The organism is Kluyvera sp. CHPC 1.251, assembly GCF_036759945.1.
GTDB lineage: Bacteria > Pseudomonadota > Gammaproteobacteria > Enterobacterales > Enterobacteriaceae > Kluyvera > Kluyvera sichuanensis.
In genome coordinates, this window is sequence record NZ_JAPKIC010000003.1 from 342,641 (window position 1) to 400,311 (window position 57,671).

Here is a 57,671-nt window from a genome sequence, read left to right on the forward strand (position 1 = left end):
CGTTATCAACCCGTATATCGGCTTTATGGCCGGGATGAAGGCCTTCACCGCGGCGGTTCTGGGCGGTATCGGCAGTATTCCAGGGGCGATGATTGGTGGGCTGATTCTTGGCATCGCGGAAGCGCTGTCCTCCGCGTATCTGAGCACCGAATATAAAGACGTTGTGTCGTTCGCGCTGCTGATCGTGGTGCTGCTGGTGATGCCGACCGGTATCCTGGGCCGCCCGGAGGTAGAGAAAGTATGAAACCGATGCAATTTGCGATGGCGCTGCTGTCGGCGGCGATGTTCTTTGTCCTGGCTGGCGTCTTTATGGGCGTTCAGTTACAGCTCGACGGCACCAAACTGGTGGTCGGCAGTGCGGCGGATATCCGCTGGCAGTGGATCTTTATCGGCACCGCAGTGGTCTTTTTCTTCCAGATGCTGCGCCCGTTATTCCAGAAGGGGCTGAAAAGCGTTTCTGGACCGAAGTTTATTCTGCCTGCCATTGATGGCTCGACGGTTAAGCAGAAGCTGTTCCTGGTAGCGCTGCTGGTGATCGCCGTGGCGTGGCCGTTTATGGTTTCACGTGGCACGGTCGATATCGCCACCCTGACCATGATTTATATCATCCTTGGCCTTGGCTTGAACGTCGTGGTGGGGCTTTCCGGTCTGTTGGTGCTCGGTTACGGCGGCTTCTATGCCATCGGTGCCTACACTTTCGCGCTGTTGAACCACTATTACGGTCTCGGCTTCTGGACCTGTCTGCCGATCGCGGGGCTGGTCTCGGCGGCGGCGGGCTTCCTGCTGGGCTTCCCGGTGCTGCGTCTGCGCGGTGACTATCTGGCGATTGTGACCTTAGGCTTCGGTGAAATCGTCCGTATCCTGCTGCTTAACAACACCGAAATCACCGGCGGCCCGAACGGCATCAGCCAGATCCCGAAACCGACCTTCTTCGGCCTGGAGTTCAGCCGCAGCGCTCGCGAAGGCGGCTGGGATACCTTCAGCAACTTCTTTAACGTCAAGTACGACCCATCTGACCGCGTGATCTTCCTTTATCTGGTGGCGCTGCTGCTGGTGGTGTTGAGCCTGTTTGTCATCAACCGCCTGCTGCGCATGCCGCTGGGCCGTGCGTGGGAAGCGCTGCGTGAAGATGAAATTGCCTGTCGCTCGCTGGGCCTGAGCCCAACGCGCATCAAGCTGACTGCGTTTACCATCAGCGCCGCGTTCGCCGGTTTTGCCGGTACGCTGTTTGCCGCGCGCCAGGGCTTTGTCAGCCCAGAATCCTTTACCTTTGCCGAGTCGGCCTTCGTGCTGGCGATTGTGGTACTGGGCGGGATGGGCTCGCAGTTTGCGGTTATTCTCGCCGCCGTCCTGCTGGTGGTATCGCGCGAACTGATGCGTGACTTCAACGAATACAGCATGCTGATGCTGGGTGGTTTGATGGTTCTGATGATGATCTGGCGTCCGCAGGGGCTTCTGCCGATGACTCGTCCGCAGCTCAAGCTGAAAAGCGGGAAAGCGAAAGAAGGAGAGCAGGCATGAGTCAGCCATTATTATCCGTTAACGGCCTGATGATGCGTTTTGGCGGCCTGCTGGCGGTTAACAACGTCGCCCTGGAACTGCATCCTCAGGAAATCGTCTCCCTGATTGGCCCGAACGGCGCGGGGAAAACCACGGTCTTTAACTGCCTGACTGGCTTCTACAAGCCGACCGGCGGCACCATCATGCTGCGTGACCAGCACCTGGAAGGGCTACCGGGTCAGGAGATTGCCCGCATGGGCGTGGTGCGTACCTTCCAGCACGTGCGTCTGTTCCGCGAAATGACGGTGATTGAAAACCTGCTGGTGGCACAGCATCAACAGCTGAAGACCGGCGTCTTCTCTGGCCTGCTGAAAACCCCGTCGTTCCGTCGCGCGCAAAGCGAAGCGCTGGACCGTGCTGCTACCTGGCTTGAGCGTATCGGTCTGTTAGAGCATGCCAACCGTCAGGCCAGCAACCTGGCCTACGGGGACCAGCGTCGTCTGGAGATTGCCCGCTGCATGGTGACGCAGCCGGAAATCCTGATGCTCGACGAACCTGCGGCGGGTCTTAACCCGAAAGAGACCAAAGAGCTGGACGAGCTGATTGCCGAGCTGCGTAATCATCACAACACCACTATCCTGCTGATTGAGCATGATATGAAGCTGGTGATGGGCATTTCCGACCGCATCTACGTGGTGAATCAGGGTACGCCGCTGGCGAACGGTACACCGGAAGAGATCCGCAACAACCCGGACGTGATCCGCGCCTATTTAGGTGAAGCATAATGGGGGCGAGGCAGAATATGGATAAAGTGATGTTATCGTTTGATAAAGTCAGCGCCCACTATGGCAAAATTCAGGCGCTGCACGACGTCAGCTTGCATATCAATCAGGGTGAAATCGTCACCCTGATTGGCGCCAACGGCGCGGGTAAAACCACGCTGCTCGGCACATTGTGCGGCGACCCGCGCGCCACCAGCGGGCGTATTGTCTTTGATGATAAAGACATTACCGACTGGCAGACGGCGAAAATTATGCGTGAAGCGGTCGCGATTGTCCCGGAAGGGCGCCGCGTCTTCTCGCGCATGACGGTGGAAGAGAACCTGGCGATGGGCGGCTTCTTCGCCGACCGCGATCAGTTCCAGGAGCGCATCAAGTGGGTGTATGACCTGTTCCCACGCCTGCTTGAGCGTCGCATTCAGCGTGCTGGCACCATGTCCGGCGGTGAGCAGCAGATGCTGGCAATTGGCCGTGCATTGATGAGCCAGCCGCGCCTGCTGCTGCTCGATGAGCCTTCTCTGGGGCTGGCTCCGATTATCATCCAGCAGATCTTCGACACCATTGAGCAACTGCGTAAGCAGGGTATGACCATCTTCCTCGTCGAGCAGAACGCCAACCAGGCGCTGAAGCTCGCCGACCGCGGCTACGTGCTGGAAAACGGCCACGTGGTGCTGGAAGACACCGGTGATGCACTGCTGGCGAACGAAGCGGTGCGCAGCGCGTACCTCGGCGGTTAATTTGCAGCAACAATGCCGGATGGCGGCGTAAACGCCTTATCCGGCCTACAGTTACCCGTAGGCCGGATAAGATGCGTTCGCATCGCCATCCGGCGTTTCCCTTTACGTGTCACAGCTCCCACTTTCCCTTCTTAGAACCGTCACTGCCTTGCCATCCCTTTGTCGCCTTACTATCTTTTTTTTGTAATAAAAAAGTTATTTTTCTGTCATTCGAGCATGTCATGTTACCCCCGCGAACATAAAACGCGTGATATCGCGCATCCCGGCACAAAAAGAGAGATAACCGATGATATCGTTACGACATACAGCTTTAGGATTGGCAATGAGTCTGGCATTCGCAGGTCAGGCTATGGCGGTGACCACTATTCCGTTCTGGCATTCAATGGAAGGTGAGCTGGGTAAAGAGGTTGATTCTCTGGCGCAGCGCTTCAACGCTGCCAACCCGGATTACAAAATTCAGCCGGTGTACAAAGGCAACTATGAACAGAGCCTGAGCGCAGGTATCGCCGCGTTCCGTACCGGTAACGCCCCGGCAATTTTGCAGGTGTACGAAGTCGGTACCGCCACCATGATGGCGTCAAAAGCGATTAAGCCGGTGTATCAGGTGTTTGACGATGCCGGTATCAAGTTCGATGAATCTCAGTTTGTGCCGACGGTTTCCGGTTACTACACCGACTCCAAAACCGGGCACCTGCTGTCCCAGCCGTTTAACAGCTCCACCCCGGTGCTGTACTACAACAAAGACGCCTTCAAGAAAGCCGGTCTAGACCCGAACCAGCCGCCGAAAACCTGGCAGGATCTGGCAGCCTATACCGCGAAGCTGAAAGCGGCCGGTATGAAGTGCGGCTACGCCAGCGGCTGGCAGGGCTGGATCCAGATTGAAAACTTCAGCGCCTGGCATGGCCTGCCGGTCGCGACCAAAAACAACGGCTTCGACGGTACCGATGCGGTGCTGGAATTCAACAAGCCAGAGCAGGTGAAACACATCGCGCTGCTGGAAGCGTTGAACAAGAAGGGTGATTTCAGCTACTTCGGCCGTAAAGATGAGTCCACCGAGAAGTTCTACAACGGTGACTGCGCCATTACCACCGCCTCTTCCGGTTCGCTGGCGGACATTCGTCAGTACGCCAAATTCAACTACGGCGTGGGCATGATGCCTTACGACGCTGACGTGAAGGGCGCGCCGCAGAACGCCATCATCGGCGGGGCAAGCCTGTGGGTGATGCAGGGTAAAGACAAAGAGACCTACACCGGCGTGGCAAAATTCCTCGAGTTCCTGGCGAAGCCTGAAATTGCTGCCGAATGGCACCAGAAAACCGGCTACCTGCCAATCACTACCGCCGCGTACGACCTGACTCGTCAGCAGGGCTTCTATGACAAGAACCCAGGTGCCGATATCGCCACGCGTCAGATGCTGAACAAGCCACCGTTGCCGTTCACCAAAGGGCTGCGTCTGGGCAACATGCCGCAGATTCGTACCATCGTGGATGAAGAACTGGAAAGCGTCTGGACCGGTAAGAAAACGCCTCAGCAGGCGCTGGACTCTGCGGTAGAGCGCGGGAATCAGCTGCTGCGTCGCTTCGAGCAATCGACCAAGTCTTAATCATTGACTAACCCCCTCACCCTAACCCTCTCCCTATAGGGGAGAGGGGACCGTTCGGCATCGTCTGGTAGAGAGTGCTCCGAGCGGTCTTTTCTCCCTCGCCCCTTTGGGGAGAGGGCCGGGGTGAGGGGAAACCAACTCAGAGTTTAACTATGTCATCATCCCGTCCGGTGTTTAAATCCCGCTGGTTGCCCTACGCATTGGTCGCTCCGCAGCTGATTATCACCGTTATCTTCTTTATCTGGCCCGCCGGTGAAGCGCTGTGGTACTCACTGCAAAGCGTTGACCCGTTTGGTCTCTCCAGCCAGTTCGTTGGCCTGGACAACTTTGTCACGCTGTTCCACGATAGCTACTACCTTGATTCTTTCTGGACGACCATCAAGTTCAGCGGCCTGGTGACGATAAGCGGCCTGCTGGTCTCGCTGTTCTTTGCCGCCCTGGTGGACTACGTGGTACGCGGCAGCCGTCTTTACCAGACGCTGATGCTGCTGCCTTACGCTGTCGCGCCTGCCGTTGCCGCCGTACTGTGGATCTTCCTGTTTAACCCAGGACGCGGGCTGATTACCCACTTCCTCGGCGAGTTCGGCTATGACTGGAACCACGCGCAGAACAGCGGTCAGGCCATGTTCCTGGTGGTCTTCGCCTCGGTCTGGAAGCAGATAAGCTACAACTTCCTGTTCTTCTTCGCCGCGCTGCAATCTATTCCGCGCTCGCTGGTCGAGGCCGCTGCCATCGACGGCGCGGGCCCGATTCGCCGCTTCTTCAAGCTGGCGCTGCCGCTGATTGCCCCGGTGAGCTTCTTCCTGCTGGTGGTGAACCTGGTCTACGCCTTCTTCGATACCTTCCCGGTGATCGACGCCGCGACGGCGGGTGGCCCGGTGCAGGCCACCACCACGCTGATTTATAAAATTTACCGCGAAGGATTTGCCGGGCTGGATCTCTCGGCCTCTGCGGCGCAGTCGGTGGTGCTGATGTTCCTCGTCATCATCCTGACCGTGGTGCAGTTCCGTTACGTGGAAAGTAAGGTGCGCTACCAATGATTGAGAACCGTCGTGGGCTGACGATATTCAGCCACACCATGCTGATCCTCGGGATTATCGTGATCCTGTTTCCGCTGTACGTCGCCTTTACGGCGGCAACGCTGGATAACAAAGCGGTGTTTGAAACGCCGATGACGCTGATCCCCGGCGGTCATCTGTTCGAGAATATGAAGGCCATTTGGGTCAACGGCGTGGGCGTGAATAGCGCACCGTTCTGGCTGATGATGCTCAACAGCTTCATCATGGCCTTCGCCATTACCGTCGGCAAAATCGCGGTATCGATGCTCTCGGCATTCGCCATCGTCTGGTTCCGCTTTCCGCTACGTAACCTGTTCTTCTGGATGATCTTTATCACCCTGATGCTGCCGGTGGAAGTGCGTATCTTCCCGACGGTTGAGGTGATTGCCAACCTGAAGATGCTCGACAGCTACGCAGGCTTGACGCTGCCACTGATGGCGTCGGCGACCGCCACCTTCCTGTTCCGTCAGTTCTTTATGACCCTGCCGGACGAGCTGATTGAAGCGGCGCGCATCGACGGCGCTTCGCCGATGCGTTTTTTCCGCGACATTGTGCTGCCGCTGTCGAAAACCAACCTCGCGGCGCTGTTCGTCATCACCTTTATCTACGGCTGGAACCAGTATCTCTGGCCGCTGCTGATTATTACCGACGTGAACCTCGGCACCGCTGTGGCGGGCATTAAAGGGATGATCGCCACCGGTGAAGGCACCACGCAGTGGAACCAGGTAATGGCGGCAATGCTGCTCACCCTTATTCCCCCTGTTGTTATCGTTTTAGCCATGCAGCGTGCCTTTGTGCGCGGCCTGGTCGATAGTGAGAAATAAAAATGGCTGGTTTAAAACTACAGGCAGTAACTAAAAGCTGGGACGGTAAAACCCAGGTCATTCAACCGCTGACGCTGGACGTGGCAGACGGGGAATTTATTGTGATGGTCGGCCCGTCGGGCTGCGGAAAATCGACGCTGCTGCGCATGGTGGCGGGGCTTGAGCGCGTCACCAGCGGTGACATCTGGATTGATCGTAAGCGCGTAACCGAAATGGAGCCGAAGGATCGTGGCATCGCCATGGTATTCCAGAACTATGCGCTCTACCCGCACATGAGCGTGGAAGAGAACATGGCCTGGGGGCTGAAAATTCGCGGCATGGGCAAAGCGCACATTGCCGAAAAAGTGCAGGAAGCGGCGCGTATCCTTGAGCTGGACGGCCTGCTAAAGCGCCGCCCGCGCGAGCTTTCCGGCGGCCAGCGCCAGCGCGTGGCGATGGGGCGCGCTATCGTGCGTGACCCGGCGGTGTTCCTGTTCGACGAACCGCTCTCCAACCTTGATGCCAAACTGCGCGTGCAGATGCGTCTGGAATTGCAGCAGTTGCACCGCCGTCTGAAAACCACCTCGCTGTACGTGACCCACGATCAGGTGGAAGCAATGACCCTTGCCCAGCGGGTGATGGTGATGAACAAAGGGATTGCCGAGCAGATTGGTACGCCGGTGGAAGTGTATGAGAAACCGGCCAGCCGCTTTGTGGCGAGCTTTATCGGCAGCCCGGCGATGAACCTGCTGGACGGTCAGATTGATGAGTCCGGCTCGCGCTTCGTGCTGGAAAACGGTATGCAACTGCTGCTGCCGGCCTCTCAGCGCGAATATGCTGGTCGCCGCATGACGCTGGGTATCCGTCCGGAACATATTGCGCTAAGCTCGCAGGCCGAAGGCGGCGTGCCACTGGTGATGGATACGCTGGAAATTCTCGGCGCCGATAACCTGGCCCGCGGCCGCTTTGGTGAGCAGAAAATGGTGGTGCGCTTGCCGCATCAGCAGCGTCCGCATGCGGGCACCACGCTGTGGCTGCATCTGCCGGACGATCATCTGCACCTCTTTGAAGGTGAGACAGGATTACGCGTATGAGCAATTGGCCTTATCCCCACATCGTCGCCCACCGTGGCGGCGGTAAGCTAGCCCCGGAAAATACCCTGGCGGCGATCGACGTTGGCGCCCGCTACGGTCATACCATGATTGAGTTTGACGCCAAGTTGTCGAAAGACGGGCAGATTTTCCTGCTGCATGACGACAACCTTGAACGTACCAGCAACGGCTGGGGCGTCGCGGGTGAGTTGAGCTGGCAGGATCTGCTGCGCGTGGATGCCGGAAGCTGGTTTAACAGTAGCTTTAAAAATGAGCCTCTGCCGCTGCTGTCGCAGGTGGCGGAACGCTGCCGTCAGCACGGCATGATGGCGAATATTGAAATTAAACCGACCACCGGCAGCGGGCCGTTGACCGGAAAAGTGGTGGCGCTGGCCGCGCGTGAACTGTGGGCTGACATGACCCCACCGCTGCTGTCGTCATTTGAAATTGATGCACTGGAAGCCGCTCAACTTGCCGCACCGGAGCTGCCGCGGGGGTTACTGCTGGATGAGTGGCGTGACGACTGGCGTGAGCTGACAACGCGTCTGGGCTGCGTCTCCATTCACCTCAACCATCGTCTGCTGGATGAAGCGCGGGTAGATGCGCTGCGTGAAGCAGGTCTGCGAATTCTGGTGTATACCGTGAATAACCCCCAGCGCGCCGCCGAGCTGCTGCGCTGGGGTGTCGACTGCATCTGTACCGATGCGATTGATATCATCGGGCCTGACTTCCAGCCTTAATACTGCTTCAGCATGCCGCCGTTGCTATTGGGCAGCGGCTGCTGCTGTTGATTTAGCATGCCTGGCTGCGACTGTTGCACGCGCTGCTGGTTGGCGTTCAGCTGATTTTGTAGATGCTGCTGTTGCTGCTGTGTCTGAACCTTGCGCTGCTGGTTCAGCATGCTGGATTGCTGCTGCTGTTGATTGAGCATGCGGGTCTGCATCCGCTGTTGGCTTGGGATCTCATAGCCCGGCTTATTCGGGTTGTTATCGACGTTCAGCGGCGCGGCCAGCGCGGTAAACGGCAGCAGTGCCGCCAGAATCAGTAATCGTTTCATCGTCTTTCCTCCGTGTAGGGGATCCCTTAAGTTTACTCCTTTCCCATCGTAACGAGGATTATTTCAGCATTATGAACCAGGCTTAGTGAGGACCTCACCGCACGCTCTGGAGAATGATGATGATAATAATACCGACGTTTTTACGCCGGGTAGCCCTTGCTGCTCTGCTGTCAGGAAGCTGTTTTAGCGCGATTTCTGCTCCTCCACCACCGCCGGTTTCTTACGGCGTTGAGGAGGATGTTTTCCATCCCGTACGTGCCCAGCATGGCATGGTGGCCTCGGTTGATGCTACCGCCACGCGCGTGGGCGTTGAGATTCTGCGCCAGGGCGGTAATGCCGTAGATGCGGCGGTGGCCGTGGGCTACGCGCTGGCGGTGACTCACCCGCAGGCGGGGAATATCGGCGGCGGCGGGTTTATGATGCTACGGACCAAAGACGGCAAAACCACGGCGATTGATTTCCGTGAAATGGCCCCGGAGCAGGCGACCCGCGATATGTTCCTCGACGATCAGGGCAATCCGGATAGCAAAAAATCACTGACCTCACATCTGGCCTCCGGCATACCGGGCACGGTGGCGGGCTTCTCGCTGGCGCTGGAGAAGTACGGCACGATGCCGCTCAATAAGGTGATTCACCCGGCGATTAAGCTCGCCAAAGACGGCTTTGTGGTCAACGACGCGCTGGCCGACGATCTCAAAACCTACGGCAGTGAAGTGTTGCCGAATCATGCCAACAGTAAAGCCATTTTCTGGAAAGATGGCGAGCCGCTGAAAAAGGGCGATAAGCTGGTGCAGGCGAATCTGGCAAAAAGCCTGGAGCTGATTGCCGAAAACGGGCCGGATGCCTTCTACAAAGGGGCGATTGCCGACCAGATTGCCGAAGAGATGCATAAAAACGGCGGCCTGATGAGCAAAGCGGATTTGGCAAACTATAAAGCCGTCGAGCGTACGCCGATTAGCGGCGAATACCGCGGTTACGAAGTCTTCTCGATGCCGCCACCGTCTTCTGGTGGGATCCACATCGTGCAGATCCTCAACATCCTCGAAAACTTCGACCTGCACAAATATGGCTTCGGCAGCGCCGACGCGATGCAATTGATGGCGGAAGCTGAAAAGCACGCCTACGCCGACCGTTCTGAATACCTCGGCGACCCGGACTTCGTGAAGGTGCCGTGGCAGGCGCTGACTAACAAAGCCTACGCCAAATCTATTGCTGACCAGATTGATATCAACAAGGCCAAGCCGTCCAGCCAGATTAAGCCGGGCAAACTGGCGCCGTACGAAAGCAACCAGACCACCCACTTCTCTGTGGTGGATAAAGACGGTAACGCGGTGGCGGTGACCTATACCCTCAACACCACCTTTGGTACCGGCATCGTGGCGGGCAATACCGGCATTCTGATGAATAACGAGATGGATGACTTCTCCGCTAAACCTGGTGTTCCGAATGTCTACGGGCTGGTGGGCGGCGATGCTAACGCGGTCGGGCCGAAGAAACGTCCGCTGTCGTCGATGTCGCCAACCATTGTGGTGAAAGACGATAAAACCTGGCTGGTGACCGGTAGCCCGGGCGGCAGCCGGATTATCACCACGGTGCTGCAGATGGTGGTGAATTCCATCGACTTCGGCATGAACGTGGCGGAAGCCACCAACGCGCCGCGCTTCCACCATCAGTGGCTGCCGGATGAGCTGCGGGTAGAGAAAGGGTTTAGCCCGGATACGCTGAAGCTGCTGGAATCTAAGGGGCAGAAAGTGGCGGTGAAAGAGGCGATGGGCAGCACGCAGAGCATTATGGTGGACCCGGATGGGACACTGTATGGGGCGTCGGACCCGCGTTCGCCGGATGATTTGACGGCGGGGTATTAATATAAATAATGGCCCAATAGTTTATTATTGGGCCATATTTATCACTTGAATATTATGAGTGCTATTATTGGGTTAATTTGATTCTTTGTTCTTTTATTTTCTGATAAGCAATAATTAACCTCTTTATTTTGACGAATAGCAGGAAGGTACATCTTTTTTTTCATTACCCTTCGTACTTATCATGGAATGAAGGGAGCAGGGTATGAGTGACATTGTCTATTTAACGCTGAGTGGGGAGTTTCAAGGTAATATATCTACTGGGTGTGGAACTCAAAAATCTGTCGGAAACCGATATCAACTTGGACATGAAGATCAGATCTTCATTTTTAGCCTGATGCAAAGCACCACAAGCACGGGTGCTGGTGCAAACCATCTGGGAATTCGATTTTGCAAAACGCTGGATAAAAGTTCGCCGCTGTTATCTAACGCGATTAATAACAATGAATCGCTGAATATGGTTTTTGATATTTATCGTGTCAATCGTTATGGCCGAATGGAAAAGTATTATGTAATTGAAGTTCGTGGTGCAAGATTAAATAGCATTCAGTTCCAGATGGAGGAGAATACTTTAGACTATGAATATATTTCTGCTGAATATGATTATATTCGTTGTTGCCACCTTGCGGCAGGCACGGAGTTTGACCATCTGGTGACGCCGGAAAATTACCAGCGGCTATTCCCACCTGCACCTGTTCTGCCTGAACCCAAACCACCCGAAGAGCCTGTTGTGCGGCGCGTGACATTGGTGCTGGGGATCTTTTTTGATGGGACGGGAAATAATGCGGTGAATACGGGGAATATGCTGGCGGCGTGTTCGGCGGAGCACTTCCGAATAGATAGTCCTGATGCGGAAAGTATCCTTGAGCGAAATGCGGCTGAAAAAATGGGGATCAGTGGGATAGGGGCGGCGAGTTATTCGGGATATTACACGAATATTTATTGGTTGAGTGAATTGTATAGTCAGACATTTTTGGCGACCGATGATTATCTACAAAAAGCTATTTACATTGAAGGGATTGGAACTCAAGCCGGTAAACCGGATAGCGTGATTGGTAAGGGACTCGGGATTGCCGACAGTGGGGTAATTGCGAAAACGGATGGTGCGGTAGAAAGTCTCGCGGCAGGAATAGAGCGGTCTTTACGACTATTGGAAGGTAACTTCGTTATCGATACTTTGCTGTTTGATATTTTTGGTTTTAGCCGCGGAGCGGCGGCTGCGCGCCATTTCGCCAATCGTATTCAATCTGAGGATAGCGCTATTGTTAATGCAATTAAGGCTGGGATGGGAAGCCATACCTATAGTGGTTCATCCGCAGGTAGAACTCGTTTTATCGGAATTTTTGATACCGTTGCAGCTATCGGTACTCCCACCAATGGACTCAACCCACATAGCGCTGACACAGGTGAGGTCAATCTTTCTCTGCGCCCCGGTGTGGCCCAGAAGGTATTCCATATCACCGCGCAGCACGAGTGCCGTTATAACTTTGCGCTTAATAGCATCTCTCCTGCCTGGCCAGAGTTATCGCTGCCGGGTGTACATTCTGATATTGGCGGCGGCTACCTGCCGCAGACCCGCGAAGATCTCTTTCTCACGCGCCCACTGATGGAAACGCTGCCCGCCGACCAATCGAAAGGGCGTTCACGCGTCTATCGACAGACAATAGCGCAGCTGCCGATATTAGAACGCTCAACCACTATTGCGCCCCTTATTCGCACTAACAACATTACGCCTGAGGTCTGGGAAGACGAGTTAGCACCGAGCGATCGCTACGGACAGATGCAAAAACGCAGTTTTGCTGCCCTGACGCTGCGTCAGCGAATCGTAAAGCATGATTGGTCTATGGTTACGCTGCGGGTGATGATCGATGCGGCGAAAGAGGCGGGTGTTTTATTCGATGATGTTGAGCGCAAAAAAGGAATGGAACTGCCCGCTGCGCTTGATGCTTTTTGTCAGAAAGCTATTGCAATGGGTAAAGCAGCTCGAACCAGGACACCTGCTACGCAGTTTAGCTCCGAGGAAATAGACATTATTGCTGAATTATATACCCACTGTTCTGCGAACTGGAATGCCGTTGCTGTCAATCTGGATGGGAATATAACAGGGGGAGCTGCAGTCTCTGAGAGCGTGAGCTTTGTTAATCGACCTGACGAAGACTGGATCCGAACGGTGTATAACATGGATGGAGTAAAACAATGAGCCTCGCAAAAACTTTAATACTAGTACTACTTCTGATTGCAGGCTGCAGCCAGCAGAAAACCCGAGCTTTACAATCTGAAGAGGCCGCCAGCGGCGACTGGTCTTTGCCCTACGGGAAATGGAGCTTCTCTTTTATCACGCCCTGGCAACTCCCTGCCGAGGTGACGCACGTAAGAGTGCTTGATACGGATGGTTATCTGTACATTTTTCGGATGCTTGATCAAACATCGAGAGACCCCAATTCAGTCACAACCTGGACCACAAAACCACATGGTGGCAGCGTAAACTTCAACCTCGTAAAAATGCCGCCGCAATATATGATTTTCTGCTGGGACTCCTTTATTGACAGGAAAACCTACCAGACCAGTGTGATGTTTTCTCCTGCAACATGGCAGCGTATGAAGACCCCTGCCGAGCATCTGTTTCGGGGCAAGATTCTCTGGTACGACAATATGCTGTTTGGTCTTTCGCCGGGAGGCCATGTCAGGATCTGGTTCCCAGATGGAGGCTCATACCCGGCCCCCATTGTCATCCCACACAAAATCAGCACCGTTTCAGGTGCGGATCTCACCCTCTGCAAACAGGAAGACCCCGACAGTGATTTCCTGCGCAAATACCGCTACTCCCAGGAGATAGAAGACGGGATGAAGGGGAAAACGTATCCCTATGGTGAGTGGTGATAACAAGGATGAAAAAACAATGAACCCCACAAGAACGCTGATACTGGTGCTGCTTCTACTCGCAGGCTGCAGCCAGCCGAAAATTCACCCTTTACAATCAAAACAGGCGGCCAGTGGTGATTGGTCTTTGCCCTACGGAAAATGGAGTTTTTCTTTTATCACCCCCTGGCAACTACCTGCTCGGGTGAGGCACGTAAGGGTGCTTGATACAGACGGATACTTGTATGTTTTCCGTATGCTAGATCCAACATCCCGGGATCCCAATTCGGTTACTGCCTGGACAACAACGCCACATGGCGGCGGCGTTAATTTTAATAAAGTGAAAATGCCGCCTCAGTACATGATTTTCTGCTGGGACTCCTTTATCGACAGGAAAACTTACGAAACCAGCGTGCTGTTTTCCCCCGCCACGTGGCTGCGTATGAAGACCCCCGCCGAGCACCTGTTCCGGGGCAAGGTTCTCTGGTACGACAATATGTTGTTTGGTCTTTCACCGGGAGGCCACGTCAGGATCTGGTTCCCGGATGGGGGCTCCTATCCAGCCCCTATAGTCACCCCGCAAAAAATTAGTACCGTTTCAGGCGCTGCTCTCACTCTCTGCAAACAGGAAGGTGCAGACGGAGAGTTCCTACGTAAGTACCTCTACTCCCAGGAAATAGAAGACGGGATGAAGGGGAAAACGTATCCATACGGTGAGTGGTAACACCATTGCCAGGATAGCCTGAAGCATCAGACTATCCTGCGCTCTGCCTACCCCTTCACCCGCGCCATAAAATACGCATCCACATACTCCCCATTACGCAGCCCATATTTCCGCCCCGTGCCTTCAATCTCAAACCCATGCTTCTGGTAAACCGCGACCGCCGGTGCGTTATCGACAAACACCGTCAGCTCAATGCGGTCGACGCGCAGCCAGTTGTCGCACATATCAATCATGGTACGAATCAGCGCGCTGGCGACGCCGCGGTTCTGCCAGCGGGTGTCGACACAGATGCCGAAATCGGCGACGTGGCTGCGGCGAGGGCGCTGGGCAACGGCGATACAGAGGTGCCCAACCACATGCTCACCAATGCAGGCGACAAGCTGTTTGATACCAGGCTGGTCGGCTAGCCGCTCTTGCCACATATGGCTGGAAGGATGAGGGACCTGTAGCGTGTTGTGATACACCTCCGGCTGGGCGTGGATCTGACGGATTGCGTCGTAATCTTCAGGTTCAGCGTGGCGGATCACTATGTCACTCATTCTTCATTTCCTTGGTGGGTTAAAAGTCCCTTTTAACATCATTGATTTTGAAATGTGCGTCAATTGGCTTTTTTTGCAAAAAACGTTGGACAAGTGCGAATGAGAATGATTATTATTGTCCTGCATTCAGGGCGTCCTTGCGGAGAACCTGAAAGCACGACATTGCTCACATTGCTTCCAGTATTACTTTAGCCAGCTATTAGCTGGCTTTTTTTTGTCTGCAGTTGCGCTATGGTGTTCAGCAACCATTTCAAAAGGACTGAACCATGACTCTGCACTGCGCCTTTATCGGCTTTGGCAAAAGCGCCACCCGCTACCACCTTCCTTATGTCCTCGAGCGTAAAGCCGACTGGCACGTCGCCCATATCTATCGCCGCAGCCCGAAGCCGGATGAGCAGGCGCCGCAATATGCGCATATCCATTTCACCAGCGAGCTGGACGATATTCTGAACGACCCGCAGGTGAAGCTGGTGGTGGTGTGCACTCACGCCGATAGCCACTTCGAGTATGCGAAAAAGGCGCTGGAAGCGGGCAAGAACGTGCTGGTGGAAAAGCCGTTTACCCCAACGCTCGCTGAAGCTAAAACGCTCTTTGCGCTGGCGAAAAGTAAAGGGCTGACGGTGTCACCGTACCAGAACCGTCGCTTTGACTCCTGTTTCCTGACCGCCAAAAAAGCCATTGAGAGCGGCAAGCTGGGTGAGATTGTAGAAGTGGAAAGCCACTTTGATTACTACCGCCCGGAATCGCCAACTCAGCCGGGTCGCCCGCAGGACGGCGCATTTTACGGCTTGGGCGTGCATACCATGGACCAGATTATCTCTTTGTTTGGCCGCCCGGATCACGCCTCCTACGACATCCGCAGCCTGCGCAACCCGGCTAACCCGGACGACACCTTTGAAGCGCAGCTCTACTACGGCAACCTGAAAGCGATTGTTAAAACCAGCCATCTGGTGAAAATCGACTACCCGAAATTTATCGTTCACGGCACCAAAGGGTCGTTTGTGAAATACGGTATCGACCAGCAGGAAACCAGCCTGAAAGCGGGCATTATGCCGGGCGATGCGAACTTCGCGGCCGACGACTCCGTCTCTTATCTGGAATACGTCAACGATGCAGGCGACACGGTGAAAGAGCAGTGGCAGGCGGAGCGCGGTGACTACGGGCGCGTATACGATGCGCTGTACCAGACGCTGACAAATGGCACGCCGAATTTCGTCAAGGAAACTGAGGCTCTGACCAATATGGAACTGCTCGAACGGGCCTTTGAACAGCCAGCTCCTGCCACCATAAGCCTCGCCAAATAAGCAAATATGGCTCCTCCGTTCTTGTTCATATTTTTTGAACAGAGGAGTCAATTTTCACCCACTATCATCCTGACCGGTTTACGTCCAAACTTGTTTCATCGAAAACATGAGGGGGTAAAAAATGATTTTCTTACGCAAAGCAAATGAACGTGGTCATGCGAATCATGGTTGGCTGGATTCCTGGCATACCTTCTCGTTTGCCGATTATTACGATCCGAATTACATGGGCTTCTCGGCACTGCGCGTGATTAACGATGACGTGATTGACGCCGGCCAGGGCTTCGGTACTCACCCGCACAAAGACATGGAAATCCTGACCTACGTTCTGGAAGGCGCCGTTGAGCACCAGGACAGTATGGGCAACAAAGAGCAGGTTCCGGCGGGCGAGTTCCAGATTATGAGTGCGGGTACCGGTATTCGTCACTCTGAGTACAACCCGAGCGCCACCGATAAGCTGCACCTGTATCAGATCTGGATCATTCCAGAAAAAACCGGCATCACGCCGCGTTACGAACAGCGCCGCTTCGACGCCCTGCAGGGCAAACAGCTGGTGCTGTCACCGGATGCCCGTGAAGGCTCGCTGAAGGTGTACCAGGATATGGATCTGTACCGTTGGGCGCTGGCGAAAGGCGAACAGTCGGTGCACCAGATTGCCGCTGACCGCCGCGTGTGGATTCAGGTGGTAAAAGGCGAAGTGAGCATCAACGGCACTAAAGCGACCACCAGCGATGGTCTGGCCATCTGGGACGAGCAGGCGATTTCCGTTCATGCGGATAGCGAAAGTGAAATTTTACTCTTCGATCTGCCGCCAGTTTGATCCGGCTTAAATAAATCACGCAACCTCCCTAATCTTGCGGGGAGGTTGCGCCATCTCCGTGGTAAACTTCAGCAATATTTCACCTTTGCTTACCTCCGGACGATGAAAAAGAAAAGACCCGTACTTCAGGATGTTGCCGATCGCGTTGGCGTAACCAAAATGACGGTTAGCCGTTTTCTCCGTAACCCGGAACAGGTTTCCGTGGCGTTACGTGGCAAAATTGCGGCGGCTCTTGATGATTTGGGTTATATCCCCAACCGGGCGCCCGATATTCTCTCCAACGCCACCAGCCGCGCTATTGGCGTGCTGCTGCCATCGTTAACCAACCAGGTTTTTGCTGAAGTGCTGCGCGGTGTAGAAAGCGTCACCGATGCTCATGGCTATCAGACTATGCTGGCGCACTACGGCTACAAACCGGAAATGGAGCAGGAACGTCTGGAGTCGATGCTCTCTTGGAACATTGACGGTCTGATTCTTACCGAACGTACCCACACTCCCCGCACCCTGAAGATGATTGAAGTCGCCGGGATCCCGGTGGTGGAGCTGATGGACAGCCAGTCACCGTGCCTCGACATCGCCGTTGGCTTTGATAACTTCGAAGCGGCTCGCCAGATGACGGCGGCGATTATTGCCCGCGGTCATCGTCACATTGCCTATTTAGGCGCACGTCTCGACGAACGTACTATCATCAAACAGAAGGGCTACGAGCAGGCGATGCTCGACGCTGGCCTGATACCGTACAGCGTGATGGTAGAGCAGTCGTCCTCCTATACTTCCGGCATCGAACTGATGCGCCAGGCGCGTCGTGAATTCTCCAACCTGGACGGTATTTTCTGTACCAACGATGACCTGGCGGTCGGCGCGGCGTTTGAGTGTCAGCGTCTTGGGCTGCGCATTCCTGACGACATCGCGATTGCCGGTTTCCACGGCCATGACATCGGCCAGGTGATGGAACCACGTCTTGCCAGCGTGCTGACCCCGCGTGAACGCATGGGGCGCATCGGTGCAGAGCGTCTACTGGCGCGCATTCGCGGTGAAGCGGTTACGCCAAAAATGTTAGATTTAGGTTTCACTTTGTCACCGGGCGGATCTATTTAGCCCTAACAAGTTTGAACTAGATCACACATATTCACTTAGAATTCACTTCCGGCACGAATGGTTATTGCTTATCCACTTGCCCGGCAGGACAATGTTACCGATAACTGTTACCCGTAACAATTTCCCCAAATTTAATTGCCAGTGCCCAACAGGAGGACGCCTTGAGCACGACTAACCACGATCACCATGTCTATGTACTGATGGGCGTATCCGGTAGCGGTAAATCCGCCGTCGCCAGCGAAGTCGCACACCGTCTGAACGCCGCGTTCCTTGACGGCGACTTCCTGCACCCACGCAGCAATATCGTCAAAATGTCCTCCGGCGAACCGCTGAACGATGACGATCGCAAACCATGGCTGCAGGCGCTGAACGACGCTGCTTTCGCGATGCAGCGCACCAACAAAGTCTCGCTGATTGTCTGCTCTGCGCTGAAAAAAGCGTACCGTGACATCCTGCGTGAAGGTAACCCGAACCTCTCCTTCGTCTATCTGAAAGGGGATTTCGACGTGATTGAGAGCCGCCTGAAGGCGCGTAAAGGTCACTTCTTCAAAACTCAAATGCTGGTCACTCAGTTCGAAACCCTGCAAGAGCCAGGCGCTGAAGAACGTGATGTCCTGGTGGTTGATATCGATCAGCCGTTGGAAGGCGTTATCGACAGCACGATTGACGTGATCAACAAAGGCCGTGCCGCGTGACAACTTTAACGCTCGTTTTAACCGCAGTCGGCTCCGTTCTGCTGCTGCTGTTTTTAGTCATGAAGGCGCGTATGCACGCCTTCCTGGCATTGATGGTGGTGTCTATTGGTGCAGGGCTTTTCTCCGGTATGCCGTTGATTAAAATCGCGGAAACTATGGAGAAAGGGATGGGCGGCACGCTGGGCTTTCTGGCGATTGTCGTGGCGCTTGGCGCGATGTTTGGCAAGGTTCTGCATGAAACCGGCGCGGTCGATCAGATTGCCGTCAAAATGCTGAAATCGTTCGGTTATAGCCGCGCGCACTACGCGATTGGTATTGCCGGTCTTATCTGCGCGCTGCCGCTGTTCTTTGAAGTGGCGATCGTGCTGCTGATTAGCGTCGCGTTTTCAATGGCGCGCCACACCGGGACTAACCTGGTGAAGCTGGTGATTCCTCTGTTCGCCGGCGTTGCCGCGGCGGCGGCGTTCCTGCTGCCGGGGCCCGCGCCGATGCTGCTGGCCTCCCAGATGCACGCTGACTTTGGCTGGATGATTCTGATTGGCCTGTGTGCGGCGATCCCGGGGATGATTATTGCCGGTCCGCTGTGGGGCAACTTTATCAGCCGCTACGTTGAGCTGAACATTCCTGATGACATCACTGAGCCGCACCTTGGCGAAGGTAAAATGCCGTCCTTCGGCTTTAGCCTGGCGCTGATCCTGCTGCCGCTGGTGCTGGTCGGTCTGAAAACTGTCGCCGCGCGTTTCGTGCCGGTGGGGTCGGAAACCTATCAGTGGTTTGAATTTATCGGTCACCCATTCACCGCGATCCTGATTGCCTGTCTGGTGGCCATCTATGGTCTGGCGTTCCGTCAGGGCATGGAAAAAGACAAGGTGATGGCGATTTGCGGCGCGGCGCTGCAGCCTGCGGGGATTATCCTGCTGGTAATTGGTGCCGGTGGCGTGTTCAAACAGGTGCTGGTGGATTCCGGCGTTGGCCCGGCGTTGGGCGAAGCCCTGACCGGGATGGGCCTGCCGATTGCGCTGACCTGCTTCATCCTGGCGGCAGCGGTACGTATTATTCAGGGTTCCGCCACGGTTGCCTGTCTGACCGCGGTTGGCCTGGTGATGCCGGTGATTGAACAGCTGCACTACAGCGGTGCGCAGCTGGCGGCGCTCTCAATCTGTATCGGCGGCGGTTCTATCGTGGTGAGCCACGTAAACGACGCGGGCTTCTGGCTGTTCGGTAAGTTTACCGGCGCTACCGAAGCGCAGACGCTGAAAACCTGGACCATGATGGAAACCATCCTGGGAACGGTCGGCGCCATCATTGGTATGATTGCGTTTACGCTGTTAAGTTAACGCACCTTATGTAGGCCTGATAAGCACAGCGCCATCAGGCTGTCCGGCGCATATTGCCGGATGGCGGTGTAAACGCCTTATCCGGCCTACAGGCGGTTTTTGGCCGGGCAATTGCCCGGTTTTATCCCTTCATCCACATCCGAATACCGTCCAGGAACATCTGGGTCGCCATCATCACCAGAATCAATCCCATCAGACGCTCCAGCGCATTCACCCCTTTCTCGCCCAGCAGGCGCAGGAACAGCGACGACTGCAGTAAAATCACCACCGTACCGCCCCAGGCGATCAGCAGCGCAATCACCAGATGCGACAAATTATTCGGATACTGGTGTGAAAGCAGCATTAAAGTCGCCAACAGCGTTGGCCCGGCGACTAATGGAATGGCGAGCGGCACAATAAACGGTTCTTCACCCGCCGGTAGCCCCGAACTATTTCCGGTGGCGCTAGGGAAAATCATCTTGATGGCAATCAGGAATAAAATGATGCCACCGGAGATGGAAACCGTCTCGGCGCGCAGGTTTAAAAACGCCAGAATCTTCTCGCCGGCGAAGAGAAAAATCAGCATGAGTAGAAGTGCGATTAAAAGCTCACGTATCATGATCGCCTTGCGGCGCTTGGGTTCGGTGTGTTTTAGCACCGACATAAAAATGGGCAAATTTCCCAGTGGATCCATAATCAGGATCAATAAAACTGCGGCGGAAAAGATTTCACTCATCACTCAAATTCCCTGATAATTGTTGCGGACTTTCTGCTCTACGCATCACTCTGACCGCGTACTGTGGTAGGAGGAAATGCGTCCCCTATGGATGAGGGGATAAGTTGCACTTCTGATTGCTAAGCAATCATTGATTAATTTTGCTTGCGACTTTAGCTGCATTTTGTAATGTGAGGGGATGCCAGGGGCACTTATTCACATATACAGCACATATATCTGCAGGAAAACACGCTATGAAAAATGTTGGTTTTATCGGTTGGCGCGGAATGGTCGGCTCTGTACTCATGCAACGCATGGTAGAAGAGCGCGATTTTGACGCCATTCGCCCCGTCTTCTTCTCCACTTCCCAATTAGGGCAAGCTGCGCCAAGCTTCGGCGGCAGCACCGGTGGTCTGCTCCAGGATGCTTTCGATCTTGAAGCGCTGAAGGCGCTCGACATTATTGTCACCTGTCAGGGCGGCGATTATACCAACGAAATCTATCCTAAGCTGCGTGAAAGCGGTTGGCTGGGTTACTGGATTGACGCGGCCTCTTCACTGCGTATGGAAAATGATGCCATCATCATTCTCGACCCGGTAAACCAGCAGGTCATTACCGATGGCCTGAACAACGGCGTGAAAACCTTCGTTGGCGGTAACTGCACCGTTAGCCTGATGCTGATGTCCCTCGGCGGCCTGTTTGCCAACGACCTGGTAGAGTGGGCCTCGGTGGCAACCTATCAAGCGGCTTCCGGCGGCGGCGCGCGGCATATGCGTGAACTGCTGACCCAGATGGGCCAGCTGCATCATCACGTCGCCAATGAACTGGCTGACCCGGCTTCCGCTATCCTCGAGATCGAACGCAAGGTCACCACCCTGACCCGCAGCGGCGATCTGGCCGTTGATAACTTCGGTGTTCCGCTGGCGGGCAGCCTGATTCCGTGGATCGACAAACAGCTTGATAACGGCCAGAGCCGTGAAGAGTGGAAAGGCCAGGCTGAGACCAACAAAATCCTCGCCACCTCTTCCGTGATCCCGGTTGACGGCCTCTGCGTGCGCGTCGGTGCGCTGCGCTGCCACAGCCAGGCATTCACGCTGAAATTGAAAAAAGATATTTCCATAAGTTCTGTGGAGGAATTACTGGCCGCGCATAACCCGTGGGCGAAAGTGATTCCTAACGATCGTGAAATTACCATGCGTGAACTGACGCCAGCGGCGGTCACCGGTACGCTGACCACGCCTGTTGGACGTTTGCGCAAACTGAACATGGGGCCGGAGTATTTGTCAGCGTTCACCGTTGGCGACCAGCTTCTGTGGGGCGCAGCGGAGCCGCTGCGTCGTATGCTACGCCAACTGGCGTAAACATTTGTTAATCGATGAGGGGTGGCGAACCACCCCTTTTTTTTGCGTAATACAAGGAGTAAACGCAGTAATGTTAATTTTTCTCTCAGGAGTCAGGTAAAGCGTTGACTATGCTTTAATCAAGGTCTGTTGCCTTGACTGAAGGTTGGACGGAGCCGAGAGAGCACACAACTTTGTGCTGCACCGTTCAGGTCACAAAATGTCGCCATTTACAGTGGATTGAGGCGATACAAAAACTAAGGATGATGAAGCATGTCTGATCGTGTTGATAGAGACGTGATTAATGCGTTGATCGCAGGCCATTTTGCAGACCCCTTTTCCGTACTGGGTATGCACCGAACGGAAGCGGGACTGGAAGTCCGTGCACTGTTACCCGACGCGACCGATGTTTGGGTGATTGAACCTAAAACCGGGCGTAAAGTCGGCAAACTGGATTGCGTGGACTCACGTGGTTTCTTTTGTGGCGTTCTGCCGCGTCGTAAAAATTTCTTCCGTTATCAGTTGGCTGTCGTCTGGCATGGCCAACAGAACCTCATTGACGATCCTTACCGTTTTGGCCCATTGCTCCAGGAATTGGACATATGGCTGCTGTCTGAAGGTACTCACCTACGCCCCTACGAAAAGCTGGGTGCGCATGCGGATACCATGGACGGCGTTACCGGTACGCGCTTTGCCGTCTGGGCACCAAACGCCCGCCGCGTGTCGGTAGTCGGTCAGTTCAACTACTGGGACGGTCGCCGTCACCCGATGCGTCTGCGTCAGGAAACGGGGATTTGGGAGCTGTTCATTCCGGGAGCGCACAACGGTCAGCTGTATAAATTCGAGATGATCGATGCCCGCGGCGCGCTGCGGATTAAAGCCGACCCCTATGCGTTCGAAGCCCAGATGCGTCCGGAAACGGCCTCGCTGATTTGTGGCTTACCGCCGAAGGTTGAGCAGAGCGAAGCCCGCAAAAAGGCCAACCAGTTTGATGCCCCTATCTCTATCTACGAGGTGCATCTGGGCTCCTGGCGTCGTCATACCGACAACAACTACTGGCTGAGCTACCGCGAGCTGGCAGAACAGCTGGTGCCGTACGCCAAATGGATGGGCTTCACCCACCTGGAATTGCTGCCGGTCAACGAACACCCGTTCGACGGAAGCTGGGGCTATCAGCCGACCGGTCTGTACGCGCCGACCCGCCGTTTCGGTACTCGCGAAGATTTCCGCTACTTTATCAACGCTGCGCACGCCGCCGGCCTGAACGTGATCCTCGACTGGGTGCCAGGGCACTTCCCGTCGGATGATTTCGCGCTGGCCGAGTTTGACGGCACCAACCTGTATGAGCACAGCGACCCACGCGAAGGCTACCATCAGGACTGGAATACCCTGATTTACAACTATGGCCGCCGTGAAGTCACCAACTTCCTGGTGGGCAATGCCCTGTACTGGGTGGAACGCTTCGGTATTGATGCGCTGCGCGTCGATGCGGTGGCATCAATGATTTACCGCGACTACAGTCGTAAAGAGGGGGAGTGGATCCCGAACGAGTTCGGCGGACGCGAAAACCTCGAAGCGATTGAGTTCCTGCGTCAAACTAACCGCGTGTTGGGCGAGCAGGTTCCCGGTGCGGTGAGCATGGCGGAAGAGTCGACCGACTTCGCGGGCGTGTCACGTCCATCTGATATGGGCGGTCTGGGCTTCTGGTTTAAATGGAACCTGGGCTGGATGCATGACACCCTGGACTACATGAAGCTCGACCCGGTTCACCGCCAGTATCATCACGACAAAATGACCTTCGGCATGCTCTACAACTACACGGAAAACTTCGTGTTGCCGTTGTCGCATGACGAAGTGGTTCACGGTAAGAAATCTATTCTGGGCCGTATGCCGGGCGACGCGTGGCAGAAATTTGCCAACCTGCGCGCCTACTACGGCTGGATGTTCGCTTTCCCGGGCAAAAAGCTGCTGTTTATGGGCGATGAATTTGCTCAGGGCCGCGAATGGAACTTTGACGGCAGCCTCGACTGGCATCTGCTGGAAGGCGACGACAACTGGCATAACGGGGTGCAGCGCCTGGTGCGTGACCTCAACCATACCTATCGTCACCACAAAGCGATGCACGAGCTGGACTTTGACCCGTACGGCTTTGAGTGGCTGGTGGTTGATGACCACGCCCGCTCGGTATTCGCCTTTGTCCGTCGTGACAAAGCGGGCAATGAAGTGATTGTGGTCAGCAACTTTACGCCGGTACCGCGTCAGGATTACCGCTTCGGCATTAATCAGCCGGGCCGCTGGCGCGAAGTGCTCAACACCGATTCCGCCCACTATCACGGCAGCAATGCCGGGAACGGCGGGCTGGTACAGAGCGATGCGATTGAAAGCCATGGCCGCGCGCAATCGCTGAGTCTGACGCTGCCACCGTTGTCGACCATCTGGTTAGTTCGGGAAGGGGATTAAACATGAGCCAACTCGCAGCAGGGAAGCCCGCGCCGCTCGGCGCAAGCTATGACGGTGAAGGCGTAAACTTTACGCTCTTCTCGGTACATGCGGAGCGGGTAGAACTGTGCGTGTTTGACGCGCAGGGCACGGAGACACGCTATGACTTACCCGCACGCAGCGGCGACGTCTGGCATGGCTATATGCCCCATGCGCGTCCTGGCTTACGTTACGGCTACCGGGTGCACGGCCCGTGGGACCCGCAGCAGGGGCACCGGTTTAACCCGGCTAAGCTGCTGCTGGACCCATGCTGTTTCTGCGCCGAGGGCGACCCGGATGACGACCCGCATTTTCACGGCGGTTACGACGTGCCAGATGACCGCGATACCGCGGCGATTGCACCGAAATCGGTGGTTGTTGACCTGACCTACGACTGGCAAGACGATGTTGCCCCACGCACGGCATGGGGCAAAACGGTCATCTACGAAGCGCATGTCAAAGGGCTGACCTACCGCCATCCAGGGCTGCCGGAGTCTATCCGCGGTACCTACAAAGCGCTGGGTCACCCGGTGATGATTACTTACCTCAAGCGGCTTGGCATTACCGCGCTGGAGCTGATGCCGGTGGCGCATTTTGCCAGCGAGCAGCGCCTGCAGCGTATGGGGCTGAGAAACTATTGGGGTTACAACCCGCTGGCGACGTTTGCGCTGGCACCGCGTTACGCCAGCGCGCCTGAGCATGCGCTGGATGAGTTTCGCGATGCGGTCAAAGCGCTGCATAAAGCCGGTATTGAAGTGATCCTTGATGTGGTGTTGAACCACAGCGCCGAGCTGGATCTGCATTGCCAGACCTTCTCGCTGCGGGGGATTGATAACCGTAGCTATTATTGGTTACGGGAAGATGGCGATTATCACAACTGGACGGGCTGCGGTAATACCCTGAATCTCAGCCACCCTGGCGTCGTGGAATACGCGCGCCAGTGCCTGCGTTTCTGGGTAGATGTCTGCCACGTTGACGGTTTTCGTTTTGATTTAGCGTCGGTGATGGGCCGTACGCCGGGCTATCGTCAGGACGCGCCGCTGTTTAACGCGATCCACGATGACCCGGTACTCTCCACGGTGAAGCTGATTGCCGAACCGTGGGACATCGGTGAAGGCGGCTATCAGGTGGGAAACTTCCCGCCGGTCTTCAGCGAATGGAACGACCATTTCCGGGATGCCATGCGTCGCTTCTGGCTTGAAGAGTCGCTGTCGCTGGGGGATTTTGCCCAGCGCTTCGCCGCTTCTAGCGACGTGTATGCGCATCAGGAACGTCGCCCTCGCGCGACGATAAACCTGGTGACCGCCCACGATGGCTTCACCCTGCGTGATTGTGTCAGCTTCAACGGCAAGCACAACGACGCCAACGGTGAAGAGAATCGTGACGGCACCAGCAATAACCATAGCAATAATCATGGCATCGAAGGATTGGAAGCAAACCTGGAAGTAATGGCACGTCGGCAGAAGAGCGTTCAGGCGCTGCTGACAACGCTGCTGTTATCGCAGGGAACGCCAATGTTGCTGGCCGGTGATGAACACGGTCACAGCCAGCAAGGTAACAACAATGCCTACTGTCAGGACAATACGTTGACCTGGCTCGATTGGGAAAACGCAGATGACGCGCTGACGGACTTTACCGCCGCCTTGATTCACCTGCGCCAGCAGATCCCCGCGCTGACGGACGACTGCTGGTGGCAGGAAGGCGATGGCAACGTGCGGTGGCTCAATCAGGATGCACAACCGCTGTCTGCCGAGGAGTGGCAGCACGGTGCGCGCCGGATGCAGATTCTGCTTTCCGATCGTTGGCTCATTACGCTCAATGCGACGCAAGACGCGACAAACTTGACGTTACCCGAGGGGGAATGGCGCGCCGTTCCTCCCTTCACCGACGCTGGCACGTCGGTCGTCGTGGCTGTCTGGCATGGGCCCGCGCACGGAGTGTGCGTATTTCAAAGGTCATAGTCTCTGAATTACCCGGAACCCCGCGTTATCGCGCGAGGACACCTCATAACCCGGAAGGACGAGCAACAAAAGGAGTTAATCATGGTTAGGCTAGAAAAAAACGATCCCTTAATGCTGGCTCGCCAGTTACCTATCAAATCCGTCGCCCTGATTCTGGCTGGCGGCCGCGGTACGCGACTCAAGGATCTGACCAACAAGCGGGCCAAACCCGCAGTACACTTTGGCGGTAAATTCCGCATCATCGACTTTGCGTTATCCAACTGCCTGAACTCCGGGATTCGCCGTATCGGCGTTATCACCCAGTACCAGTCCCACACGCTGGTACAGCACATCCAGCGCGGATGGTCCTTCTTCAGTGAACAGATGAACGAATTTGTGGATCTGCTGCCCGCTCAGCAGCGGATGCACGGTGAAAACTGGTATCGCGGTACCGCCGATGCGGTCACCCAGAACCTCGACATTATTCGCCGTTACAAGGCGGAGTACGTGGTCATCCTTGCCGGTGACCACATCTACAAACAAGACTACTCGCGCATGCTTATCGACCACGTCGAAAAAGGCGCGCGCTGCACCGTAGCGTGCATTCCAGTGCCCATTGAAGAGGCAACGGCGTTTGGCGTGATGGCGGTTGACGAAAACGACAAGATTATCGAATTCGTGGAAAAACCGGCTAATCCACCGGCCATGCCTGGCGACCCAACCAAATCGCTGGCGAGCATGGGTATCTATGTCTTTGATGCCGATTATCTTTATGAACTGCTGGAACGTGACGACGTTAATGAAAACTCCAGCCACGACTTCGGCAAAGATTTAATTCCGTTAATTACCAAAGCTGGCGCGGCTTATGCACATCCATTCCCGCTGTCCTGCGTGCAATCCGACCCGGATGCAGAACCGTACTGGCGCGATGTAGGGACGCTTGAAGCCTACTGGAAAGCGAACCTTGACCTGGCGTCGGTGACGCCTGAGCTGGATATGTACGACCAGAACTGGCCTATTCGCACGCACATGGAATCCCTGCCTCCGGCGAAGTTCGTCCAGGACCGCTCCGGCAGCCACGGCATGACCCTGAACTCACTGGTTTCCGGCGGCTGTATTATTTCCGGTTCCGTGGTGGTGCAGTCGGTGTTGTTCCCGCGCGTGCGCGTGAACTCATTCTGTAACATTGATTCGGCAGTCTTACTGCCAGATGTCTGGGTGGGTCGTTCCTCACGCCTGCGTCGCTGCGTTATCGACAGGGCCTGTGTGATCCCGGAAGGGATGGTGATCGGTGAAGATGCGGAAGAGGATGCACGCCGCTTTTACCGTTCGGAAGAAGGGATTGTGCTGGTGACGCGCGAAATGCTGCGTCAGCTTGGCTACAAACAGGAGCGATAATGCAGGTCTTACATGTTTGTTCTGAGATGTTCCCGTTATTAAAAACGGGCGGTCTGGCGGATGTAATTGGCGCGCTGCCAGCGGCACAGATTGCTGAAGGAACCGATGCACGCGTGCTGTTACCTGCATTCCCGGATATCCGTCGCGGTATTCCGGATGCCAAAGTGGTGAGCCGTCGCGATACCTTTGCCGGGCGGATGACGCTGCTGTTTGGACATTATAATGGCGTGGGCATCTACCTGATTGATGCACCGCACCTCTATGACCGTCCGGGGAGCCCGTATCACGACACCAATCTGAATGCTTACGTCGATAACGTGAAGCGCTTTGCGCTGCTGGGCTGGGTGGGCAGTGAAATGGCCTGCGGTCTGGATCCGTTCTGGCGTCCTGATGTGGTTCACGCTCACGACTGGCACGCGGGCCTGGCTCCGGCCTATCTGGCGGCGCGCGGTCGCCCGGCGAAGTCGGTGTTTACCGTACACAACCTGGCCTACCAGGGGCTGTTCTACGGCCACCACATGGAAGAGATTCAGCTGCCGGCTGAGTTCTTCAACATGCATGGTCTGGAGTTCCACGGACAGATTTCGTTCCTGAAAGCGGGGCTTTACTACGCCGACCATATTACGGCGGTCAGCCCGACCTATGCGCGGGAAATTACCGAGCCGCAGTTTGCCTACGGAATGGAAGGGCTGCTGCGCCAGCGTCATCGGGAAGGGCGTCTGTCGGGGATCCTCAACGGCGTGGATGACAACGTCTGGAGCCCGGAAAAAGATCTGCTGCTGCCGGCAAGCTACAGCCGCGACACGCTGGAGCGGAAAGCGGAAAACAAACGTCAACTGCAAACCGCCATGGGGCTGAAGGTCGATGACTCCGCACCGCTGTTTGCCGTGGTCAGCCGCCTGACCAGCCAGAAAGGGCTGGATCTGGTGCTGGAAGCGCTGCCGGGCCTGCTGGAGCAGGGCGGGCAACTGGCGCTGTTGGGTGCGGGTGACCCGGTACTACAGGAAGGTTTCCTCGCCGCCGCCGCCGAGCATCCGGGGCAGGTGGGCGTCCAGATTGGCTATCATGAAGCGTTCTCGCACCGCATTATTGGTGGCGCGGATGTGATTCTGGTGCCGAGCCGCTTTGAGCCGTGCGGCTTAACGCAGCTTTATGGTCTGAAGTACGGCACGCTGCCGCTGGTTCGCCGTACCGGCGGTCTGGCCGACACCGTTGCGGATAGCTCGCTTGAGAACCTCGCCGATGGTATTGCCAGCGGCTTTGTGTTCGAAGACAGCAACGCCTGGTCGCTGCTCCGCGCTATCCGCCGTGCTTTCGTTTTATGGTCTCGTCCATCGCTCTGGCGCTATGTGCAACGCCAGGCGATGAACATGGATTTTAGCTGGCAGGTTGCTGCGCACTCTTATCGTGAGCTTTACCAACGCCTGATCTAACTACGGGGATCTGAATAATGAATGCACCCTTTACGTATGCATCACCGACCCTCAGCGTTGAGGCACTGAAGCACTCTATTGCCTATAAGCTGATGTTCACCATCGGGAAAGATCCGGCTATCGCGAACAAGCATGAATGGCTGAACGCCACGCTGTTTGCCGTTCGCGATCGCATGGTGGAACGCTGGCTGCGCTCCAACCGCGCGCAGCTTTCCCAGGAAACGCGACAGGTGTACTACCTGTCGATGGAGTTTTTGATTGGCCGCACGCTTTCCAATGCGCTGTTATCGTTAGGTCTGTATGACGACGTGAAAAACGCGCTGGAAGGAATGGGGTTAGACCTGGAAGAGCTGATCGACGAAGAGAATGACCCAGGGCTTGGCAACGGCGGCTTAGGCCGTCTGGCAGCCTGCTTCCTCGACTCTCTGGCGACCCTGGCGCTGCCGGGGCGCGGCTACGGCATTCGCTACGACTACGGCATGTTTAAACAGAACATCGTCGACGGTCGTCAGAAAGAGTCGCCGGACTACTGGCTGGAATACGGTAACCCGTGGGAGTTCCCGCGCCACAACACGCGCTATAAAGTTCGCTTTGGCGGTCGCGTGCAGATGGAAGGCAAAACCAGCCACTGGCTGGAGACGGAAGAGATTCTGGCGGTGGCTTACGATCAGATTATCCCAGGTTATGACACCGATGCGACCAACACGCTGCGTCTGTGGAACGCCCAGGCCAGTAGCGAAATCAACCTCGGTAAGTTTAACCAGGGCGACTACTTCGCGGCGGTGGAAGATAAAAACCACTCCGAGAACGTTTCCCGCGTGCTCTATCCGGATGACTCCACCTACTCCGGACGCGAGCTGCGTCTGCGCCAGGAGTATTTCCTGGTCTCGGCGACGGTGCAGGACATTTTAAGCCGCCACTATATGTTGCATAAAACCTATGCCAACCTGGCGGATAAAATAGCCATTCACCTCAATGACACCCACCCGGTGCTGTCGATTCCTGAGCTGATGCGTCTGCTGATTGATGAGCATAAGTTCAGCTGGGAAGCGGCGTTTGAGGTGGCCTGTCAGGTCTTCTCCTACACCAACCACACGCTGATGAGCGAAGCGCTGGAGACCTGGCCGGTCGACATGCTGGGCAAAATTCTGCCGCGCCATCTGCAGATTATCTTTGAGATTAACGACTACTTCCTGAAGACCCTGCAGGAGCAGTACCCGAACGATACCGGGCTGCTGAGCCGCACGTCGATCATCGACGAGTCCAACGGCCGCCGCGTGCGTATGGCATGGCTGGCGGTGGTGGTGAGCAAGAAGGTCAACGGCGTGTCTGAGCTGCACTCGAATCTGATGGTGCAGTCGCTGTTTGCCGACTTCGCCGCCATCTTCCCGATGCGCTTTACCAACGTGACCAACGGCGTGACCCCACGTCGCTGGCTGGCGCTGGCGAACCCGGCGCTCTCCGACGTGCTGGATGAGAATATCGGTCAGACCTGGCGTTCAGACCTCAGCCAGTTGAAAGAGCTGGAACAGCATATTGATTATCCGAAGGTAAATCAGGCGGTGCATCACGCTAAGCTTGAGAACAAAAAGCGCCTGGCGACCTTTATTGCCCAGAACCTCAACGTGGTGGTGAATCCGAACGCGCTGTTCGACGTGCAGATTAAGCGTATTCACGAGTACAAACGTCAGTTGATGAATGTGCTGCACGTGATCACCCGCTACAACCGCATCAAGGCCGACCCAGATGCGCAGTGGGTGCCGCGTGTGAATATCTTCGCCGGGAAAGCGGCTTCCGCTTACTACATGGCGAAGCACATTATTCACCTGATCAACGACGTGGCTAACGTGATCAACAACGATCCGCAGATTGGCGACAAGCTGAAAGTGGTCTTTATCCCGAACTACAGCGTGAGCCTGGCGCAGATGATCATCCCAGCGGCGGATCTCTCCGAGCAGATTTCGCTGGCGGGTACTGAGGCATCCGGCACCAGTAACATGAAGTTCGCGCTCAACGGGGCGTTGACTATCGGTACGCTGGACGGCGCCAACGTCGAGATGCAGGAGCACGTCGGGGCAGAAAACTTCTTTATCTTCGGCAATACCGCTGAAGAGGTGGAAGCGCTGCGTCGTAAGGGCTACAGCCCGCGTGACTATTACGAGCAGGATGAAGAGTTGCATCAGGTGCTGACGCAAATCGGCAGCGGCGTGTTCAGCCCGAGTGAACCTGGACGTTACCGTGACCTGGTGGATTCGCTGATTAACTTCGGTGACCACTACCAGGTGCTGGCGGACTTCCGCAGCTACGTGGACTGTCAGGATAAGGTCGATGAACTGTATCGTGAGCCAGAGCAGTGGACCAATAAAGCGATGCTCAATATCGCCAACATGGGCTACTTCTCGTCGGACCGCACGATTCAGGAGTATGCGGAGAATATCTGGCACATAGAGCCGGTGAGACTGTAAAAACGAAAACGGGGCCGATTGGCCCCGTTTTATTTCCCGGCGTCACGTCGTTCGGCCGGGCTACGTTTCTGTGCCTTTGTAGCCCGGCCAAGCGAAGCGCCGCCGGGGAGGCTCACGACGCCAACGACATCTCAGGCTTTCCCAGCGTTTTTACCAACCATTCGCTGATACGTGACTGCTGCTCGGCATTCAGCCACATCCCCTGTTTAGTCCGACGCCAGATAGCATCATCCAGACGACGCACCCACTCGTGTTCGACCAGGTAGCGCAGTTCGGCTTCGTAAAACTCGTGGCCGAAATCTTCCCCCAGCCCGGCAATATCCTTCGCCTCGCCAATAATCAGCTCGCTGTTGCTGCCGTAGGTGCGGGCAAAGTGGCGCGCCAGCGATTCGGTGATAAACGGATAGCGACGGCGCAGTTTAGCCGCGTAGTCATCGCGGTCGTTGCCAATCTCACCGCCGGGCAGCACGGCGCCTTTGGTCCACGCCGGGCCGATGCCGCTGTAGTACGGCGCCAGTTTCTCCAGCGCGTGTTCGGCGAGCTTGCGGTAGGTGGTGAGCTTGCCGCCAAAGACCGACAGCAGCGGTGCTTTACCGTGGTCGTCGTGAATATCCAGTGTGTAGTCGCGGGTGATGGCCTGTGGTGAATCAGACTCGTCATCGCACAGCGGGCGCACGCCGGAGTAGGTCCAGACGATATCTTCGCGAGCGAGTTGCTTTTTAAAGTGGCCGTTGTAGACCTTCAGCAGATAGTTGATTTCGCTCTCGTCGATCTCGACGTTTTTCGGATCGCCGTGGTACTCCACGTCGGTGGTGCCGATGATCGAGAATTCATCCATCCACGGGATCACAAAGACAATACGCTTATCTTCGTTTTGCAGAATGTAGGCCTGCTTCTGGGCGTGCACGCGTGGTACCACGATGTGGCTGCCTTTAATCAGTCGGATACCGTACGGCGATGGCAGGTGCATACCGTCGTCGAAGAACTGTTTCACCCACGGGCCGGTGGCGTTCACCAGGCCGCGAGCCTGCCAGCGGAACTTCTCGCCGCTGTCGATATCTTCCGCTTCCACGATCCACAGGCCGTTTTCACGTTTTGCTGAGATGGCGCGGGTCCGGGTACGCACTTCTCCGCCTTGCTTCACCACCATCTGCGCGTTGGCTAACACCAGGCGCGCGTCGTCCACCCAGCAGTCGGAATATTCGAAACCGCGCACGATTTCCGGCTTCAGCACGGATTCTGCGCCAAAACGCAACCCGGTTGAAGCGGGCAGACTGGTGCGTTTGCCCAGATGATCGTACATAAACAGACCGGTGCGGATCATCCACGCTGGGCGCAGATGTGGGCGATGGGGCAGACGGAAGCGCATCGGGATGGCAATATGCGGGGCCATTTTCAGCAGCACTTCACGTTCGGCCAGCGCTTCGCTTACCAGACGGAATTCATAGTGCTCAAGGTAGCGCAGACCGCCGTGGATCAGTTTTGAGCTGGCGCTGGATGTGGCACAGGCCAGGTCTCTGGCTTCCAGCATCAGTACGGATAATCCGCGTCCTGCCGCGTCTGCCGCAATGCCTGCACCGTTAATGCCGCCACCTATCACAATCAGATCTTTGGTTTCCATTATTGCTACCTCTGGGACTTTCGTTATAGCTCACTAATGTTCGTTATCGCTCATAATAGCAAGTAAACGCGCTTTTGGTAACATTGAAAAAACATTTTAGAGTGATGTGCATAACATATTGGCGTTTACGTACCGTGAAGACGTACACTTGGCGGTAAAATGTCGTCAGCAAGACACCAGCCATAACGATAAGAGAGCACCATGGATCAGTTTGAATGTATTAACGTAGAACAGGCGCACCAGAAGCTGCAGCAGAGCGCTGCCGTGCTGGTGGATATTCGCGACCCACAAAGCTTTGCGATGGGCCACACCCCTGGCGCTTTTCATCTGACCAACGACACACTGGGCGCGTTTATGCGCGATAACGATTTTGAAACCCCGGTGCTGGTGATGTGCTATCACGGTAACAGCAGCAAGGGCGCGGCGCAGTACCTGCTGCAGCAGGGCTATGATCAGGTGTACAGCATCGACGGCGGTTTTGACGCCTGGCATCGTCACTTCCCAGCTGAAGTGGTACACGCCGGTTTCTAAGACCGTGTGGGTTTTTCCCTTCCAGATGCCGCCTCTTGTCAGGCGGCCTTTACGCGCCGCTGCAACGCATCCGTAAGGGTTTGGGTATATACTGTCCCCTTTTGTGTGGAATAGAAGCGACCTGCTGATGTTGATGATCACCTCTTTTACTAACCCGCGCGTTGCCCAGGCTTTTGTTGACTATATGGCAACGCAGGGCGTTATTCTGACTATCCAGCAGCATACGCGTAGCGATGTCTGGCTTTCCGATGAGTCCCAGGAAGCGCGCGTTCGCGACGAACTGGAACGCTTCCTGGCAAATCCGGCCGACCCCCGTTATCTGGCGGCTAGCTGGCAGTCCGGCCAGACTAACAGCGGCCTGCACTATCGTCGTTTTCCATTCCTGGCCACGCTGAAGGCGGGCGCAGGCCCGGTGACGATGGCCATCATGGCGGCCTGCATTCTGGTCTTTATCCTGATGAGCGTGATTGGCGACCAGCCGGTAATGCTCTGGCTCGCCTGGCCGTACGATGATTCGCTGAAATTTGAGCTCTGGCGCTACTTTACCCACGCGTTAATGCATTTCTCATTCGTCCATATCCTCTTCAACCTGCTATGGTGGTGGTATCTTGGCGGTGCGGTAGAAAAGCGCATTGGCAGCGGCAAGCTGGTGGTGATTACCGTGATAAGCGCGCTGCTGAGCGGCTTTATTCAGCATCAGTTCAGCGGTCCGTGGTTTGGCGGCCTGTCCGGCGTGGTGTATGCCTTAATGGGCTATGCGTGGCTGCGTGGCGAGCGCGATCCGCAGAGCGGCATCTTCCTGCCGCGCGGGCTGATTCTATTTTCACTCATCTGGCTGGTGGCCGGGTGGTTTAACGTTTTTGGGATGTCAATTGCGAACGGCGCACACGTCACCGGGCTGGTGATTGGTCTGGCAATGGCCTTTGTCGACACGCTTAATGCGCGCAAGCGAGCATAATTTTCCAGGGATTCATCATGAAACAAACACAACGTCATGACGCGATAATCGAGCTGGTAAAACTTCAGGGCTACGTCAGTACGGAAGAGCTGGTGGAACATTTTTCCGTTAGCCCTCAGACCATTCGTCGCGATTTGAATGACCTTGCGGAGCAGAAAAAAATTCTGCGTCACCACGGCGGGGCGGCGCTGCCGTCCAGTTCGGTGAACACCTCCTGGCACGACCGTAAGGCGACTCAGGCGGAAGAAAAAGAGCGTATCGCCCAGAAGGTGGCAAGCCAGATCCCGAACGGCTCGGCGCTGTTTATCGATATCGGCACTACCCCGGAAGCGGTGGCCCATGCGCTGCTCAACCATAGCGATCTGCGAATCGTCACCAACAACCTGAACGTGGCGAATACGCTGATGGCGAAAGAGGACTTTCGCATTATTCTGGCGGGCGGTGAACTGCGCAGCCGGGATGGCGGCATTATTGGTGAAGCGACGCTCGACTTTATCTCCCAGTTCCGCCTGGATTTCGGCATCCTCGGGATCAGCGGCATCGACAGCGATGGCTCGCTGCTGGAGTTTGATTATCATGAAGTGCGCACCAAGCGCGCAATTATCGACAACTCTCGCCACGTGATTCTGGTTGTTGACCATTCGAAGTTTGGCCGTAACGCGATGGTGAATATGGGCAGTATCAGCCTGGTGGATGCGGTCTTTACCGACGTTCTGCCGCCGCCGGGCGTGATGCAGGTGATTGCGGAAAATGATGTGCAGCTTGAGCTGTGCTAAATCATGTAGCCCGGACGAGGCGCGCTAGCGCCGACTCCGGGGAATCCCCGGCGTCACTTCGTTCGGCCGGGCTACGGTTTTATGACATCTGCTGCTGGAATTTGCCTTTGCTCAGATCGGCCACGATATGGTTCATGCGATCTTCCGTCAGGCGGTAGTAGCGGATGGAAATGGCGGTGATCAGATAGAAGATAGCCGGTAGTACCGTAAACAGTATTAATACTCCACGGACAGCTTCCGCTGACTGTTGTTCAACCCCCGCCTGATAGCCATAGAATGCCAGACCCCAGCCGGTGAGTGCACCGCCGATGGCGACGCCCAGTTTGATAATAAAGATATTCGCTGCCACGTTCATACCGGTAATACGACGCTGGGTTTTCCACTCGCCATAGTTGTTGGCATCGGTAATCATTGACCACTGCAGCGGGGCGTTAATGCCCTGAAGGATATTAAGGACCACGTGGACGATAAACGCTGGCATCCAATATTCGGTTGGCAGAACCAGGAACAGTAAACCGAATAAGGCGCTGAGCACGTTGATCCACACCGATGCGCGGATTTTACACATCCAGGAACCGATATATTTCGCCATCAGGCTGCCAATCACGGCGGCAATGGTGGTGGCCAGCATAAAGATGGAAATAACGCTGCTGCCCTGGTGCAGAATATATTGTACGAAATAGACCAGCAGCCCACCGCGAACCACAACGCCGCAAAGCATCGCCAGGTTATATACCGATAGCACGCACCACTGATCGTTTTTCATCAGAATACGCACGTCGCGCAAAATGTTCAGGTTCTCCTCTTTCACCGGCGTAATACGCTCGCGGGTGGTCATAAAGCAGATCAGGAACATGATGCAGCCGATAACGCCGAAAATCCCCATCGCCCACTGCATACCGGAGGCTCTATCGCCCGGTGCAATCAGGTCTGCCAGCGGGAGAATCAGCGCGGTACCCATTGCACCGCCAATCGGTGCGACGGCAAACCGCCAGGACTGCAGCGACAGGTTTTCCCGTGGGTCTGCGGTAATGGCCGCGCCCAGCGAGCAGTAAGGAATATTAATTGCGGTATACATTAATGTCATAAATATATACGCGACAACGGCGTAGACAATTTTCCCGGTTTGTTCGAAGTTCGGCGTGGAATATACCAATACGCAACTGACGGCAAACGGAACGCAAATAATCAAAAGCCAAGGACGGAAACGCCCCCAGCGGCTTTTGGTCTGGTCAGCAATCGCCCCCATAATAGGGTCAGTAATGGCATCCAGTACCCTGACGACTAAAAATAACGTCCCCATTACCGCTGGGGGTAATCCATAGATGTTCGTATAAAAATAAGCAAGAATGGCAACGGAGGAATCAAAAACGATATGGCTGGCGGCATCGCCAAGGCCAAATCCGAACTTCTCTTTATTACTGATTTTTTCGGTTAATGCCGACATAGAGTCACCTTTTTATTATTACGTGCCAACATACGACACCACTTATAAAAGGTGGCTCTAAGCCTGAATATTCCAATTTTTCACTTTGGACTTATGTTAATTCTCTAATGTGACGCAGCTATCTCTTTATGATTTGGCGTTGGCAATGCCGGATGGTGGCTACGCCTTATCCGGCCTACAACGTGTGCAGGCCTGATAAGCGCAGCGCCATCAGGCACAAATTACACGCCGTACCCCATCATCTTCAGCAACTTCTGGGCATGCTGTACCGCATCCTGACGATGCGCCACGCCGAGTTTCTGATAGAGGTTGCGGATATGCGTTTTGATGGTCGTGGCCGCCACGTCCAGCTCACCGGCAATCTGCTCGTTGCTGTAGCCCGAATAGATAAGCCCCAGTACCTGCCATTCACGCTGGGTGAGCGGGCTGGTGCGGATAAGCTCCGGTACTTCCGGATGGTTGAGCAGGCGCTCGACGAAGCTTTCGTCAAAGTGGGCAAACTTGTGACGATGGTGCTGGTTAATCTCGCGCAGAATGCGCTGGGCGCGGTGCTGATCGAGCTCTGGCAGCGTATTCAGCTGAATCAACTGGCGCAACTGCTGCGCCATCGCTTCACCTTCAATCACGAAGTGGCTGATAAAACCGGTGCGGTTGGCAAGCTGCAGCGCTTCCAGCAGCACACGCTGGGCTTCATTCTTATTTCCCGCCTGCCAGTGCAGCTGGTTCAGCAGCAGCAGGTTGCGGTTGAGATCGCTCATCAGGCGCAGCCCACGGGCGTTTTCGTTTAACTCTTCCAGCACCATTTCGGCAGAGTCGAACTCACCGAGCAGGATCTGCGCGCGGGCGATGTTACGCCACTGACCCTGCAGGAAGTGGTTATTGGCAAATTCCGGCTTCGGCGTATGGCGCAGCCAGTTAGCCGCCGCTTTTTTATCGCCGACCATCTGCCAGTAAATGACCCGTACTTTATCGGCGTTGGAGACCCAATCGCTGTGGTACGTACCGTTGCCGAGCAGGTTTTCCAGACGGTTCAGGTAGTTGCGGGCATTATCAAGATTGCCGCGCGCCAGCGAGCACTGCACCTGCAGGGTCAGGCACTGAAGCTGCTGCTGCGGCTGGAAGCCGCTCAGCACTTCAATGCCGGTGCGGGCGGCGGTTTCAGCCTCATCGAGGCGCGCCCATGCCCACAGCAGCTGCGCGCGGATGCGCAGCAGAAATTCGTGCATCGGCAGCTGTTCAAGATGCTGTTCGTGGATCAGCTGAAAGCCTTTCTCCTGGCACTCCCAGGCGGCCTGCAGGAAGCCCTGTGCGAACAGGATTTCACTTTGCTGGATCAGGCTCCACAGCGCGTAGTGCCAGATATCGTGGCGGCGCGCCATCTGTTCGGTTTGCTGCATCACGGCAATGGACTGACTCAGCAGGCCTTTGCAGTGCAGCACCTCACCGTGCACCGAGGTGGCCACGATGCGGCTGTAGAAGTTAGCCAGCGGCAGCTCTTCAAGCGCTACCGTTGAGAGCCGTTCGGCTTCATCCTGGTCACCGTCGTTAATCGCCACCTGGGCGCGCAGGGCGTTGAAATCGCCGTGCAGCGAGGTGTCCATTTCGAAGGTCATCTCCTGCTCGGCGCGGGCCAGCAGGGTGTTGACTTCGCTGTAGCGGTGCTGGCTTTGCATCAGCCAGGCCTGCAGCAGCACCAGACGCGGGTTCTCCAGCAAACTTTCCCACGGCAGGGCAGAGAGCGACTCTTCCAGCAGGGCAAGCTCGCTATGGTGGAACAGGCCCCAGGCGTGGTTGAGCAGAATATCGCGCAGCATTTTCGGGTCGCCCGCCGCCAGCGCGTGATGGATAGCTTCACTTGGGAAGCCTTGCGCCATCCAGCTTTCCGCGGCGGCGCGGTGAATGTCCGGCAGTTCAGCCGCCAGTTCCCACTGGCAGCGCTGACGCAGGAAACTACAGAACAGCGGGTGGTAGTTAAACCATTCGCCGGAATTATCCATACGCTGCACGAACAGCCCCTGACGCTCGATCTCTTCCAGACGCATCTGGCCGTTTTCTTCACCGGTTACGCGGGCGATCAGCGAGTCGTTCATCGAACGTAGCAGCGAGCTTTTCAGCAGGAAATTGCGGGTGTCCGGGTCAACGTTATCCAGTACTTCATCAACCAGATAGTCGGACAGGTGGCTGGCGTTAATGCCCGCTAGTCGGCGCGCGGAGTGTTGTGTGGCGTTGTTACGCTGACGCGCAGAGAGCGCAATCAGCTGGAGGGCGGTGGCCCAACCGGCAACGTCATCACACAGACGGCTGCTTTCCGCGGCCTCAATCGGCGCGGCTAAGCGGCAGTCGAAGAACTGTTTGGTTTCCGCATGGGTAAACGACAGCTGTTGGCTGCCGATTTCCAGCAGTTGGTCACGTACGCGAAGGTTGGCAATGCCCAACTGCGGCAGATTGCGCGATAGCACCACCAGCGTCAGATTCTCTGGCTGATGGCGCAGGAAAAAGCGCATCGCATCGTGGATGACGGGGTTCGTTATCAGGTGGTAGTCATCAATGACCAAATAGAGCGGACGCTGCCATTCGCTTAATTCAATAAACAGCTGAGAGAATAGAGAGCTCAGGCTAGCGTACTGGCGTTTTTGCACCATGTTTTCGCTGGCCACGCAATGACCCCCGGTTGCCTGCTGGATGGCGGCAATCAGGTAGCTGGCAAAGCGCTCTTGCTGATTATCGCCTTCATCAAGAGAGTACCAGCCGAGGTCGCTCATCCCTGCTGCCCATTGTGAAATAAGCGTTGTCTTTCCATAGCCAGCCGGACTGGTAATCAGCGCCAGACGATAATTGTTCGCGCCTGAAAGTTTCGCCAACAGTCTGTCGCGCACCACGGTGTGATCGAGACGGACGGGTCGACTGAGTTTTGACGGAATCAACATAGCTAATCACTTCACTGTGAGGATTGGAAAACGAGATTTTTTTTGCGCTTCGTAATTAATCCATACAAAGGTCGGTCAAATGACTATGTATTGCAAGTTATGTCCTGTTTTGATGTCTGTGAATTTGCTATATGTCACACTTCTTTCTATTTAATACCATCCTCGTAGAATGCGGCCCAGAGCGCGTAAACGCTGGATTACATAACTCCTTGTAGTTACGTACGAAATAATATTTGAGCAAGAACTCAAATAACCCACGTCTAAAGATGTTTAAGTAAACGTAAATTTCCGTAGAAACAATACGTATTAATTTGTTGCTTATTTTCGTGATGAAACCATTTCCTTATTTGCATATTTACTGCGAAACGCTATTTCATTTTATGACCTGACGCGAAGATATCCCTGGTGAAATCCTCGACACTGGCCTGTTGAACAAGGACGGTCTGGGCTGGATGAAAATCGAGCGAATTTGCCGCTAGCGGCTAACGTTATAGTGGCGGCGATCACACTTTTCGCTCATCCCTGCGACTCCTCCCTGTCTAATCCTGGACGGGATGAGGAAGTCCACCATTCAGCCAGGCACACTAACGCCAATATCTATGTAAAAGGATTCGAATTCGCTATGTCACAGCCTACCTTCAATCACGATTCATTCCAGGCTGCCCTGACGCGTCAGTGGCAGCGATTTGGCTTACAGGCCGCTACCGAAATGACGTCTCACCAATGGTGGCAGGCTGTGAGCGGAGCGCTGGCAGAACAGCTCTGTGCACAGCCGGTAGCGAAACCGGCTAAGGATCAGCGCCACGTGAACTACATCTCGATGGAGTTCCTGATTGGCCGTCTGACCGGGAACAACCTGCTCAATCTCGGCTGGTACGAAGGGGTGAGCGACGCGCTGAAAGCCTACAACGTCAACCTGACCGACCTGCTGGAAGAAGAGACTGACCCAGCGCTCGGCAACGGCGGTCTGGGCCGTCTGGCTGCCTGCTTCCTGGATTCAATGGCCACCGTGGGCCAGTCGGCGACCGGCTATGGCCTGAACTATCAGTACGGTCTGTTCCGCCAGTCCTTCGACGACGGGCATCAGATGGAAGCGCCTGACGATTGGCAGCGCGGCAGCTATCCGTGGTTCCGCCATAACGCCGCGCTGGATGTACAGGTGGGTATCGGCGGTAAAGTGGTGAAAGGAGAGTGGCAGCCAGCGTTTACCATTACCGGTGAAGCCTGGGATCTGCCGGTGCTGGGCTACCGTAACGGCGTTGCACAGCCGCTGCGTCTGTGGCAGGCCAAGCATGCGCATCCATTTAACCTGACCAAATTTAACGATGGCGATTTCCTGCGCGCAGAGCAGCAAGGTATTGATGCCGAAAAACTGACTAAAGTTCTCTACCCGAACGACAACCACACGGCGGGTAAAAAGCTGCGCCTGATGCAGCAGTACTTCCAGTGCGCCTGCTCCGTGGCCGACATTCTGCGCCGCCACCATCTGGCGGGCCGCAAGCTGCATGAGCTGGCCGACTTTGAAGTGATTCAGCTTAACGATACGCATCCAACCATCGCGATTCCTGAGCTGCTGCGCGTGCTGATTGATGAGCACCAGATGAGCTGGGATGACGCGTGGGCGATTACCAGCAAAACCTTCGCCTACACCAACCATACTCTAATGCCAGAAGCGCTGGAGTGCTGGGATGAGAAGCTGGTGAAAGCGCTGCTGCCGCGTCATATGCAGATTATCAAAGAGATTAACGACCGATTTAAGAAGCTGGTTGATACCACCTGGCCTGGCGACGAAGCCGTCTGGGCGAAGCTTGCCGTGGTGCACAATAAACAGGTGCGCATGGCGAACATGTGTGTGGTGAGCGGCTTTGCGGTAAACGGCGTTGCGGCGCTGCACTCTGACCTGGTGGTGAAAGATCTGTTCCCGGAATATCACCAGCTGTGGCCGACCCGTTTCCACAACGTCACCAACGGCATCACCCCGCGTCGCTGGATCAAACAGTGCAACCCAGCGCTTGCCGCGCTGCTGGATAAATCGCTGAAAAAAGAGTGGGCTAACGATCTCGATCAGCTGATCAACCTGGAAAAATACGCGGACGACGCGAAATTCCGCAAGCAGTACCGCGACATCAAACTGGCCAACAAAGAGCGCCTGGTGAAGTTTGTTAAAGCGCGTACCGGCATTGAGATTTCCAGCCACGCGATTTTTGATATCCAAATCAAACGTCTGCACGAGTACAAACGCCAGCACCTGAACCTGCTGCACATTCTGGCGCTGTACAAAGAAATCCGTGAAAACCCGGAAGCTGACCGCGTACCGCGCGTGTTCCTGTTTGGGGCGAAGGCGGCCCCGGGCTACTACCTGGCGAAGAACATTATCTTTGCTATCAACAAAGTGGCTGAAGCCGTCAACAACGATCCAAAAGTGGGCGACAAGCTGAAAGTGGTCTTCCTGCCGGATTACTGCGTGTCGGCAGCGGAGATGCTGATCCCGGCGGCGGATGTCTCTGAGCAGATCTCCACGGCGGGTAAAGAAGCCTCCGGTACCGGCAACATGAAGCTGGCGCTCAATGGCGCGTTAACCGTCGGTACGCTGGACGGTGCGAACGTTGAAATCGCCGAACAGGTTGGTTCTGAGAATATCTTCATCTTCGGCCATACCGTTGAGCAGGTGAAAGAACTTAAAGCCAAAGGCTACGATCCGCTGAAATGGCGTAAAGCCGACAAGCTGCTGGACGCGGTGCTCAAAGAGCTGGAAAGCGGCAAATACAGCAACGGTGACAAGCACGCCTTCGACCAGATGCTGCACAGCATGGGCAAGCAGGGCGGTGACCCGTACCTGGTGATGGCGGACTTTGCCGCTTATGTCGAAGCACAGAAGCAGGTCGATGTGCTCTATCGCGACCAGGAAGCGTGGACCCGTGCGGCGATTCTGAACACCGCTCGCTGCGGCATGTTCAGCTCCGACCGCTCTATCCGCGATTATCAGAAACGTATCTGGCAGGCAAAACGCTAAGGATAGGCCATGGAGAGCAAACGCCTCGATAATGCCGCGCTGGCGGCGGGTATCAGCCCAAACTACATCAATGCCCACGGCAAGCCGCAGTCTATTGGTGCCGACACCAAACGGCGTTTGCTTGACGCGATGCATCATACCGCCGCCACGGATGTGGCGGCCACGCCGGTGCCAAACGTCATGATCTGGACGTTTGGCAAGAAGATGACGCTGGCGGTGGAGGGGAAGGGCGAATTTAGCTGGATCCTCACCACTGAAGAGGGCAAGCAGTATCACGGCCAGGCGACGGGTGGTAAAACGCTCAGCCTGCCAACCCGGCTGCCGGAAGGGTATCACTCGTTAACCCTGACCCAGGGCGAAGAGCGCTGGCACTGCCGGGCGATTATCGCGCCTGAGCGCTGCTATGAGCCACAGCCGCTGAAAGAGGCGAAAAAGCTGTGGGGCGCCTGCGTGCAGCTCTACACCCTGCGTTCGGAGAAGAACTGGGGTATCGGTGACTTCGGTGACCTGAAGGCGATGCTGCCGGAGGTGGCGAAACGCGGCGGTTCGTTTATCGGCCTCAACCCGATTCATGCGCTCTACCCGGCGAACCCGGAGAGTGCCAGCCCGTACAGCCCGTCCTCACGTCGCTGGATGAACGTTATCTATATCGACGTGAATGCAGTGGAAGACTTTGCGCTGAGTGACGAAGCGCAGGCATGGTGGAAGCTGCCTGCTACCCAGAAGACGCTGCAAGCCGCCCGCGACGTCGAGCAGGTGGACTACGCCACCGTGACCGAGCTGAAAATGACGGCGCTGCGCATGGCATGGAAGCGCTTTGCCAAACGCAATGATGAGCAGATGGCAACCTTCCGCTACTTTGTCGATAAAGAAGGGGAGAGCCTCTACTGGCAGGCGGTGTATGACGCGCTGCATGCCCATCAGGTGAAAGAAGACAAACTGCGCTGGGGCTGGCCGGCCTGGCCGAAGGCGTATCAGACTATCGAAAGCCCGGAGGTGCAGGCGTTCTGTAAAAAGCACGCCGACGACGTGGATTTCTACCTGTGGCTGCAATGGCTGGCGTATACCCAGTTTGCAGACTGCTGGGAGACCAGTCAGCGCGATGCGATGCCGATTGGTCTCTACCGCGACCTGGCGGTAGGCGTGGCCGAAGGCGGCGCGGAAACCTGGTGCGACCGCGAGCTGTACTGCCTGAAAGCCTCCGTAGGTGCACCGCCGGATATTCTCGGCCCGCTAGGACAGAACTGGGGTCTGCCGCCGATGGATCCGCATATCATCGCCGCGCGTGCCTATGAGCCGTTTATTGAACTGCTGCGCGCCAATATGAAGCACTGCGGTGCGCTGCGTATCGATCATGTGATGTCGGTGCTGCGTCTGTGGTGGATCCCGTACGGTGAAACCGCCGATCACGGCGCTTACGTGCAGTATCCGGTGGATGCGCTGCTGTCGATTCTGGCGCTGGAGAGTAAACGTCATCGCTGTATGGTGATTGGCGAAGACCTCGGCACCGTGCCGGTAGAGATTGTCGGTAAGCTGCGTAAGAGCGGGGTTTACTCATACAAGGTGCTCTATTTCGAAAACGACAGCGAGAAGAACTTCCGCGCGCCGAAAGCCTATCCGGAGCAGTCGATGGCCGTGGCGACCACCCACGACCTACCTACGCTGCGCGGCTATTGGGAAAGCGGGGATCTGACGCTGGGCAATCAGCTGGGGCTTTACCCTGACGCTGACGTACTGCGCGGGCTGTATCAGGACCGCGAGTTGGCGAAGCAGGGGCTGCTGGATGCGCTGCACAAGTACGGCACACTGCCGAAACGTGCGGGGCATAAGGCTTCACTGATGTCGATGACGGCCACGCTGAGCCGCGGTATGCAACGCTATATCGCTGACAGCAACAGCGCCCTGCTGGGGCTTCAGCCGGAAGACTGGCTGCAGATGTCCAGCCCGGTCAATATCCCCGGCACCAGCTCTGAATACCCAAACTGGCGGCGCAAGCTCTCCACGTCGCTGGAAGCGATGTTTGCTGACGACGGGGTGAATAAGCTGATTAAAGACCTGGACAAGCGCCGAAAAGCGGCGAGTAAGAAGAAGTAAAAATACAAACGCCGGGGATATCCCCGGCGTTTTTATATCTGTTGGTTCTGAACGGCTGAGGATACAGCGTTACACCACCATTCCCAGCAGCAAACAACCCACCAGACCGCAAACCGAGATAATGGTTTCCAGCATCGACCAGGACTTGATGGTCTCGCCGATAGTCAGGTTGAAGTACTCCTTGAACAACCAGAAGCCTGGATCGTTCACGTGGGAGAAGATAACGGAGCCGGAACCGACCGCGATAACCATCAGTTCAGGGCTAACGCCGGTGGTGGCAATCAGCGGCGCCGCGATACCGCCAGCGGTGATGGCCGCAACGGTGGCTGAACCCAGCGCAATACGCAGTACGGCGGCAATAGACCAGGCCATAAACAGCGGAGAAACGTTGGACTCGTGCATGATAGACGCGATGTACTTATCCACACCGGAGTCGACCAGTACCTGTTTGAAGGCACCGCCGCCGCCGATGATCAGCAGCATCATGGCAATAATTTTAATGGAGGAGATCAGCGTATCGTTGATGTCATCCATAGAACGGCCACGGTTAAGGCCGAAGGTGAAGATAGCAATCAGCACCGCAATCAGGGTTGCCATCACCGGGTCGCCGAAGAACTCAGCGGCAGGCAGCAGTGCGTGGCCTTTTGGCAGCACCATTTCCGCGATAGCGCGCAGCGCCATCAGGATGACCGGCACCAGAGAGGTCCAGACGCTCACGCCGAAGGATGGCATCTCTGCATCGGTGAAGGTTTTCGGGTTGTGCAGACCTTCCGGGATTGGCTTGTCGATGCTTTTCAGGCAGCGCGCATAAACCGGGCCCGCCAGAATAACGGTCGGGATCGCCAGCAGCGTCCCGTACAGCAGGGTTTTACCCATGTCCGCGTGGAAGATAGTGGCGATAGCGGTTGGGCCCGGGTGAGGCGGCAGGAAGCCGTGGGTCACGGAGAGCGCCGCCGCCATTGGCACGCCGACGTACAGCAGCGGAATACGAGCGTTTGCCGCGATGGTGAACACCAGCGGCAGCAGCAGGACGAAGCCCACTTCATAGAACAGCGCGAAGCCGACGGTGAAGCCGGTCAGTACGACGGCCCACTGAATGTGCTTACGACCAAATTTGTCGATGAGGGTCGTGGCGATACGCTGCGCGCCGCCGCAGTCCGCCAGCATCTTACCGAGCATGGCGCCGAAGCCCATAATCAGCGCCAGGCTGCCGAGGGTGCCGCCAACGCCGTTTTTAATGGAGACGATAACTTTGTCCAGGGGCATGCCCTGCATTAATCCGACGGCTAGTGCCACCAGAACCAGAGCGATAAACCCGTTCATTTTGAAACGGATCATCAGCAGTAATAAGAGGATAACCCCGATAGCTACGATGATTAATGGCATAATTTATCCAGCCTTTAATTTGTTATGGGTAACGTCACTGTTGCTGCGACAACGTCCAATTGCCCCTACAGAGGGAATAGGTACTGACTTCTTCACACCACCGTATGTTTATGACTCAGACAAAGGATAGCTGGCTATTTATTTAACGCGGTGGTGTGTGTTGCGATGATACGGGTAACATGTAGAGGTTGAGAATAACCCCAGGCATGGAAATGTGAAATCTGCGACGGTAGTCAAATTATTGGTAGGGTTATTGCCGTGTTTCAGGCGGGAAATTGCGAGCTATGTTGCGCGGTAACATGTGTTGAATGGAGAATTTCCCGGGCTCGGCGTAAACGCCTCGCCCGGGCGACCAGTGAGAGTCGTGCTCGTTTGTAGCCCGGCCAGGCGAAGCGCCGCCGGGACAAGCACAGCGCTAACTTAGTAGTAAGAGTGCTCGCCGCGCTGGTGTTCGGTCAGATCGCGAACGCCTTTGAGGTCAGGGAACTCGGCCAGCAGCTGCTTTTCGATCCCATCTTTCAGGGTGACGTCAATCATCGAGCAACCGTTACAGCCGCCGCCAAACTGCAGGATGGCGTAGCCGTCATCGGTGATTTCCATCAGCGACACGCGGCCGCCGTGGCCAGCCAGCTGTGGGTTAACCTGCGACTGCAGCATGTATTCAACGCGCTCCATCAGCGGGGCATCGTCGGACACTTTACGCATTTTCGCGTTTGGCGCTTTCAGGGTCAGCTGAGAACCCAGCTGATCGGTGACGAAATCGATTTCCGCATCTTCCAGATACGGAGCGCTCAGCTCGTCGACATAGGCGGTGAGCTGTTCAAATTTCAGGGCAGTATCACTTGCTTCCACCGCATCCGGCGGGCAATAAGAAACGCCGCATTCTGCGTTAGGCGTACCAGGGTTAATCACAAATACACGGATTTGTGTCCCTTCTTCCTGATTTTGCAGAAGTTTGGCAAAGTGCGCTTGCGCAGTATCGGAAATACGGATCATAGCTTTGACCTAATAGTTGACTACTTTAGTTGGTTATAATACGCCCATCGCTGGGGGTCTACAAGGTGCGACACAGACACCATACCTGAACGCTCGCCGCGCCATTTCGCAAAAGAAGCCGGGAAATCTCGGCAACGGTGCTGCCCGTGGTGACCACATCATCCACAATAACCATATGGCGACCCTGCACCGGTAATTCAAGCTGGAACGCATTTTTCAGGTTCTGCTTGCGCAGCCTGGCGCTCAGCTGGTGCTGGGTGGCGGTAGGGCGCACGCGGACGATCGCCCGTGGGGTAAATTCACAGGGCAGCCATTTCGTCAGCGCCCGGCACAGCAGCTCGCTCTGGTTATACCCACGTCGCCAGTGACGGCGCTGCCACAATGGGACGCTGATAAGCTGCTGCGGCATCGGCCACGCGCCGCGGCATCGCACGGCTAACAGCAGCAGACGCGCCAGCGCGGGGGCTAGCTCCGGCTGGCCGCTGAACTTGAAGTGGTGGATCAACGTGCTGAGCGGCGGTTGATAGTCATTTACGGCCACCAGGCGCTGCCAGGGTGGTGGCTTTTGCAGGCAGCGCCCGCACGGCGCGCTGATGCTACCCGATGGCAAACCGCACTGCGGGCAGCGACAAATCTCGCTTTCCACCGCGTGGGTACAGCGCGAGCAGATGCCCCACGCGGGCAGCGCTAGCGGCATTTTGCATAGCCAGCACGAGCCGTGGGCTGTTAGCATAATCCCTCCTTGAACCAATAAAATGAGAACAATAGCTGATGAACGACATCTGGTGGCAAACCACGGGCGAAGGAGATTGTCATCTTGTGCTGCTGCACGGCTGGGGGCTGAATGCTCAGGTCTGGGATTGCATTACGCCGGAATTAAGCTCGCATTTTACGCTGCATCTGGTCGACCTGCCGGGCTATGGCCGCAGCGGTGGATTTGGTGCGCTTTCGCTGGAAGAGATGGCTGAACACGTACTGGAAAAAGCGCCGACAAAGGCTATCTGGCTTGGCTGGAGTCTGGGGGGGCTGGTGGCAAGCGAAGTGGCATTACGCCACCCGGAACGCGTCGATGCGCTGGTCACCGTCGCATCGTCCCCTTGCTTCAGCGCGCATGACGCGTGGCCAGGCATTAAGCCTGAGGTGCTCAGCGGGTTCCAGCAACAGCTCAGCGAAGACTTCCAGCGCACCGTCGAGCGCTTCCTGGCGTTGCAAACGCTGGGCACCGAAAGTGCCCGTCAGGATGCGCGCGCGTTGAAACAGACGGTGCTCTCCCTGCCAATGCCCTCTTCCGAGGTGCTGAACGGCGGGCTGGAGATCCTCAAAACCGCTGACCTGCGCGAGTCACTCACCGCGCTGACGATGCCGTTCCTGCGCCTTTACGGTCGACTTGATGGATTAGTTCCGCGCAAGATTGTGCCGCTGCTGGATGCCCAGTGGCCGCAGAGTGAATCGCTGGTGTTTGATAAGGCTGCCCATGCGCCATTTATTTCGCATCCACAGGCGTTTTGCGAGTCGTTGATTGCGCTAAAAAAGCATCTTTAAAATAATTTTTTACCCGACGTGGTAAATGGCAAATTTGTAGCAATACTTAACTTGTTGCGGTGGCTGACTATTTCAGTAAGCCACCGTCACCTACAAAAATAACTGAATGGAGTGTAGGCCTATGAAACTTGTTACAGGTATTGTTGCATCTCTGGTTATTGGTTCTCTTTCATTTGGCGCATTTGCCGCCAAGGAAATTACAAAAGAAGACGTTGCGAAGATGAAGCTGACTAAAATCGGCAACATTACCACGTCAAAAACGACGTCGCCGATGGACGCGAAGCACGATCTGTCGAAAAAAGCGGATGAGCTGGGCGGCAAGTACTACGTGATTATCGCGGGTCAGAAAAACGAGAAAAACGTTCACGGTAACGCGGACGTCTATAAGTAAGTAGGGTCGAACATGTTATTCCCGGCGTTGTGTTAACGCCGGGAATACGTTTTAGCGTAGTGCCCACCACTGACGTAAGCAGGCTTTCCCTTCCGGGCAACTTTTGCAACTGCCGGTCAGACACCCATCTGGTTCTTCGTCAATCTTCATGACTTTCCCCATAGCTTCCAGGCGGCTCAGCATGGCATCGATCATCGCCTGCGGCGTGTGCAGTTGGGCGCTGAGCTGTGAGGCTTCCATGCGTCCCTGCAGTGCCAGCATATCGCGTACTTCAATCAATGATGCCATGATGACTCCTAGTGACAATCGCCCGCTGGGCTAGAGCAGCATGAGGTTGGCGTTTTACGCGTCGCCAGCAGAGAGACGTCCACCCGGCTACGGGCACGGCGCAGCAGACCAATCACCACCACGTTGAACAGAATCACCGCCAGGATGCACACCAGGCTGTAGCGTGGGTGCTGGCTGAAGCTCACCGTCTGGTAGTACAGCGTCGAGAGCGAGTAGGCAATGTTCAGGCCCCACAGAATGGAGAAGGACATCCAGCCGCGGCTCGACTCACGGGCAATCGCACCCATCACCGAAATGCACGGAATGTAGAGCAGAACGAAAATCAGGTAGCTGTAGGCTGCCGCCGCGCTGCCGAACTTGCTGCTCATCACGCCCATTGCCCCGGTTTCCATCACGCCGTCGCCTTTGCTGGCTTCGATTGGGTTGGCCAGTACGCTCAGGCTAAAGGTATCTTTCAGCCCCTGCCAGGTTTCATCAGCCGCAGCCAGCAGCTCTTCACCGAGGCTGAATTCCTGCGGGTTGAACTCTTCATTCTGAATGTTTTCGGCGGTGTAGAGGGTGTTCAGCGTACCGACCACCACTTCTTTTGCCATCGCGCCGGTAAACAGACCTACGGTGGCCTGCCAGTTATCGTCATGGACGCCAATCGGTTTAAACACTGGTGTGATCGCACGGCTGACGGAGGCCAGCGCAGAGTCGTTGATGTTATCGACGATTTTGCCGCTGAACGAGAAGCTGTTCAGCGCGCTCAGGAAGATACTGACGATAACGATAACTTTACCTGCGCGCAGCACGAAGCCTTTCAGGCGCTGCCAGGTCTGGATAATCAGGCTCTTAATGTGCGGTACGTGATACACCGGCAGTTCCATCACGAACGGTGATGCTTCACCGCGCATAATGGTGTATTTGAGCATCAGGCCGGTCAGGATGGCGATAACGATCCCCAGTACGTAAAGGGAGAAGACCACCAGCGCGCCGCCCTGGCCGAAGAAGGCAGCGGCGAAGACGGCGAAGATGGCCAGACGCGCGCCGCAGGACATAAACGGCGCCATCATGATGGTCATCAGACGTTCACGTGGCGCATCCAGGGTACGTGCGCCCATGACCGACGGCACGTTACAGCCGAAGCCGACGATCAGCGGCACAAAGGATTTACCCGGCAGACCCAGAGACTGCATCAGGCGGTCCATCACGAATGCCGCACGCGCCATGTACCCGGAGTCCTCAAGGAAGGAGAGGAACAGGTACATCATGCCGATTTGCGGCACTAACGGTAGCACGGTGTTGATACCGCCGCCGATACCCTGCGCCAGGAAGACCGTCAGCCAGTCCGGGAAGTGCAGCTGGTAGCCAATCCACTGAATGCCGTGGATAAAGATAGCGACGGAGCCGCCGTCAAAGATCGGCTGCAGCGCGCCACCGATGTTGATAGCCAGCAAGAACATCAGGTACATGACGAACAGGAAAATCGGTAAGCCCAGCACGCGGTTGAGGACGATTTTGTCCAGCGCGGCGGTGAAGCGGCTTGGCTCGGCGGTCAGGGTGTTACTGACGGCATCGCAAATCGCGGCAATGCTCTGATAGCGGGCGTCGGCGATATGCAGAGCCGGGTCGTCCATCTCTTCGCTTAGATGCGCCAGAGAGACGTCCAGCTTGTGTGCGGCATCACCGGCATAGGCGCGGCTATAGATATCGCCTTCCAGCATCTGCATGCCCAGCCAGTGGCGCTGACGTTCAGGGATCTCCTGCGCCATCTCTTTAGCCAGATTATCGGCTTCGCGCAGCAGCGGCTGCGGGTAGTGCACCAGCTCAATTGGCTGGTTGCCCTGATGGCGGTCGATCGCCATTTTCAGCGCTTCAATCCCGCGAGCACGGGTGGAGACCAGCGGCACAACCGGGCAGCCGAGGCGTGCCGAGAGCGCATCCACGTCGATACGGATTTGCTGTTTCTCGGCAATATCGAGCATGTTCAGTGCGACCACGCACGGAATGCCCAGCTCAAGCAGCTGCAGCGTCAGGTAGAGGTTACGTTCGAGGTTGGAGGCGTCGACCACGTTAATCAGCAGGTCGGCATCACCGCTCAGAATATAGTGGCAGGCAATCTGCTCATCCAGCGAGGTTTGCGAGGAGATGGTGGTCAGCGAGTAGGTACCCGGCAGGTCGACGAGGGTGACCTGATGGTCGGTGGTGGCGAACGCGCCTTCTTTGCGCTCTACCGTTACCCCGGCCCAGTTGCCTACGCGCTGGCGTGCGCCGGTGAGCTGGTTGAATAAGGTTGTTTTGCCGGAATTAGGATTACCAATTAAACCGATGGTTAATTTTTTCATATTTCAGACTCTTAGTACCGGGCTGGGGTTATTGCGCGACGGCTTCTAATTCAATAAGCGCGAGATCTTTCTTACGCAATACCAGGCTAACGCGACGGGTTTCAATATGAATAGGGTCGCCGAGTGGCGCTACGCGAACCACATTAAAGGACGATCCCGGCAGCATGCCCAGGGACAGCAGTTTCTGACGATAAGCTGGGCTAATTTCGCGGGAGAAACCGACAATCTTCCACGCAGTATCAGGTGTAAATTGCATATAACCTACTTGTGTATCGCTAGCTGAACGAGGGGAGCACCGCGCGCTGCCTGGTGGCAACCGGGGCGTCGTCAACGAATAAAGAAATAAAGCCTACTGAAAATGATGATAATGAGAATGGTTTTTATCATCAATACATATTATGCGATCGGCGGGAATTTCGAGCGGAATTTGCACTTTTTTTGATATGACGCAAGCAACTCATTGTAGCCGTAAATGAATTAAATATTATTTTCGTCGCTTAATGTTTAATTAAGGTTTCATTGGTTAATAAAATAAAACACGATGACGCTTATTATTAAAAGCTGATAGGAAGATAATAATGACTGAGGCCTGCCAAATAAGCGGTAGCCTGGGCGAGGCGTTTTAACGCCGACGCCGGGGAGGCTCAGGAGCCTTCCCGGCGTCGCTATGCTCGGCCGGGCTACTGGTTACGATTAGCGTTTTTTACCCATGGCGGCTGCCAGCGCGTCCATCATGGCGCTGTTGCCCGCAGGCTGTGCTTCATGCCCGCGCGGTTTTGCTGCTTTCGCGGCCGGACGGCTGTTGCCCTGACTGCGATCGTTACCACCGCCGCGACGGGCGTTAGTTTCGCCCGGCTGCTCGTCAAGGCGCATGGTGAGCGCGATGCGCTTACGCTGCAGATCCACTTCCAGCACTTTCACTTTGACGATATCGCCCGCTTTCACCACAGTATGCGGGTCTTCCACGAACTTATCCGCCAGCGAAGAGATGTGAACCAGGCCGTCCTGATGCACGCCAATATCCACGAACGCGCCGAAGTTGGTGACGTTGGTGACAGCGCCTTCGAGGATCATCCCCGGCAGCAGGTCGTTCATGGTTTCTACACCGTCGGCAAACTTCGCGGTTTTAAACTCAGGACGCGGGTCGCGGCCGGGTTTTTCCAGCTCTTTGATGATGTCGGTAACGGTTGGCACACCAAAACGATCGTCGGTGAACTCAGAGGCTTTCAGGTTTCTGAGCTCGTTACTGTTGCCCATTAAATCCTTCAGCGCCTGCTGCGTCGCTGCCAGAATGCGTTCGACCACCGGATACGCTTCCGGGTGAACGGTTGAAGCATCCAGCGGGTTGTCGCCGTGGTTAATACGCAGGAAGCCTGCGCACTGCTCAAACGCTTTTGGCCCCAGACGGCTCACCTTCAGCAACTGCTGGCGGTTCTGGAACTGACCGTTCTCGTCGCGCCAGGCGACGATGTTCTGCGCCATCATGCGCGTCAGGCCCGCCACGCGGGTCAGCAGCGCTACAGAAGCGGTGTTCAGATCTACGCCGACGGCGTTCACACAGTCTTCCACCACCGCATCCAGTTTACGTGCCAACTGAGTCTGGCTGACGTCGTGCTGATACTGGCCAACCCCGATGGATTTCGGGTCGATTTTCACCAGCTCTGCCAGCGGATCCTGTAGACGACGGGCGATAGACACCGCGCCGCGCAGGGAAACGTCGAGATCCGGGAACTCCAGCGCAGCCAGTTCGGAGGCGGAATAGACGGATGCGCCCGCTTCGCTGACGATCACCTTCTGCGCGGTGACTTTCGGGAACTGCTGCTGCACGTCGAGGAAGAAGCGCTCGGTTTCACGAGACGCCGTCCCGTTACCGATAGCCACCAGTTCAACGTTGTGCTTTTCACACAGTGCGGCCACGGCAACCGCTGCTTTCGCCGCCTGACCGGTATGTGGATAAATGGTGTCGGTGGCAACCAGCTTGCCAGTGCCGTCAACCACCGCCACTTTTACGCCGGTACGCAGGCCCGGATCGAGACCCATGGTGGCGCGCAGGCCAGCCGGTGCGGCCATTAGCAGGTCGTGCAGATTGCGGGCGAAGACATTGATAGCTTCATCTTCCGCGCGCTCGCGCACGGTGCCCATCAGCTCGGTTTCGAGGTGCATCAGCACTTTGATACGCCAGGTCCAGCTGACCACGCCTTTACGCCAGCTGTCCGCCGGGGCGTTGTTCAGGCGCAGACCGAGATGGTCGATAATAATCTGTTCGCAGTAGCTCTCTTTCGGCGGCTCGTCGAACTGCGGGTCGGCGTTGAGGGAGAGTTGCAGCACGCCTTCGTTGCGCCCGCGGAACATCGCCAGCGCGCGGTGGGAAGGGGTGGTTGAAATCGGTTCGTGATGGTCGAAGTAGTCGCGGAATTTTGCGCCTTCCTCTTCTTTACCGCTGACCACTTTGGCGACCAGGTGGGCGTTCTTCCACAGGTAGTCACGCACTTTCGCCAGCAGGCCTGCGTCTTCCGCGAAGCGTTCCATCAGGATATAGCGCGCGCCGTCGAGGGCCGCTTTGGTATCCGCGACGCCTTTATCGGCATCGATAAATTTGGCGGCTTCGGTTTCTGGGTCATGGGACGGCTCGCTCCACAGCAGGTCTGCCAGCGGCTCAAGGCCCGCTTCAATGGCAATCTGCCCGCGGGTGCGGCGCTTCTGTTTGTACGGTAAGTAGAGGTCTTCCAGCTCGGTTTTGTTGAGCGTGCCGTTGATGGCTTTTTCGAGAGCTTCGGTCAGCTTACCCTGCTCACCGATGGATTTCAGAATGACCTGACGACGGTCTTCCAGCTCACGCAAATACCCGAGGCGGGTTTCCAGATTACGCAGCTGCGTATCATCTAGTCCGCCGGTGATTTCCTTACGATAACGTGCAATAAACGGCACGGTGTTCCCTTCATCAAGCAGGCGAACGGCGGCTTCCACCTGTTCGGCTCTGGCCTGAAGTTCACCCGCAATAATGCGGCAGAGCGAATCATTCATCATGGCTTGGTTTCACTGTTAGGTCATAAAATCAGGGGACAGTTATACGGATTGACTGGCAAAAATGCCAGTCATCAGCGGGGGCTTCGGATTGTTCCGGCCTTATTTTACGTATTCAATCTCATTCACGTACCAGCTGGCTTCGCCGGCCGGAGTGTTGACCACCGCCAGATCGCCGACCTCTTTCTTCAGCAGCGCGCGGGCCATCGGTGAATCGATGGAGATATAGTCCTTGCGACCAAAAATCTCATCGTAGCCGACGATACGAAAACGCTTGGTTTCGCCGTCGTCGTTTTCTATCTCAACCCAGGCGCCGAAAAAGACTTTGCCTTCCTGCTGCGGCGAATAATCGACAATACGTAGATTTTCAAGGCACTTGGTCAAATAACGAACGCGTCGGTCAATCTCTCTTAAGCGTTTTTTATTATACTGGTAGTCAGCGTTTTCACTGCGATCGCCAAGGCTTGCGGCCCAGGTCACCTTCTTTGTGACCTCCGGGCGCTCTTCGCGCCAGAGATAATCCATCTCTTTTTTGAGCTTTTCGTACCCTTCACGGGTGATCAACTGTGTTTTCATGTTCCGTGCTTACCTGGCTACCGAGGAAAGAATACGCACAATACGTATTACGTGAGTATGCCGACAGAATAAATAATGTGTATTAAGATTCATTGTATACTTAACTCGCTGTTAAATATGCTTTGTAACAATTTAGCCTGGAATTTATACCAGATTTAGCTGGTCGCAAGCGCAGGCTTTTTTGAGAATACATGCTGAATAATTGTTGCGAACCTTTGGGAGTAAAAACAATGCAAGAGAATTATAAGATTCTTGTTGTGGATGACGATATGCGCCTGCGTGCGCTGCTGGAACGTTATCTGACCGAGCAGGGTTTCCAGGTTCGAAGCGTAGCTAACGCCGAACAGATGGACAGATTGCTGACCCGTGAATCATTCCATCTGATGGTTCTGGATTTAATGCTGCCAGGCGAGGACGGTCTGTCGATTTGCCGTCGTCTGCGTAGCCAGAGCAACCCGATGCCGATCATCATGGTGACGGCGAAAGGGGAAGAAGTTGACCGTATCGTGGGCCTGGAAATCGGCGCCGACGACTACATTCCGAAACCGTTCAACCCGCGTGAACTGTTGGCCCGTATCCGTGCGGTGCTGCGTCGTCAGGCGAACGAACTGCCGGGCGCGCCTTCTCAGGAAGAAGCGGTTATCGCCTTCGGTAAGTTCAAGCTGAACCTCGGCACTCGTGAAATGTTCCGCGAAGATGAACCTATGCCGCTCACCAGCGGTGAGTTTGCGGTGCTGAAAGCGCTGGTCAGTCACCCGCGTGAGCCCCTGTCTCGCGACAAGCTGATGAACCTGGCTCGTGGTCGAGAATACTCGGCGATGGAACGCTCCATCGACGTGCAGATTTCTCGCCTGCGCCGCATGGTGGAAGAAGATCCGGCTCACCCACGCTACATTCAGACCGTTTGGGGTCTGGGCTACGTGTTCGTCCCGGACGGTTCTAAAGCATGAGGCGACTGCGCTTCTCGCCTCGAAGTTCGTTTGCCCGCACGTTACTGCTGATTGTCACCCTGCTGTTCGTCAGCCTGGTGACAACCTATCTTGTGGTGCTGAACTTCGCGATTTTGCCAAGCCTGCAGCAGTTTAATAAGGTCTTAGCCTACGAAGTCCGTATGCTGATGACCGATAAACTGCAGCTGGAGGACGGTACGCAACTTGTCGTGCCGCCGGCATTTCGCCGCGAGATCTATCGTGAACTGGGTATCTCACTCTATTCCGATGAAGCCGCTGAAGAGGCCGGTTTACGCTGGGCTCAACACTACGAGTTCTTAAGTCAGCAGATGGCTCAGCAGCTGGGCGGGCCGACTGAAGTTCGCGTTGAAGTCAATAAAAGCTCCCCGGTGGTCTGGTTGAAGACCTGGCTGTCGCCCAATATTTGGGTGCGCGTGCCGTTAACCGAAATCCATCAGGGAGACTTCTCCCCACTCTTCCGCTATACCCTGGCGATTATGCTGCTGGCGATAGGCGGCGCATGGCTGTTTATCCGCATCCAGAACCGACCCCTGGTCGACCTGGAGCACGCTGCGCTGCAGGTCGGTAAGGGCATCATTCCTCCGCCGCTGCGTGAATACGGTGCGTCTGAGGTGCGTTCGGTGACTCGAGCCTTTAACCATATGGCCGCGGGCGTGAAACAGCTTTCCGACGATCGTACGCTATTGATGGCCGGCGTCAGCCACGACTTGCGTACACCGCTAACGCGTATTCGTCTGGCGACGGAGATGATGGGCGAAGAGGATGGTTATCTTGCTGAATCTATCAATAAAGATATTGAAGAGTGCAATGCCATCATCGAGCAGTTTATTGACTATCTGCGTACCGGTCAGGAGATGCCGCTGGAGTCTATCGATCTCAACACCGTGCTCGGTGAGGTTATCGCAGCAGAAAGCGGCTACGAGCGGGAAATTGATACCGCATTGTTCGACGACGAGATCCCGGTAAGGGTGCATCCGCTGTCTATCAAGCGTGCGCTGGCCAATATGGTGGTGAACGCGGCGCGTTACGGCAACGGCTGGATTAAAGTCAGCAGCGGTCGTGATGCGCATCGCGCCTGGTTCCAGGTGGAGGACGATGGTCCAGGGATTAAACCCGAGCAGCGTAAGCACCTGTTCCAGCCGTTTGTACGTGGCGATAGCGCCCGTACCATCAGCGGCACGGGCCTGGGGCT

46 protein-coding genes and 1 pseudogene (2 of these 47 running past the window's edge) are annotated in these 57,671 nt (G+C 55.9%); 33 read left to right on the top strand and 14 right to left on the bottom strand.

Annotated elements, in window-relative coordinates; all coding sequences use genetic code 11:
- From livH to ugpQ, 9 genes are all read left to right on the top strand, one after another.
- On the top strand, positions 1 to 244 hold the 3' portion of the coding sequence (gene livH, locus V6940_RS08385; protein WP_035892178.1) for a high-affinity branched-chain amino acid ABC transporter permease LivH. Its footprint begins 683 nt before the window's first position; 244 of the gene's 927 nt are visible here — the last part of the coding sequence; its start codon lies off the left edge, out of view; its stop codon occupies positions 242 to 244.
- Positions 241 to 1,521: a branched chain amino acid ABC transporter permease LivM gene (livM, locus tag V6940_RS08390; protein WP_220440224.1), complete on the top strand. Its 1,281-nt coding sequence runs from the start codon at positions 241 to 243 to the stop codon at positions 1,519 to 1,521. Before livH ends, livM begins: the two co-directional genes overlap by 4 nt.
- Complete coding sequence (gene livG / locus V6940_RS08395; RefSeq protein ID WP_333012708.1) at positions 1,518 to 2,285, top strand: high-affinity branched-chain amino acid ABC transporter ATP-binding protein LivG; 768 nt, start codon at positions 1,518 to 1,520, stop codon at positions 2,283 to 2,285. The genes livM and livG overlap by 4 nt, the downstream gene beginning before the upstream one ends.
- Positions 2,286 to 2,302: 17 nt before the next feature.
- Complete coding sequence (livF, locus tag V6940_RS08400) at positions 2,303 to 3,016, top strand: high-affinity branched-chain amino acid ABC transporter ATP-binding protein LivF (protein ID WP_081918523.1); 714 nt, start codon at positions 2,303 to 2,305, stop codon at positions 3,014 to 3,016.
- Between the two features lie 286 nt (positions 3,017 to 3,302).
- Entirely contained in the window at positions 3,303 to 4,619 is a 1,317-nt protein-coding gene (gene ugpB, locus V6940_RS08405) for a sn-glycerol-3-phosphate ABC transporter substrate-binding protein UgpB (protein WP_333495545.1), read from the top strand.
- Between the two features lie 152 nt (positions 4,620 to 4,771).
- Positions 4,772 to 5,659: a sn-glycerol-3-phosphate ABC transporter permease UgpA gene (gene ugpA / locus V6940_RS08410; RefSeq protein WP_035892166.1), complete on the top strand. Its 888-nt coding sequence runs from the start codon at positions 4,772 to 4,774 to the stop codon at positions 5,657 to 5,659.
- Positions 5,656 to 6,501, top strand: coding sequence for a sn-glycerol-3-phosphate ABC transporter permease UgpE (gene ugpE / locus V6940_RS08415; RefSeq protein ID WP_035892165.1), 846 nt, complete (start codon positions 5,656 to 5,658; stop codon positions 6,499 to 6,501). Before ugpA ends, ugpE begins: the two co-directional genes overlap by 4 nt.
- A 2-nt stretch (positions 6,502 to 6,503) precedes the next feature.
- On the top strand, positions 6,504 to 7,574 hold the full coding sequence (locus V6940_RS08420) for a sn-glycerol-3-phosphate import ATP-binding protein UgpC (protein ID WP_333495546.1): 1,071 nt from the start codon (positions 6,504 to 6,506) through the stop codon (positions 7,572 to 7,574).
- Positions 7,571 to 8,311 carry a glycerophosphodiester phosphodiesterase gene (ugpQ, locus tag V6940_RS08425; protein ID WP_333495547.1) on the top strand — a complete coding sequence of 247 codons (741 nt, stop codon included), beginning with the start codon at positions 7,571 to 7,573 and terminating at the stop codon, positions 8,309 to 8,311. The genes V6940_RS08420 and ugpQ overlap by 4 nt, the downstream gene beginning before the upstream one ends.
- 8 nt (positions 8,312 to 8,319) lie before the next feature.
- Here the strand turns inward: ugpQ and V6940_RS08430 are convergent.
- Positions 8,320 to 8,628: pseudogene (locus V6940_RS08430) on the bottom strand (DUF2756 family protein); the annotation flags it as partial.
- A gap of 122 nt (positions 8,629 to 8,750) precedes the next feature.
- Here V6940_RS08430 and ggt point away from each other — a divergent pair.
- The 4 genes from ggt to V6940_RS08450 all read left to right on the top strand — a co-directional run bounded on the left by ggt (position 8,751) and on the right by V6940_RS08450 (position 14,073).
- Positions 8,751 to 10,493: a gamma-glutamyltransferase gene (ggt, locus tag V6940_RS08435; RefSeq protein WP_333495623.1), complete on the top strand. Its 1,743-nt coding sequence runs from the start codon at positions 8,751 to 8,753 to the stop codon at positions 10,491 to 10,493.
- 202 nt (positions 10,494 to 10,695) lie between these two features.
- Complete coding sequence (gene tssD / locus V6940_RS08440; protein WP_333495548.1) at positions 10,696 to 12,690, top strand: type VI secretion system tube protein TssD; 1,995 nt, start codon at positions 10,696 to 10,698, stop codon at positions 12,688 to 12,690.
- Positions 12,687 to 13,370 (top strand): DUF2931 family protein, encoded by a 684-nt coding sequence (locus V6940_RS08445; protein WP_333495549.1) that lies wholly within the window; start codon positions 12,687 to 12,689, stop codon positions 13,368 to 13,370. The genes tssD and V6940_RS08445 overlap by 4 nt, the downstream gene beginning before the upstream one ends.
- Entirely contained in the window at positions 13,357 to 14,073 is a 717-nt protein-coding gene (locus tag V6940_RS08450) for a DUF2931 family protein (protein WP_333495550.1), read from the top strand. The genes V6940_RS08445 and V6940_RS08450 overlap by 14 nt, the downstream gene beginning before the upstream one ends.
- Before the next feature lie 47 nt (positions 14,074 to 14,120).
- On the opposite strand, the gene yhhY is transcribed toward V6940_RS08450, so the two are convergent.
- Positions 14,121 to 14,612 (bottom strand): N-acetyltransferase, encoded by a 492-nt coding sequence (yhhY, locus tag V6940_RS08455; protein WP_333495551.1) that lies wholly within the window; start codon positions 14,610 to 14,612, stop codon positions 14,121 to 14,123.
- Positions 14,613 to 14,878: 266 nt separating this feature from the next.
- Here yhhY and V6940_RS08460 point away from each other — a divergent pair, with 266 nt between their 5' ends.
- The 5 genes from V6940_RS08460 (at position 14,879) to gntU (ending at position 19,863) form a co-directional block, all read left to right on the top strand.
- Entirely contained in the window at positions 14,879 to 15,916 is a 1,038-nt protein-coding gene (locus tag V6940_RS08460) for an oxidoreductase (protein ID WP_185667349.1), read from the top strand.
- Positions 15,917 to 16,037: 121 nt separating this feature from the next.
- Positions 16,038 to 16,733 (top strand): pirin family protein, encoded by a 696-nt coding sequence (locus tag V6940_RS08465; protein ID WP_333495552.1) that lies wholly within the window; start codon positions 16,038 to 16,040, stop codon positions 16,731 to 16,733.
- A gap of 102 nt (positions 16,734 to 16,835) precedes the next feature.
- Positions 16,836 to 17,831 carry a gluconate operon transcriptional repressor GntR gene (gene gntR / locus V6940_RS08470; protein ID WP_185667348.1) on the top strand — a complete coding sequence of 332 codons (996 nt, stop codon included), beginning with the start codon at positions 16,836 to 16,838 and terminating at the stop codon, positions 17,829 to 17,831.
- 161 nt (positions 17,832 to 17,992) lie between these two features.
- A complete protein-coding gene (gntK, locus tag V6940_RS08475; protein WP_333495553.1) occupies positions 17,993 to 18,526 on the top strand; it encodes a gluconokinase in 534 nt (177 codons plus the stop codon).
- Positions 18,523 to 19,863 (top strand): gluconate transporter, encoded by a 1,341-nt coding sequence (gene gntU, locus V6940_RS08480; protein ID WP_333495554.1) that lies wholly within the window; start codon positions 18,523 to 18,525, stop codon positions 19,861 to 19,863. Before gntK ends, gntU begins: the two co-directional genes overlap by 4 nt.
- Positions 19,864 to 19,984: 121 nt before the next feature.
- Here gntU and V6940_RS08485 read toward each other — a convergent pair whose 3' ends face one another.
- Positions 19,985 to 20,578, bottom strand: a complete 594-nt coding sequence (locus tag V6940_RS08485) for a YhgN family NAAT transporter (protein WP_035892151.1) — start codon at positions 20,576 to 20,578, stop codon at positions 19,985 to 19,987.
- 233 nt (positions 20,579 to 20,811) lie between these two features.
- Here V6940_RS08485 and asd point away from each other — a divergent pair, with 233 nt between their 5' ends.
- The 6 genes from asd to glgP all read left to right on the top strand — a co-directional run bounded on the left by asd (position 20,812) and on the right by glgP (position 31,611).
- The gene (asd, locus tag V6940_RS08490; protein WP_333495555.1) at positions 20,812 to 21,918 is read left to right on the top strand and encodes an aspartate-semialdehyde dehydrogenase; all 1,107 of its coding nucleotides are present in this window, start codon (positions 20,812 to 20,814) and stop codon (positions 21,916 to 21,918) included.
- A gap of 252 nt (positions 21,919 to 22,170) precedes the next feature.
- Positions 22,171 to 24,357 carry a 1,4-alpha-glucan branching enzyme gene (gene glgB / locus V6940_RS08495; protein WP_333495556.1) on the top strand — a complete coding sequence of 729 codons (2,187 nt, stop codon included), beginning with the start codon at positions 22,171 to 22,173 and terminating at the stop codon, positions 24,355 to 24,357.
- Positions 24,358 to 24,359: 2 nt separating this feature from the next.
- On the top strand, positions 24,360 to 26,336 hold the full coding sequence (gene glgX / locus V6940_RS08500) for a glycogen debranching protein GlgX (RefSeq protein ID WP_333495557.1): 1,977 nt from the start codon (positions 24,360 to 24,362) through the stop codon (positions 26,334 to 26,336).
- Between the two features lie 81 nt (positions 26,337 to 26,417).
- Entirely contained in the window at positions 26,418 to 27,713 is a 1,296-nt protein-coding gene (glgC, locus tag V6940_RS08505) for a glucose-1-phosphate adenylyltransferase (protein ID WP_333495558.1), read from the top strand.
- Positions 27,713 to 29,146, top strand: coding sequence for a glycogen synthase GlgA (gene glgA, locus V6940_RS08510; protein ID WP_333495559.1), 1,434 nt, complete (start codon positions 27,713 to 27,715; stop codon positions 29,144 to 29,146). Before glgC ends, glgA begins: the two co-directional genes overlap by 1 nt.
- A 17-nt stretch (positions 29,147 to 29,163) precedes the next feature.
- Entirely contained in the window at positions 29,164 to 31,611 is a 2,448-nt protein-coding gene (gene glgP, locus V6940_RS08515) for a glycogen phosphorylase (RefSeq protein WP_333495560.1), read from the top strand.
- A gap of 112 nt (positions 31,612 to 31,723) precedes the next feature.
- On the opposite strand, the gene glpD is transcribed toward glgP, so the two are convergent.
- The gene (glpD, locus tag V6940_RS08520) at positions 31,724 to 33,232 is read right to left on the bottom strand and encodes a glycerol-3-phosphate dehydrogenase (RefSeq protein WP_333495561.1); all 1,509 of its coding nucleotides are present in this window, start codon (positions 33,230 to 33,232) and stop codon (positions 31,724 to 31,726) included.
- A gap of 201 nt (positions 33,233 to 33,433) precedes the next feature.
- Between glpD and glpE the strand changes: the two genes are divergently transcribed.
- The 3 genes from glpE to V6940_RS08535 all read left to right on the top strand — a co-directional run bounded on the left by glpE (position 33,434) and on the right by V6940_RS08535 (position 35,497).
- Entirely contained in the window at positions 33,434 to 33,763 is a 330-nt protein-coding gene (gene glpE, locus V6940_RS08525) for a thiosulfate sulfurtransferase GlpE (RefSeq protein WP_333495562.1), read from the top strand.
- Positions 33,764 to 33,890: 127 nt separating this feature from the next.
- Positions 33,891 to 34,721 carry a rhomboid family intramembrane serine protease GlpG gene (glpG, locus tag V6940_RS08530; protein ID WP_185667337.1) on the top strand — a complete coding sequence of 277 codons (831 nt, stop codon included), beginning with the start codon at positions 33,891 to 33,893 and terminating at the stop codon, positions 34,719 to 34,721.
- A gap of 17 nt (positions 34,722 to 34,738) precedes the next feature.
- On the top strand, positions 34,739 to 35,497 hold the full coding sequence (locus tag V6940_RS08535) for a DeoR/GlpR family transcriptional regulator (protein WP_333495563.1): 759 nt from the start codon (positions 34,739 to 34,741) through the stop codon (positions 35,495 to 35,497).
- Between the two features lie 79 nt (positions 35,498 to 35,576).
- Here the strand turns inward: V6940_RS08535 and V6940_RS08540 are convergent, their stop codons facing one another.
- Together V6940_RS08540 and malT are read right to left on the bottom strand one after the other, a co-directional pair.
- On the bottom strand, positions 35,577 to 36,944 hold the full coding sequence (locus tag V6940_RS08540; protein WP_333495564.1) for a glycoside-pentoside-hexuronide (GPH):cation symporter: 1,368 nt from the start codon (positions 36,942 to 36,944) through the stop codon (positions 35,577 to 35,579).
- Between the two features lie 221 nt (positions 36,945 to 37,165).
- A complete protein-coding gene (gene malT, locus V6940_RS08545; protein ID WP_185667334.1) occupies positions 37,166 to 39,871 on the bottom strand; it encodes an HTH-type transcriptional regulator MalT in 2,706 nt (901 codons plus the stop codon).
- A 622-nt stretch (positions 39,872 to 40,493) separates the two neighbouring features.
- Between malT and malP the strand changes: the two genes are divergently transcribed.
- Positions 40,494 to 42,884 carry a maltodextrin phosphorylase gene (malP, locus tag V6940_RS08550; RefSeq protein WP_333495565.1) on the top strand — a complete coding sequence of 797 codons (2,391 nt, stop codon included), beginning with the start codon at positions 40,494 to 40,496 and terminating at the stop codon, positions 42,882 to 42,884.
- A gap of 9 nt (positions 42,885 to 42,893) precedes the next feature.
- Positions 42,894 to 44,978: a 4-alpha-glucanotransferase gene (malQ, locus tag V6940_RS08555; protein ID WP_333495566.1), complete on the top strand. Its 2,085-nt coding sequence runs from the start codon at positions 42,894 to 42,896 to the stop codon at positions 44,976 to 44,978.
- A gap of 69 nt (positions 44,979 to 45,047) precedes the next feature.
- Here the strand turns inward: malQ and gntT are convergent, their stop codons facing one another.
- The 3 genes from gntT to gntX form a co-directional block, all read right to left on the bottom strand.
- Positions 45,048 to 46,364, bottom strand: a complete 1,317-nt coding sequence (gntT, locus tag V6940_RS08560) for a gluconate transporter (protein ID WP_035892130.1) — start codon at positions 46,362 to 46,364, stop codon at positions 45,048 to 45,050.
- Positions 46,365 to 46,784: 420 nt separating this feature from the next.
- A complete protein-coding gene (nfuA, locus tag V6940_RS08565; protein ID WP_106925116.1) occupies positions 46,785 to 47,360 on the bottom strand; it encodes a Fe-S biogenesis protein NfuA in 576 nt (191 codons plus the stop codon).
- Positions 47,361 to 47,418: 58 nt separating this feature from the next.
- Positions 47,419 to 48,093: a DNA utilization protein GntX gene (gntX, locus tag V6940_RS08570; protein ID WP_333495567.1), complete on the bottom strand. Its 675-nt coding sequence runs from the start codon at positions 48,091 to 48,093 to the stop codon at positions 47,419 to 47,421.
- A gap of 38 nt (positions 48,094 to 48,131) precedes the next feature.
- Here gntX and bioH point away from each other — a divergent pair, with 38 nt between their 5' ends.
- Positions 48,132 to 48,902 (top strand): pimeloyl-ACP methyl ester esterase BioH, encoded by a 771-nt coding sequence (gene bioH / locus V6940_RS08575; RefSeq protein WP_333495568.1) that lies wholly within the window; start codon positions 48,132 to 48,134, stop codon positions 48,900 to 48,902.
- Positions 48,903 to 49,023: 121 nt separating this feature from the next.
- A complete protein-coding gene (locus V6940_RS08580; protein WP_185669002.1) occupies positions 49,024 to 49,293 on the top strand; it encodes a YdgH/BhsA/McbA-like domain containing protein in 270 nt (89 codons plus the stop codon).
- 51 nt (positions 49,294 to 49,344) lie between these two features.
- Here V6940_RS08580 and feoC read toward each other — a convergent pair whose 3' ends face one another.
- From feoC to greB, 5 genes are all read right to left on the bottom strand, one after another.
- On the bottom strand, positions 49,345 to 49,581 hold the full coding sequence (gene feoC, locus V6940_RS08585; protein ID WP_185669001.1) for a [Fe-S]-dependent transcriptional repressor FeoC: 237 nt from the start codon (positions 49,579 to 49,581) through the stop codon (positions 49,345 to 49,347).
- 8 nt (positions 49,582 to 49,589) lie between these two features.
- A complete protein-coding gene (gene feoB / locus V6940_RS08590) occupies positions 49,590 to 51,908 on the bottom strand; it encodes a Fe(2+) transporter permease subunit FeoB (protein ID WP_333495569.1) in 2,319 nt (772 codons plus the stop codon).
- A 28-nt stretch (positions 51,909 to 51,936) separates the two neighbouring features.
- Positions 51,937 to 52,164, bottom strand: coding sequence for a ferrous iron transporter A (gene feoA / locus V6940_RS08595; protein WP_052282977.1), 228 nt, complete (start codon positions 52,162 to 52,164; stop codon positions 51,937 to 51,939).
- 437 nt (positions 52,165 to 52,601) lie between these two features.
- A complete protein-coding gene (locus V6940_RS08600) occupies positions 52,602 to 54,935 on the bottom strand; it encodes a Tex family protein (protein ID WP_333495570.1) in 2,334 nt (777 codons plus the stop codon).
- A 99-nt stretch (positions 54,936 to 55,034) separates the two neighbouring features.
- On the bottom strand, positions 55,035 to 55,508 hold the full coding sequence (gene greB / locus V6940_RS08605) for a transcription elongation factor GreB (RefSeq protein ID WP_185668998.1): 474 nt from the start codon (positions 55,506 to 55,508) through the stop codon (positions 55,035 to 55,037).
- 230 nt (positions 55,509 to 55,738) lie between these two features.
- Here greB and ompR point away from each other — a divergent pair, with 230 nt between their 5' ends.
- On the top strand, positions 55,739 to 56,458 hold the full coding sequence (gene ompR, locus V6940_RS08610; RefSeq protein ID WP_001157751.1) for an osmolarity response regulator transcription factor OmpR: 720 nt from the start codon (positions 55,739 to 55,741) through the stop codon (positions 56,456 to 56,458).
- Positions 56,455 to 57,671, top strand: the 5' portion of a protein-coding gene (gene envZ / locus V6940_RS08615) for a two-component system sensor histidine kinase EnvZ (protein WP_333495571.1). The gene runs 136 nt beyond the window's last position; the window shows 1,217 of its 1,353 coding nt (coding positions 1-1,217); it begins with the start codon at positions 56,455 to 56,457; its stop codon lies off the right edge, out of view. Before ompR ends, envZ begins: the two co-directional genes overlap by 4 nt.

Coding starts and splice junctions, on each gene's coding strand:
- livM (WP_220440224.1), top strand. CDS start 241: ATGAAACCGATGCAATTTGCGATGGCGCTGCTGTCGGCGGCGATGTTC.
- livG (WP_333012708.1), top strand. CDS start 1,518: ATGAGTCAGCCATTATTATCCGTTAACGGCCTGATGATGCGTTTTGGC.
- livF (WP_081918523.1), top strand. CDS start 2,303: ATGGATAAAGTGATGTTATCGTTTGATAAAGTCAGCGCCCACTATGGC.
- ugpB (WP_333495545.1), top strand. CDS start 3,303: ATGATATCGTTACGACATACAGCTTTAGGATTGGCAATGAGTCTGGCA.
- ugpA (WP_035892166.1), top strand. CDS start 4,772: ATGTCATCATCCCGTCCGGTGTTTAAATCCCGCTGGTTGCCCTACGCA.
- ugpE (WP_035892165.1), top strand. CDS start 5,656: ATGATTGAGAACCGTCGTGGGCTGACGATATTCAGCCACACCATGCTG.
- V6940_RS08420 (WP_333495546.1), top strand. CDS start 6,504: ATGGCTGGTTTAAAACTACAGGCAGTAACTAAAAGCTGGGACGGTAAA.
- ugpQ (WP_333495547.1), top strand. CDS start 7,571: ATGAGCAATTGGCCTTATCCCCACATCGTCGCCCACCGTGGCGGCGGT.
- tssD (WP_333495548.1), top strand. CDS start 10,696: ATGAGTGACATTGTCTATTTAACGCTGAGTGGGGAGTTTCAAGGTAAT.
- V6940_RS08445 (WP_333495549.1), top strand. CDS start 12,687: ATGAGCCTCGCAAAAACTTTAATACTAGTACTACTTCTGATTGCAGGC.
- V6940_RS08450 (WP_333495550.1), top strand. CDS start 13,357: ATGGTGAGTGGTGATAACAAGGATGAAAAAACAATGAACCCCACAAGA.
- yhhY (WP_333495551.1), bottom strand. CDS start 14,612: ATGAGTGACATAGTGATCCGCCACGCTGAACCTGAAGATTACGACGCA.
- V6940_RS08460 (WP_185667349.1), top strand. CDS start 14,879: ATGACTCTGCACTGCGCCTTTATCGGCTTTGGCAAAAGCGCCACCCGC.
- V6940_RS08465 (WP_333495552.1), top strand. CDS start 16,038: ATGATTTTCTTACGCAAAGCAAATGAACGTGGTCATGCGAATCATGGT.
- gntR (WP_185667348.1), top strand. CDS start 16,836: ATGAAAAAGAAAAGACCCGTACTTCAGGATGTTGCCGATCGCGTTGGC.
- V6940_RS08485 (WP_035892151.1), bottom strand. CDS start 20,578: ATGAGTGAAATCTTTTCCGCCGCAGTTTTATTGATCCTGATTATGGAT.
- asd (WP_333495555.1), top strand. CDS start 20,812: ATGAAAAATGTTGGTTTTATCGGTTGGCGCGGAATGGTCGGCTCTGTA.
- glgB (WP_333495556.1), top strand. CDS start 22,171: ATGTCTGATCGTGTTGATAGAGACGTGATTAATGCGTTGATCGCAGGC.
- glgX (WP_333495557.1), top strand. CDS start 24,360: ATGAGCCAACTCGCAGCAGGGAAGCCCGCGCCGCTCGGCGCAAGCTAT.
- glgC (WP_333495558.1), top strand. CDS start 26,418: ATGGTTAGGCTAGAAAAAAACGATCCCTTAATGCTGGCTCGCCAGTTA.
- glgA (WP_333495559.1), top strand. CDS start 27,713: ATGCAGGTCTTACATGTTTGTTCTGAGATGTTCCCGTTATTAAAAACG.
- glgP (WP_333495560.1), top strand. CDS start 29,164: ATGAATGCACCCTTTACGTATGCATCACCGACCCTCAGCGTTGAGGCA.
- glpD (WP_333495561.1), bottom strand. CDS start 33,232: ATGGAAACCAAAGATCTGATTGTGATAGGTGGCGGCATTAACGGTGCA.
- glpE (WP_333495562.1), top strand. CDS start 33,434: ATGGATCAGTTTGAATGTATTAACGTAGAACAGGCGCACCAGAAGCTG.
- glpG (WP_185667337.1), top strand. CDS start 33,891: ATGTTGATGATCACCTCTTTTACTAACCCGCGCGTTGCCCAGGCTTTT.
- V6940_RS08535 (WP_333495563.1), top strand. CDS start 34,739: ATGAAACAAACACAACGTCATGACGCGATAATCGAGCTGGTAAAACTT.
- V6940_RS08540 (WP_333495564.1), bottom strand. CDS start 36,944: ATGTCGGCATTAACCGAAAAAATCAGTAATAAAGAGAAGTTCGGATTT.
- malT (WP_185667334.1), bottom strand. CDS start 39,871: ATGTTGATTCCGTCAAAACTCAGTCGACCCGTCCGTCTCGATCACACC.
- malP (WP_333495565.1), top strand. CDS start 40,494: ATGTCACAGCCTACCTTCAATCACGATTCATTCCAGGCTGCCCTGACG.
- malQ (WP_333495566.1), top strand. CDS start 42,894: ATGGAGAGCAAACGCCTCGATAATGCCGCGCTGGCGGCGGGTATCAGC.
- gntT (WP_035892130.1), bottom strand. CDS start 46,364: ATGCCATTAATCATCGTAGCTATCGGGGTTATCCTCTTATTACTGCTG.
- nfuA (WP_106925116.1), bottom strand. CDS start 47,360: ATGATCCGTATTTCCGATACTGCGCAAGCGCACTTTGCCAAACTTCTG.
- gntX (WP_333495567.1), bottom strand. CDS start 48,093: ATGCTAACAGCCCACGGCTCGTGCTGGCTATGCAAAATGCCGCTAGCG.
- bioH (WP_333495568.1), top strand. CDS start 48,132: ATGAACGACATCTGGTGGCAAACCACGGGCGAAGGAGATTGTCATCTT.
- V6940_RS08580 (WP_185669002.1), top strand. CDS start 49,024: ATGAAACTTGTTACAGGTATTGTTGCATCTCTGGTTATTGGTTCTCTT.
- feoC (WP_185669001.1), bottom strand. CDS start 49,581: ATGGCATCATTGATTGAAGTACGCGATATGCTGGCACTGCAGGGACGC.
- feoB (WP_333495569.1), bottom strand. CDS start 51,908: ATGAAAAAATTAACCATCGGTTTAATTGGTAATCCTAATTCCGGCAAA.
- feoA (WP_052282977.1), bottom strand. CDS start 52,164: ATGCAATTTACACCTGATACTGCGTGGAAGATTGTCGGTTTCTCCCGC.
- V6940_RS08600 (WP_333495570.1), bottom strand. CDS start 54,935: ATGATGAATGATTCGCTCTGCCGCATTATTGCGGGTGAACTTCAGGCC.
- greB (WP_185668998.1), bottom strand. CDS start 55,508: ATGAAAACACAGTTGATCACCCGTGAAGGGTACGAAAAGCTCAAAAAA.
- ompR (WP_001157751.1), top strand. CDS start 55,739: ATGCAAGAGAATTATAAGATTCTTGTTGTGGATGACGATATGCGCCTG.